Origin of the sequence: Nostoc sp., from assembly GCF_036916655.1 — a bacterium.
Lineage (GTDB): Bacteria > Cyanobacteriota > Cyanobacteriia > Cyanobacteriales > Nostocaceae > Nostoc.
This window is the reverse complement of the sequence record NZ_JBALFY010000079.1, coordinates 115,343-163,802: the sequence shown is the minus strand read 5'-3', so window position 1 is coordinate 163,802 and position 48,460 is coordinate 115,343. Positions and strand designations below refer to the sequence as shown.

The 48,460-nt window shown below is 41.6% G+C and carries 33 protein-coding genes and 1 pseudogene; 14 read left to right on the top strand and 20 right to left on the bottom strand.

Annotated features, from left to right (window positions below):
* Together V7L31_RS22630 and V7L31_RS22625 are read right to left on the bottom strand one after the other, a co-directional pair.
* A partial coding sequence (locus V7L31_RS22630; protein WP_442944473.1) for a tetratricopeptide repeat protein occupies positions 1 to 1,834 on the bottom strand: 1,834 nt, incomplete at its 3' end.
* Between the two features lie 99 nt (positions 1,835 to 1,933).
* Entirely contained in the window at positions 1,934 to 2,374 is a 441-nt protein-coding gene (locus tag V7L31_RS22625) for a hypothetical protein (RefSeq protein WP_334698341.1), read from the bottom strand.
* Between the two features lie 344 nt (positions 2,375 to 2,718).
* Here V7L31_RS22625 and V7L31_RS22620 point away from each other — a divergent pair, with 344 nt between their 5' ends.
* On the top strand, positions 2,719 to 3,114 hold the full coding sequence (locus tag V7L31_RS22620; RefSeq protein ID WP_334698340.1) for a hypothetical protein: 396 nt from the start codon (positions 2,719 to 2,721) through the stop codon (positions 3,112 to 3,114).
* A 482-nt stretch (positions 3,115 to 3,596) separates the two neighbouring features.
* Positions 3,597 to 3,830 carry a hypothetical protein gene (locus tag V7L31_RS22615; protein ID WP_334698339.1) on the top strand — a complete coding sequence of 78 codons (234 nt, stop codon included), beginning with the start codon at positions 3,597 to 3,599 and terminating at the stop codon, positions 3,828 to 3,830.
* Here V7L31_RS22615 and V7L31_RS22610 read toward each other — a convergent pair.
* Complete coding sequence (locus tag V7L31_RS22610; protein WP_334698338.1) at positions 3,827 to 6,463, bottom strand: ATP-binding protein; 2,637 nt, start codon at positions 6,461 to 6,463, stop codon at positions 3,827 to 3,829. The two genes, V7L31_RS22615 and V7L31_RS22610, sit on opposite strands and share 4 nt — an antisense overlap.
* A gap of 584 nt (positions 6,464 to 7,047) precedes the next feature.
* On the opposite strand from V7L31_RS22610, the gene V7L31_RS22605 reads away from it, so the two are divergent.
* Entirely contained in the window at positions 7,048 to 9,858 is a 2,811-nt protein-coding gene (locus V7L31_RS22605; RefSeq protein WP_334698337.1) for an ATP-binding protein, read from the top strand.
* A 272-nt stretch (positions 9,859 to 10,130) separates the two neighbouring features.
* On the opposite strand, the gene V7L31_RS22600 is transcribed toward V7L31_RS22605, so the two are convergent.
* Positions 10,131 to 11,369, bottom strand: coding sequence for an acyl-CoA dehydrogenase family protein (locus V7L31_RS22600; protein WP_334698336.1), 1,239 nt, complete (start codon positions 11,367 to 11,369; stop codon positions 10,131 to 10,133).
* Positions 11,370 to 12,021: 652 nt separating this feature from the next.
* On the opposite strand from V7L31_RS22600, the gene V7L31_RS22595 reads away from it, so the two are divergent.
* The 3 genes from V7L31_RS22595 to V7L31_RS22585 all read left to right on the top strand — a co-directional run bounded on the left by V7L31_RS22595 (position 12,022) and on the right by V7L31_RS22585 (position 14,089).
* Entirely contained in the window at positions 12,022 to 12,258 is a 237-nt protein-coding gene (locus V7L31_RS22595) for a hypothetical protein (RefSeq protein ID WP_334698335.1), read from the top strand.
* 417 nt (positions 12,259 to 12,675) lie between these two features.
* Entirely contained in the window at positions 12,676 to 12,852 is a 177-nt protein-coding gene (locus V7L31_RS22590; RefSeq protein ID WP_334698334.1) for a hypothetical protein, read from the top strand.
* 295 nt (positions 12,853 to 13,147) lie between these two features.
* A complete protein-coding gene (locus tag V7L31_RS22585) occupies positions 13,148 to 14,089 on the top strand; it encodes an N-acetylmuramoyl-L-alanine amidase (RefSeq protein WP_334698333.1) in 942 nt (313 codons plus the stop codon).
* Between the two features lie 307 nt (positions 14,090 to 14,396).
* On the opposite strand, the gene V7L31_RS22580 is transcribed toward V7L31_RS22585, so the two are convergent.
* Entirely contained in the window at positions 14,397 to 16,052 is a 1,656-nt protein-coding gene (locus V7L31_RS22580) for a mechanosensitive ion channel family protein (RefSeq protein ID WP_334698332.1), read from the bottom strand.
* 88 nt (positions 16,053 to 16,140) lie between these two features.
* On the opposite strand from V7L31_RS22580, the gene V7L31_RS22575 reads away from it, so the two are divergent.
* The gene (locus tag V7L31_RS22575; RefSeq protein ID WP_334698331.1) at positions 16,141 to 16,284 is read left to right on the top strand and encodes a hypothetical protein; all 144 of its coding nucleotides are present in this window, start codon (positions 16,141 to 16,143) and stop codon (positions 16,282 to 16,284) included.
* A gap of 112 nt (positions 16,285 to 16,396) precedes the next feature.
* Here V7L31_RS22575 and cas6 read toward each other — a convergent pair whose 3' ends face one another.
* The 4 genes and pseudogenes from cas6 to V7L31_RS22550 all read right to left on the bottom strand — a co-directional run bounded on the left by cas6 (position 16,397) and on the right by V7L31_RS22550 (position 26,244).
* Complete coding sequence (gene cas6 / locus V7L31_RS22570; protein WP_334698330.1) at positions 16,397 to 17,545, bottom strand: CRISPR-associated endoribonuclease Cas6; 1,149 nt, start codon at positions 17,543 to 17,545, stop codon at positions 16,397 to 16,399.
* Positions 17,546 to 17,642: 97 nt separating this feature from the next.
* A pseudogene (locus V7L31_RS32695) lies at positions 17,643 to 18,422 on the bottom strand (hypothetical protein).
* A gap of 344 nt (positions 18,423 to 18,766) precedes the next feature.
* Entirely contained in the window at positions 18,767 to 20,977 is a 2,211-nt protein-coding gene (locus tag V7L31_RS22555) for an EAL domain-containing protein (RefSeq protein WP_334698329.1), read from the bottom strand.
* A gap of 1,025 nt (positions 20,978 to 22,002) precedes the next feature.
* Complete coding sequence (locus V7L31_RS22550) at positions 22,003 to 26,244, bottom strand: ATP-binding protein (RefSeq protein WP_334698328.1); 4,242 nt, start codon at positions 26,242 to 26,244, stop codon at positions 22,003 to 22,005.
* Between the two features lie 933 nt (positions 26,245 to 27,177).
* Here V7L31_RS22550 and V7L31_RS22545 point away from each other — a divergent pair.
* On the top strand, positions 27,178 to 27,492 hold the full coding sequence (locus V7L31_RS22545; protein WP_334698327.1) for a hypothetical protein: 315 nt from the start codon (positions 27,178 to 27,180) through the stop codon (positions 27,490 to 27,492).
* 105 nt (positions 27,493 to 27,597) lie between these two features.
* On the opposite strand, the gene V7L31_RS22540 is transcribed toward V7L31_RS22545, so the two are convergent.
* The 5 genes from V7L31_RS22540 to V7L31_RS22520 form a co-directional block, all read right to left on the bottom strand.
* Entirely contained in the window at positions 27,598 to 28,524 is a 927-nt protein-coding gene (locus V7L31_RS22540) for a phosphodiester glycosidase family protein (protein WP_334698326.1), read from the bottom strand.
* A gap of 83 nt (positions 28,525 to 28,607) precedes the next feature.
* Positions 28,608 to 29,873: a DUF4912 domain-containing protein gene (locus V7L31_RS22535; protein ID WP_334698325.1), complete on the bottom strand. Its 1,266-nt coding sequence runs from the start codon at positions 29,871 to 29,873 to the stop codon at positions 28,608 to 28,610.
* Positions 29,874 to 30,558: 685 nt separating this feature from the next.
* Positions 30,559 to 31,095, bottom strand: a complete 537-nt coding sequence (gene pyrR / locus V7L31_RS22530; protein WP_334698324.1) for a bifunctional pyr operon transcriptional regulator/uracil phosphoribosyltransferase PyrR — start codon at positions 31,093 to 31,095, stop codon at positions 30,559 to 30,561.
* A 163-nt stretch (positions 31,096 to 31,258) separates the two neighbouring features.
* The gene (gene cbiB / locus V7L31_RS22525) at positions 31,259 to 32,230 is read right to left on the bottom strand and encodes an adenosylcobinamide-phosphate synthase CbiB (RefSeq protein ID WP_334698323.1); all 972 of its coding nucleotides are present in this window, start codon (positions 32,228 to 32,230) and stop codon (positions 31,259 to 31,261) included.
* A gap of 56 nt (positions 32,231 to 32,286) precedes the next feature.
* Positions 32,287 to 32,727: an Rrf2 family transcriptional regulator gene (locus tag V7L31_RS22520; protein WP_292853777.1), complete on the bottom strand. Its 441-nt coding sequence runs from the start codon at positions 32,725 to 32,727 to the stop codon at positions 32,287 to 32,289.
* A gap of 451 nt (positions 32,728 to 33,178) precedes the next feature.
* Between V7L31_RS22520 and V7L31_RS22515 the strand changes: the two genes are divergently transcribed.
* A complete protein-coding gene (locus V7L31_RS22515; protein WP_179068863.1) occupies positions 33,179 to 33,592 on the top strand; it encodes an AbrB family transcriptional regulator in 414 nt (137 codons plus the stop codon).
* 127 nt (positions 33,593 to 33,719) lie between these two features.
* On the opposite strand, the gene V7L31_RS22510 is transcribed toward V7L31_RS22515, so the two are convergent.
* Positions 33,720 to 35,624, bottom strand: coding sequence for a chloride channel protein (locus V7L31_RS22510; RefSeq protein ID WP_334698322.1), 1,905 nt, complete (start codon positions 35,622 to 35,624; stop codon positions 33,720 to 33,722).
* A gap of 451 nt (positions 35,625 to 36,075) precedes the next feature.
* On the opposite strand from V7L31_RS22510, the gene V7L31_RS22505 reads away from it, so the two are divergent.
* Entirely contained in the window at positions 36,076 to 36,462 is a 387-nt protein-coding gene (locus V7L31_RS22505; protein ID WP_334698321.1) for a hypothetical protein, read from the top strand.
* A gap of 194 nt (positions 36,463 to 36,656) precedes the next feature.
* Here V7L31_RS22505 and V7L31_RS22500 read toward each other — a convergent pair whose 3' ends face one another.
* Both V7L31_RS22500 and rppA read right to left on the bottom strand, forming a co-directional pair.
* Complete coding sequence (locus V7L31_RS22500; RefSeq protein WP_334698320.1) at positions 36,657 to 37,937, bottom strand: sensor histidine kinase; 1,281 nt, start codon at positions 37,935 to 37,937, stop codon at positions 36,657 to 36,659.
* A gap of 225 nt (positions 37,938 to 38,162) precedes the next feature.
* Complete coding sequence (gene rppA, locus V7L31_RS22495) at positions 38,163 to 38,843, bottom strand: two-component system response regulator RppA (RefSeq protein ID WP_334698319.1); 681 nt, start codon at positions 38,841 to 38,843, stop codon at positions 38,163 to 38,165.
* 139 nt (positions 38,844 to 38,982) lie between these two features.
* On the opposite strand from rppA, the gene V7L31_RS22490 reads away from it, so the two are divergent.
* Complete coding sequence (locus V7L31_RS22490; RefSeq protein ID WP_334698318.1) at positions 38,983 to 39,369, top strand: hypothetical protein; 387 nt, start codon at positions 38,983 to 38,985, stop codon at positions 39,367 to 39,369.
* Positions 39,370 to 39,384: 15 nt separating this feature from the next.
* Here the strand turns inward: V7L31_RS22490 and V7L31_RS22485 are convergent, their stop codons facing one another.
* Positions 39,385 to 39,870, bottom strand: coding sequence for an SRPBCC domain-containing protein (locus V7L31_RS22485; RefSeq protein WP_334698317.1), 486 nt, complete (start codon positions 39,868 to 39,870; stop codon positions 39,385 to 39,387).
* 301 nt (positions 39,871 to 40,171) lie between these two features.
* The gene (locus V7L31_RS22480) at positions 40,172 to 40,597 is read right to left on the bottom strand and encodes a universal stress protein (protein ID WP_334698316.1); all 426 of its coding nucleotides are present in this window, start codon (positions 40,595 to 40,597) and stop codon (positions 40,172 to 40,174) included.
* A 291-nt stretch (positions 40,598 to 40,888) separates the two neighbouring features.
* Here V7L31_RS22480 and V7L31_RS22475 point away from each other — a divergent pair, with 291 nt between their 5' ends.
* Both V7L31_RS22475 and V7L31_RS22470 read left to right on the top strand, forming a co-directional pair.
* Complete coding sequence (locus V7L31_RS22475; protein WP_334698315.1) at positions 40,889 to 41,293, top strand: hypothetical protein; 405 nt, start codon at positions 40,889 to 40,891, stop codon at positions 41,291 to 41,293.
* 235 nt (positions 41,294 to 41,528) lie between these two features.
* Positions 41,529 to 44,279: a cation-translocating P-type ATPase gene (locus tag V7L31_RS22470; protein ID WP_334698314.1), complete on the top strand. Its 2,751-nt coding sequence runs from the start codon at positions 41,529 to 41,531 to the stop codon at positions 44,277 to 44,279.
* Positions 44,280 to 44,394: 115 nt separating this feature from the next.
* Here the strand turns inward: V7L31_RS22470 and V7L31_RS22465 are convergent, their stop codons facing one another.
* Complete coding sequence (locus V7L31_RS22465; RefSeq protein WP_334698313.1) at positions 44,395 to 46,014, bottom strand: ArnT family glycosyltransferase; 1,620 nt, start codon at positions 46,012 to 46,014, stop codon at positions 44,395 to 44,397.
* 901 nt (positions 46,015 to 46,915) lie between these two features.
* On the opposite strand from V7L31_RS22465, the gene V7L31_RS22460 reads away from it, so the two are divergent.
* Complete coding sequence (locus V7L31_RS22460) at positions 46,916 to 48,076, top strand: hypothetical protein (protein ID WP_334698312.1); 1,161 nt, start codon at positions 46,916 to 46,918, stop codon at positions 48,074 to 48,076.
* Positions 48,077 to 48,460: the final 384 nt, after the last annotated feature.

The window sequence follows — 48,460 nt, the reverse complement described above, 5'->3', positions numbered from 1 at the left end:
CGGCATCGCTGTACCTACCTTGGCTTTTGTAGAGTGCTGCTAAATTGTTCAAGCTAGTAGCCACATCAGGATGGTCGCCAGCAAACAGGCGCTTTATCATTGCCAAAGCATCACTGTATAGTGGTTCGGCATCGCTGTACCTACCTTGGCTTTTGTAGAGTGCTGCTAAATTGTTCAAGCTAGTAGCCACATCAGGATGGTCGCCAGCAAACAGGCGCTTTGTCATTGCCAAAGCATCACTGTATAGTGGTTCGGCATCGCTGTACCTACCTTGGCTTTTGTAGAGAAAAGCTAAATTGTTCAAGCTAGTAGCCACATTGGGATGGTCGCCAGCAAACAGGCGCTTTGTCATTGCCAAAGCATCACTGTATAGTGGTTCGGCATCGCTGTACCTCCCTTGGCTATCGTAAAGTGCTGCTAAATTGTTCAAGCTAGTAGCCACATCAGGATGGTCGCCAGCAAACAAAGCTTTGCAAACATTTACGCCATCCTCATACCAAGGTTTTGCTAATTTATATAATCCTTGTCCATCATAAAATTTTCCTATACCCACAAATATCCACAGTACTCGATCGTTAGGCACTGATGCTGTGAAAAATGTCTGTGCTTCTGTGGCTTCCTTTATCTCTGCAATTAAACGTTTTCCTATATCTTCAAGATGAAGAATAACATCTTTGAAGAATTCAATATCTTTAGAAGTGGGTGAATTAGGAAGGCTTTGGGCAAGGGTTATCATGGCGGTGGCAAAGGTTGTTTCTAAAACCGATTTGGTTTCGCCAGAGTTTGCTAACTCCTCTTGCAAAAACCACCGCACTAACGCATGAAGTTTATAATATCCTTCTCTTTCTTCTACCAGTTGCAGCAAGTTGCGCCCGTAGAGTTGCTTTTTAGCTGCGTTTAATTCATCTTCCGACCAAGTTAGAAGAGGCAAGGGAGCAGGGAGCGGGGAGCAGGGGGGACTGTTTTCTTCAGCTTGAGAGGTGTTTGAATCTCTTACTTGTTCTATGTTTTGACTTTTTGTCGCCACCCAAATAACTAATTCCCAAAGAATTTGTACAGGAGAAAATAAACTCAAAAATCTTCCTAGTTGTTGCACTAGTGGGTCGAGTTCTGACCAAGTTAAAGTAAATGCGGCTTTGACTCCTAGTTGAGTTGAGTTGAGAGTTTCCCGGTCTTGTAAAGCTGCTTCTGCTAATTTAAGTTCTTGCAATCGCCCAAACATGATATCTAAAGATATTTCTGGGTCGCGTACCAAATAACCTCCTACTAACTCTATGCCCAAGGGCAAATATTCTAGACATTCACATATTGCTGCTGCGGTTTGTAGTTGGTTTTCGACTCGCTTATTTTTTTCCCCCAACAGTCGTTTTAACAGTTCTAAGGCTTTGCCTGGTTCTTTTTGGGGCGAGAGAACATCTAAGGGAATTTCTTGAATAAAATTCGGGTCTAAATGCCGCAGTCGAGTAGTAATTAAGATTTGGAAGCGGTTATCGTTGGGAACAACTTCGCGGAGGTTGTCTAAATTGGTTACATCATCGAAGACGATTAAAATCGGCAACTGAGAGTTAGGATATCTAGGCCAACACCAGGCGACTTGTTCTTGAAGGCTTAAAAAGCTTCCTCCTAATTCTTGAGGAATCTCCAAACCGAACTGCAACCGGAAAAATTCTAAAACTTCGGCGGCAAGATTGGTTTCTCTGTCGTTAAACCAGGCAATGCCGCCATAATCTTGTTCATATCGTCTGGCGTATTGGGTAGCTAATTCAGTTTTGCTCACGCCTCCCATTCCCGCTATTGCTACATAATCTCCGCGCTGCAAGTCTTCATACACCATTGTCAGTTCCGTTTCTCGCCCGACAAAATTAACAGAACCGCGATAAAGAATAGATTTTGTGGGGCTTAACTTTGTCCGTTCTCCGTCAGACGACTCCACTCAAAAATTAAAAGTACTACCTCTTTGGTCAATAGTTTGGTTTTGAGCCGCATTAATTGCTTTTTCGATGTTTTGGGTAAAAGTTGAAGGGTATGATTGTTGAGATTTTTCCACAGCCGCTTTTATCTCCTTCAGAATTTCAGCCAAGTTAGACGGTGGATTATTTTCTGTTAATAATGCTAAATCTTGCATAGTTTGAGCCACTTCAGGATTGGCTTGAGCCGCAGCTCCCACCTCTCGTACAGTCTTGTCATAATCAAGTGGTTGCTCTGGTGCTTTCTCGATCGCTGCTACAGTATGGGGAGACTGTTTTTTGAGGGTAACAAGAAACTTGCCAGTCTTATCTACTAAAGACTCTGTTACCTTTTCAGTTGTTTTTTCTAAAGCTTTGGTGGCTATTATAGTGCCAATTGCGATCGCAGCAGTAGTTAAAGGTTCCATGTGCTATTTTGACTATGTGTATCCTATTTATTTATTAACATAACTCACTCTACTGACTCTAAGCATAAAATTACAGTTTCATCAATAAAAATATGTCTTTTATCAATAAAAACATCTTTTTCATCAATAAAAACATCTTTTTCATCAACAAAAAGATGTCTTTCATCAATAAAAACATCTTTTTTATCAACAAAAAGATGTCTTTCATCAACAAAAACATAATTTTTGTGATAAATACTGAGTTTTCAGTCATATCAGATACTAATTTGTGAGGATTTTACTGAACTAGGATACAGCTTTAGTAAGGCAAACTAGCTCTAAAGCAGAATAAAAGGGATACATTTATGCCTGGGAAGCAACGTACATATCGCGTTTTAGAAAAAGCTGAATTAAGAGCGGCGGGACTTAAAGCAATTGATCCCAGTATGGATTTTGGGGACGATCGCAACTTGCAAAATATGACAGAACTAATTGAGCAGTACCGGAGCAAAATAGATGCTTATAATACTGCTCTTGCCGTGATTGATTCTTCTAGAACTGAAATGGGCGAATTGGATAAAAATTTAAGCGATCTAACCGAAAAAATGCTGATTGGAGTTGCTTTTAAATACGGCAAAGATAGCCGGGAATATGAAATGGCGGGTGCTGTTCGCAAAAGCGATCGCATCCGTAAAAGCACAGCAACACGCTTGAGAGCAACTTCAGAAGAAGCAGCTACTAAGAGTGACAAAACTGCTTGAAGAAGAATTCAGAAGTCAAAATTAAAGAGTCAGAATCAAGACGCTCATGATGCTTGTTTGCCATTGGCGTCTCTCCTCAGGAAGTTTACGTAAATTTGTTGATGTAACTACAAGTAAATTCGGTAAAATTCATGAGGTTTAACAGATATAAATTAAATAAAATTACCTTTGTATATGGTCAATATCTGTTAAGGGAACTCCAAGAAATAAATTATCCAATATTGTGGGGTGGGCATCTTGCCCGCCCAGTCTGTATGGATCTTGTGTTGCCCACCCCACAAGAGTTAATTGCATATTTTTTTATCTGGTATTCCCTAAACCAAATAAACTTGTTGCAACTAATCAATTGTTGAGAAGCAATTATTGTTGAACATAACTTTATCTGCTAATGAGCAACTTGAAAAGCCAAAGACTAAAACTCAAATTTTATCAGTTACGTTTATTTCCATATATAGGAAATAGCCGGAATTCCCGAAAAGCAAGTGGCTAGAATTACACCGCTAATTACTTTTGGTTACAACTACAAAAAAGAAGCTGATTTTTCTTGGAAACGATTAAATACATATTCAACTCCAGAATTGATTGCTTGTGGATTAGATGGAGCGATCGCAGAACAAATTGTAGCAGAAAGGCAGCGACGAGGTGAGTATAAATCGTTGATTGATGTGAAGCAACGTACTGGATTACCCTTAACTACTTATCGGCATATAGTTTAAACCTCCCATTTATCCACCTTTTTCCACGGAAGCTTCACCGTAAATCGGCTGCCTTTACCTAACTGACTTTCGGCGTGAACAGTTCCACCGTGCAACTCGACAATTTTTTGCACCATCACTAAACCTAAACCAGTGCCCGTAGAACGACGAGTAGAGGCATTTTCAACCTGCATAAAAGGTTGAAATAATTTAAAAAGGTCATCAGAAAGCATACCAATACCCGTATCTACCACGCTGAAAAAGATATATTCATTGGTAGCAGTTGGTTGGACTTCTATCCAAACTTCGCCTCCTTCTTTAGTAAACTTAATCGCATTAGTCAACAAGTTGATAAATACTTGGCGAATCCGACGTTCATCAACTTGGATGGGTTCGAGTTCTTCAGGTACTTGTGCCCGCAACTGAATGTTTTTATCAAATGCGAGATGTTTGACAAAACCTAAGCTGTAATCACATAATTCCTGAATTGAAGTAGCGGCTAGTTGCAGTTCTATTTTGCTGGATTCGGTATCGGTAAAGTCAAGGATTTGGCTAATTAATTCTAGTAAGTTCTTACCGCTAGATTCGAGTATAGTTAAAGACTGCTGCTGTTCTTCGCTCACAGGGCCGTACACTCCATCTTTGAGGGCTTCTGTGATTTCCAAAATAGAGTTTAAGGGATTTCTCAAATCGTGATTGATGTTTCCTAAAAAGGTGCTTTTAGCACGATTTGCCATTTCCGCAGCTTCTTCAGCCTCACGTAGAGCGGATTCTGCCTGTTTGCGGTTGCATACTTCTAAAGTTAGGGCAACAAATTCTGCAATTGAGCTAACAAAATTTTGTTCGCTTATTTCCCATGTCCGGGGGATGTCAATCTGCTCATATAATACTGTTCCCACTATTTTACCCCCAACCCAAATAGAGGTATCAATTAGGGATACAATATTGTTTGGTTCTAGTAATTTATCCCATAATTCCTGTACTCGTAAATCAGTGCGAGTGTCGGTAATGACAATGGTACTCAAAGCCACCACGGCTTTATAGTAAATTAAATAATCTGCAAGGTTGCGTTCTAAACCTGCGGAATGTTTTTGATTGCTACGTTCATAAAGATTTATACATTGTAGTTTGGTACGCTCATCATTGAATAACCATACACTTACTCGCTCTACTTCTAAAGCATTGGCTGCTTTTTCGGTGATGACTTTGAATGCTGTTTCTAGATTTCCTTCAAAAAGCGCTTTGTGATTTGCCAGTTCTGCTAGTACCCGATGATGTTGGCGCAGTTTTTGTTCACTATTAATACGTTCTTGAATCTCTTTCTGTAAGTCTTGAGTTTGCTGCTTAACTTGCAGTTCTAACTCTGCATTTTTTATAGTCAGTGCAGTAGAATTTTTGCGTAACTGTTGCACCATCTCATTAAAAGATTCACCCAGTATTTTTACTTCTTTAATACCAGGTACTATTACCACTGAGTCTTTGTCATTGGTAAAATTGGTTAAATCTTTTGTTGCCGTGCTGAAATCTAAAATTGGCTGAGTTATCCAACGGGCGGTAACAATCCCCAGTATAGTAGCTAATCCTAATACTCCTAAACAAAGAAAAATTGTAGTTTGAGTATTGCGATTAATTTGTCCTATAAACTCTACCTCTGGGACATTTACCACAATCAACCAGTTGAGATGTGATTCGCCCTGTAACGGTTTAACTTCTAAGAATTGTCGTTTGCCTTCCAAGGAAAAATCTAGTTGCTGTAAACTTTGAATTTGGTCAAAGTTATTAAATTTAGTTGTTAAATATTTAGCGGCTGCTTGAATCGAAGAATTCACACTCTGAGAAGCTGCCAACCGAATAGATTTACCATTTTGTAAGCGGAATGGTTCTTCGGCTGTGGAACTTGCAACTAATAGCCCTGAACGGTCGATAATAAAAATTTGCCCAGACTTGCCAACTTTGATATTTTGCAGCAAATCGCCAATTTCTGATAAACGAATCAGAGTGCTGTTGACTCCGAATAACTGACTTTGGGAATTATAGATGGGTTGAGATGCACTAATAAAAAGTCTTGGTTCAGTAGGGGGTATAAAAATCTCACTAAAGCTGAATTTTTTGGCAGTAACAGCTGCTTGATAATCAGGACGCGATCGCGCATCATAGTTTTTAATCACCTCTGGTAGCTGGGTACGTTGACCTTGAGAGTCAATTTTGTAAGTGTAAAGGTCGTACTCAGTTGACTTTCCGGCTTTTTTAAGTAAGAATTCGCGATTGTTGAGCTTTTCTACCGTTAGGTGTTCTTGCTGTTCATTGCTTACCGTTAAAGCCAAGGCATCGGGATAAGTCTTTAACTGCTCTACTAAATATGACTCCCAGGTTGGAAGATTTTCTATCTTTAGCAACCCAATATTAATCAGATTTTGATTACTGCGTAGTACCTGACGCGGAGTTGACAAATAGGTTTGTAAATTCTGCTCAACCCGATTGGCGACTTCATGACGCAATTCACTAGCCACCTCATTGATTACTTTTTGCCCATTGTGAATTGATAAGTATGCAGTCAATCCCACAGCTAGCAAGATTTGCAGCAGAAACAACGCTACCAGAATGAAGCTTAGAGGTACACCTTTAAATAGGGAAAAAACAGTATTTTTGGTCATCTGCCCACTCCCCTTGCTCCCTCTTTCTGTCTTGTAGTACTGAGTACAACACTTCGAGTTTGCTGTCCTGTGGGCTTATGCATAGTTTATACTCGGTCGGGTCAAGTGCCAATATACCACTTCTGACAAAAGAACAAAACGTTAGTTAACTGCATTAGTGGTTTGTCAAATTTATTTTGACGGTTAGAGAGACGCGATAAATCGCCGTCTCTACAAAGAATTCATCCATTAGACATCTCCAGAAATTAATCGGAGACTGGGAACGAGGCAAAATGATTTATCTGTTAGCTTCCTTACCCGCCTTGAAATAAATTTCTTTGGCTTTTAGCTCCAGTCTACTTAAGTAGACTGGAGATTTTTGGCGATATTTAGTCATCTTCAGATGACTTTAGCTATGAGGCGGGAATTTCAATTCCCGACGGACGAGCGGTTTCACATTAAATTGACACCAATAAGCGACGCGGAGAAAATCAAAGTATTTTAAAACACGCTCCATACAGAAAATTTCTGTTCAGAATACTTAGCAGATGGGAACTCTAGCTAATAAGCTTAATTACATACAATATCCCCCAAAACTACCAATTATGTCCCATTTTGCTCATTCCACTTTGGGCCAATCTTCTTACCCTCGCTTAACTAGAAGCTTAAGTGCTGTTGAAAGTTGGGGTTTTGGTTTGACGGCTCATATTTCTTGGACAGCATTGGTTCCAGCAATTCATGCTGCTCTCGGTTTCCAAGCTATTTTTGTTTGGATACCTGCGGTAATTTTTGGAATGCTACTCAACTATCAAGTCAAAAGCTTGGGTATACATTTTATCAATGTGGCTGGAGGAACACCTAACTATACTACCAAGCTACTGCAACGCTACCCTGGACTAGCTGGTTATGCAGCAATTGGATACCTTCTCAACTGGGTTTCTTACCTATCAGTTAATACAATCGTACTTAGAGATTTAATTAAGGTGAATTTAGAGGCGCTGGGTATTACTTGTCCAGATATATTTTTGGATCTGAGCTTTACATTGTTGCCTTTTATCGTGGCGTTTAGTGGGACTCGCGCCCTGAGTATTTTACATTTGTTTTTTGTAATTCCAGCCTTTGGATTGCTAATAACTTTCTGTGTGCAAGGTCTGGCTTGGTTAGCGTTTTCTCCCGTTAGTCCTGGGTTTTTTCCTCATAATTGGTCATCTTTAAGCTTTGTAGATTGGGCAAAGTGGTTCTTTTTTGTCACTTATGCAACCTACAGTTGTGAAACAGCTTCTTCTTTTGTCGCTGATAGCCGTCAACCCACCAAGACGCTACGCTTTCTAGACGTTGCCGCTTGGATGATGCCACCCATCTTTTTGGGTGGGTCTTGGGTAGTCATGCGGTTAGCAACAAATCCCAACCTGAAAGATAATGCTTTTCTGAATCTTGTAGCGGCTTCCCAGCCCTTTTGGGGAAGATTTGCTGGTTTAAGTGTTTCTTTTTTGTTAGTCGCTGCTTGTCTTTTAGGTTCGGCAACGGTGGTTTCTAATTGCCCGCGAATTCTGTATCAATTGTCTTTAGATAACCATCTTTCACCAGTATTTTCCGTTGTCTCGCGTCGGGGTGTGTTTGTCCCAGCTTTGACATTGACACTGCTATTGTGCTTAATTTATTTGATTTGGGGAGATGTGGCGCGAATTGTCGCTGTTGGTAACGTCGGTTGGTTTGTCTCTTTTATGTTACTGCATTTAGGGCTTTGGCTTGGGCGCGATCGCCCAGAAGTTTTGTTCCCTCGCATCTCTTTAGGCATTTTTCTATTAGAAGTTGTAGTGCTGTTGGTGGGCGGATTTGCCTGGGGTTGGCTTAACTTCCTAATTGGGTTATTGTTTCCCATTGGTGTCTTAGGAATTGATGCAGTAATTCGCCGTGTGAATTTTGCTCCCTTTCATACCAGTTGGTGGATGCAGCGATATCGCACGCGTTCTGTGGTAATCATCAAAGATTCAGTAATTCTTCAGGTGAGCATCCTGATTTTTTTACTGTGTAGCGCAGTGGCAGTTGGCTGGTTATTTGGCGTCAAACTCAATAACGCGGCAACTGCGGGGGGTGAGAATATATTTGTGGTGTTGCTGATGAGCGTGGCATTTGTCGGCGTAGCGATCGCTTGTTGGACAACTATACCGCAAGTGGTAGCGATCGCAGAAGCTCGAGAATCTGCCGAACACCTGTTTACTGTTGCCCAAGATGGTATTTTAGTCGTAGACGATCGAGGCATTATCCAGCAAGCTAACCCAGCCACCAAATCATTCTTTGGTGTCAACCCATCTGAGTTACGGGGAAATCACCTCAACAAATGGCTACCCGCATTAGTCTACTATCCAGACCAGTGGACAAAGCGTAGCGAACAACCCCTACTCGGTCATGGGAAAAACAGAACTTTAGAAGTTTCCATCTCAGACCGACCTCATCAAGATTTTCAGGAATACGTTGTTATTCTCCACGACATTACCCAGCGCAAACAAGCAGAGCAGATATTGCGATACTCAGAAGCACAATTGCGCCAAGAGGCCAAGCAGTTAGCATCTCAACTAGTGCATAGTGAAAAAATGTCCAGTTTAGGGCAGTTAGTCGCAGGTGTAGCGCACGAAATCAACAACCCAGTCAATTTTATTTCTGGCAATATCAGCTATGCGAATCAATATATCCAAGATTTATTAAGACTGCTGCAACTATATCAGCAAAACTATCCTCATCCAGCCACAGAAATTCAAAAAGAAACAGAAGCCATTGATTTAAATTTCCTGATTGCAGACTTGCCCAACTTGCTAACTTCCATGACCGTTGGAGCCGAACGAATCACCGAAATTGTTTTATCTCTGCGAAATTTTTCCCGCTTAGACGAAGCAGAAATGAAAGCAGTAAATATCCATGAGGGTATAGATAATACCTTGATGATTCTGGAACATCGCCTCAAACCTAAATCTAACCATCTCACCATTGAGGTGATTAAAGAGTATGGCGACCTGCCATTAGTAGAATGTTATGCTGGACAACTGAATCAAGTATTTATGAATCTTCTCGCAAATGCGATCGATGCTTTGCAAGAGTCGGTAGAGAATAGTGAGTGGGGAGTAGAAGAAAAAGCGCTATCGACTCTCCAGATACGCATTCAGACTAAACTCACTAGCGAAAATCAAGTAGTTATTTGCATTGCTGATAATGGTATAGGCATTCCAGAAAAGGTACAAAAACACTTATTTGAACCATTTTTTACTACTAAACCAATTGGTAAAGGTACTGGGTTAGGTTTATCTATTAGTTACCAAATTATCACCCAAAAACATCAGGGAAAATTAGAGTGTATTTCTGCTCCTGGTCAAGGGACGGAATTTGTAATTGTAATTCCGTTGAATCAGCAAAGTAATTGAACTGGGGATTGGGGAAGGTGGGCATACGTGTCAATTTAAGCTGAAACTCCTTTACAATCTCGTTTGCAGCCTACGGCTGGAAATGCAACTCAAAAGCTTCTCTGCCGCCAGTAAGAGAGGCGGAGCTTCAAAGACAAGCATTTCCAGTCTCCGACTGGGAACGAGGCAAAATACTCAACTACTTCTTATGGGGTGGGCGTCTCGCCCGCCCATATAAGGCGGGCAAGATGCCCACCCCACAATGATTGGGTAATTTATTTGTAGGAAGTCCCTTAGAAAAATCCTCGCGTTGGCAGTGGTGTACCGTTGATCTCGTAGTCCCCGATCGCACGAGCCTTAAAGTGACCTGGATTATGAGATGCTAGGGTGCGTGCATTGCGCCAATGGCGATCGAAGTTGGAGCTTTTCTTGGTTGTAGAAGCCCCGCCAACCTCGAATAACAAAGTAGCTGATTTTAGCGCTAATTCATCAACAATTAATTTTGCCTTGGCTGCACTCAAAGAAGCTGCCAGCGCTACAGCTGTCTCAGATTCTTCACCCTGGGCTTGAGCAGCAGGAAGGCCATCAAGAACGGCGGCGGCGGCTAAAACGATCGCTTCGGCGGCAAAAGCGTTACTGGCAATCTGACCAACAGTCTGCTGTAAAATTGGATCGTCTGCGGCTTGCTCGGTTGTAGCATGGTAAAAGGTTCTGGGCCGTTTGTGAATCAGTGCCGTTGCATCGCGGAGAACGTTGCGAATAATGCCAGCATTAATTGCAGTCAGAAATAATTGGGGAACGATATTGTATGGCAAGTTGTCCTTGTCTGTATCTGTCTCAAGAAGAACTTCATCTGCCTCTACGCGGACATTTGTAAATGTAGTCGTTCCTGTACCAGTCAGCCTTTGTCCAAAGCCATCCCAATCGTCCACAAGGTTAATTCCTTCGCGTTTGGTTGGCAAAAGCGCGATCGCTACGGTGTCATTGGGTGTTAATAGACGTACAAAGATCAAGTCTGCATAAAGGCTGCCAGTGCTGTAATACTTTGTCCCGTTCAGACGATAACCATTGTCGTCAGGTGTTAGTTTTGTATTTGCAACTTGGCCGCCACCAGATCGCTTAACCTCCAATTCGGTAGAAGCGAGACCGATGATTGCACCATCGACAACAGCTTTCAGCCATCGACGATTCCGGGGAGTGCGTTCTGAGCGCAAAATTCGCTCTGTCACAGAAAAATGATTCCGTACAATGTGAGCAACGTTTGGGTCAGCATCTCCCAACCGAATGACGACCTCAAACAGTTCGCGCGCGCTGCTACCGCCGCCACCCTCAGCAACAGGGATTCGCAATGCGCCCAATCCCGAACGCCGAATCAGTTCGACTACATCAAAAGGAAGGATGCGATCGCGATCGCGCTCACTTGCTCCCAAAGCAATAAAATCGAAAAGGGTTTGGAGTTCTGGAGAGTTGGCGGTAACAGGAGCCGAAAACTGAAATGTGGAGTCTAGAACTTTTTCTTCAATCTTGATCATTGTTTTTTCTCTGAAATATATGGCATTGAAAATCGATATCAAAACGCAAGCGCTATGCTAATCTTGCCGCTAGCGTTGATAAAATCTTTAATTTGAAAGCGACAAATAATTGATTAACTTTTAAGAAGATAAAGTTTACAAAATAGTTATTCAAAATATCCGCGATCGCTGCTTGAGACTAAATGCAAAGACTCTCAAGAGACTACAAAACCCTATAATTAAATAGGTCTTTATTCTGTTCAAAAACACAAAAGTATGCTTTACTTACATACTATTTTCGTTGATTAAACAGCCATTGAAGAAACTCCCAAAGCTAAGATAGTTTACAAAATACTGTAAGCCTATCGGTTTGCGGGAGTTAATGAGATGATAGGAAATATCCTACAAGGCTAGATAAGGCAAGTCAAGCTTTTCTTGAAGAATCTCAGATTTTGATGTCGAGGCACTTATTACCATTTCTTTGTGAAGCTGCACCAAATCTCTTAAGTTCTTGGCGCACTTGGCGGTAGCCTGCGGCAAGCCGCTCCACGTCTGCGTTCTTGATTTCTTGCAGTATAAGCGCACCCTAAACAGGGTTCATTCATAGAATTCTTTAGTAGCTTCACAAAATTTAAAGATCCGATAAAACCTCGTTTCCAGCTGGAGGCTGGAAATGCAACTCAAAAGCGGCTTTGCCGCGAGTTCGAGAGGCGGAGCCTCAAAAACGAGCATTCTCAGTCGAATGGCACTAAGAAAAGCGAAAATCGTTGAGACAGCAGGGGTGCAGAGGAGCGGAGGAGCAGGGGAGAAAGAAGAAATTTTAGGCATTGCGTTCAGATATTTAGAAATTCCCCCCTGCACCCCTGCCCCTCTGCAATCCTTACGCTGCCTACCCTTCAGCTTAACTTAGTGCCATTCCATTCTCAGTCGGAGACTGGGAACGAGATATATATCTAAAAGCTTGTAAGTAGGTGGGTGAGAAAATTTATAACTATGTCATTGCGAACGCAACGAAGTGGAGTGTACTCCTACGGGGAAGCAAGCTACGCGTAGCATCTCGTAGAGAAGCAATCACATGGTTTTCACTGCTTTTACTTTTCGTTACATAGTTATATTTATTTGTGCCTGCCTACTTACTAAGTAAGTCGGTGCTGATATTTCCAGTTATGTTAAGAGATTTTTAGTCATCTTCAGATAACTTTAGCTATGAGGCGGGAATTTCAATTCCCGACGGACGAGCGGTTTCACCTTAAGTTGACACCAATGAGCATTGCTGTACCCCTACTAGATGGTCTATTTACCTGAAAATAGCTGTAAGTTGACACGAATGGCAAGCCGTGCGCCTACGGGTGTACCTCACGTAAACGATAACCGCTATGAACATACCATTTCAAACGGCGCAAGAACTTGGAATACAATTATTTTGACTTTTGACTTTCGCCTTGGAGTACTAAGTACACCTGTGATAGCTTTCTACTTTTACAAAGCGTTATTATCTGAATAACGGAGGCAATTGCCGCATTTCAATTTATTGCAAAAATTAACTTGTTATTTCCGATTTTGATAACTTATAATAGTTGTGTTTTTGGTTCTAATATACCTTGAAATTAGTAGATTTTAGACATAAAATTTGCTGTTCAGGTTCGCGCAAAAACTTATTTTGTTTACCACCGTAGTAATGCTTAAAATAATGCAGTCATTGCTAACAAGTACTTCAACAGATTTATTAACAAAACTTTGTCTCTATAATTAGAAAAGTTTTGGACTAGTGTAAAAATAAGTAAGTTGAGGATAAAATCATGAAATTTGGAATTGATAGCGGGCACAATTGTCCACCAGATACAGGAGCTAGAGGGATTAAATTTGAGGATAATTTAACTCTAGATGTAGGTAATAGAGTTATAGCCAAGTTAAGAGCTTTGGGTAATGAAGTCGTAGTATGTAGACCAAGTAGCGCTCGTACAGTAACAGAATCACTCTCAAAAAGATGTTCTACAGCTAATTCAAGTAGAGTAGATATTTACGTCTCGATTCATTTCAACTGCTTTAACGGGCAAGCAAACGGCACAGAAGTATTTGCAACTAGTGATACAGGTAACAAAATCGCTAAACCTGTATTAGATGAAATCGTCAAATTAGGATTTTTTAATCGTGGGATTAAGAGTGGTTCCCACTTGTATGTCCTGAAAAATACAGATATGCCTGCAATTCTGGTAGAAGGTTGCTTCATCGATTCGCAAAAAGATATGAATCTTTTTGATCCTGAAGCAATGGCTAATGCGATCGTTAAAGGCTTAACTGGGAAAGTATCAAGCGTTCCTGTTAAGCCCGTACAAGATCAAGAAAATGATGTAGATGAGACTATCCTCAGATTGCAAAAAGCCTTGAATCAACTCAAAATAACTGATAAAAATGGCAAGGCGTTAGTAGAGGATGGCTCCACTGGGGCTAACACCAAATCTGCTGTAGAAAAATTTCAGACTATTATCGCAGTTCAGCCGACTGGAATTGCTGACACAGCCACATGGAATGCCATAAATATAATTTTGGCAAAACGAATTATCAGACCAAATCATGCTGGTGGTGCAGTTGTCAGATATTTGCAATATCGTTTAGGTGTTGACAATGATGGTGTCTATGGCCCACAAACAGAGGTTATAGTGAAGAACTTTCAAAAGCAAAATGGTTTAGATGCCGATGGCATTATTGGGCCTGCTAGCTGGCAGAAATTAATTGGTTAGACTGATTATTTGTGCGATCGCCTGAAGCTATTGACCTAAAATAATTAAAAGAGATAACCAGGGCGTAGGAAGTAACTTATGCTGCTGACAGGAATATGTTCAACTTAACCAAGTTGGCGTTTGATAAGTATCAATCGCATTTGGTCATAAGTAATTTCCTATCGCTCTGGTGCTTTTTTGGCGGTGAAGTTTCGCCAAAAGTATAAAAGTAAAGGGCTTTTCAAGCCTATAACAATCGTTACTGTTTTGTTGTATGAATGGACACAATTTTTACTAGCTTTCTAAGAAATCGGCAGGAATCCGACCTCTATCCTAGTGTATAGATATAAGCTTGTCTCAACCGTCGTACCATCTCTCGGCGCACCTCATTTTGAACGCGGTTTCCACGCCGCCAGTGTTCTAACTGAATATTATCAACATAGAACCGCACAGAAAATTGCATAGCAGCGCCTTGAATATCAGTTAGCTGAACTTGGGGTTCTTTCCAAGCAGTATTAGACTCTTTAAAACTATCATGTAACCATTCGACCAATTTTAAAGAGTAATCGTCTAATCTGGTTTCATCTACTCCAGGATTTGAGAGTTTCTGAAATAATTTATTCAGTTTAATTTTCAGAAGTTCAATTTTTTGTTCCCATTCATCTGGTAAAAGATGTTGATCTTCAATTACTAAATCAGGATCTTTTAACCAAGCTTGATACCATTGGCGAATCAAGCCAATCAAAGTTTTTTTCTCAGTCTGTTTTTGTTCTTCTAGGTGCGAGCGCAGACGTTTTCCTTTATGTTCTGTGATGACTACTAGTCCGATAGTGTTCAATATTTCTAGATAGCTTTTCTGGAGAATTTTCAATTCTTCTGAATTCAATCCACCTTTTTCTAGTTTTTTAATTTCCCTAACTAAATCTTCAAATGCTTGTTCAACTTTTTGCAGTTGGCTGTTCACATCTTTTTCAACTAATAAACGCAGCCGTCCAGCTTCTTTTTTTGACAGACGCTCGCCCTCTGCTTCTCTCAATGCCGCAAAACTATCTAAATGTTCAAGTTTTTCATCAAGATTACCCAATGTGTCTGGATGACCGAGAATAATTTGTTGCAGAATTTTTGTTGCTACCACTGCATCAGCATCAACTCTAACTGAAACTTTAATTGTATAAGCATAGTGAGTTGTAGGACGACTAAGATTGACTATATTTTGACCTCCTAAAGTTGTGTTTGGTGTATATACTTCGCAATGCTCGTTAATCAGATATAGTTTTGTCACTCGGATGCCAATGTGTTTAATAATTGCAATTGAACCATCCGGCATGGATATGACATCTCCAAACCGAAAAGGTGTATCAACTAACAAAACTAACCCACTGAAAAAATCGCTTAAAATATCTTTTACTGCCAATCCCAAGACTACAGTAATACTCCCTATTGCTAACCCAATTCCTGTTAAATCAACCCCAATAGTGCTGAAAAATAGAGATATTCCAATTAGGTAAGTGATAACTGGGATAAAATTTTGTAGTAGTGGAATTAATACATCATCCCAAACAGCCTCAGTTTTCCGGGCGTAATCTTTTAAGTAGTAGACTCCTGCTTCTGTAAACAACAAAGTTATACCATAAGTAAAAGCAGCAATTAGAAAAGCTGTGAGTCCTCGGTCGATCCAATTAATAATTTTGCCCGATCCTAGTTGACTAAGTGAGAGTTTTAGACTGGCAATGATAAAAATAGCGATCGCAGGGATTTGTAAGATCCCCAGAATAAACAGGGCTGTATCTTTTTCGGCGCGACGAAAAAACGATCGCAATATATGGAATAATAATATGTAGAGTAGAAAGACAATAACTATGGATGCACCGAATATATAGAAAAAAGCACTAATTTGTGCGCCCGTTGGTAAAGTCAGAGGTGGTGAGACTACGGAAGCTTTTGATGCAGATTTTGCCGCTTGGGTGATGAGGGTATAATTCATTGGTGTCTACTTCAAGTATTGCTAATAAGTTACTTTACAAATTTGAGATTTAGCTAAAACAGCAGAAGCCCCACACTCACTTTTAAAAATGTGGGGACGCCAAACGAGAGCGACGGGAAACCCGTCTACAGTGCTGGCTCATGAATGTGCGGGAGTGGAGAGAGAAGTTATTGGCACGAGTACTCGCTACCTTCAGCCAATATTTCAGGGATTTCAGTGCGATCGCCACTAAAATAAAAGTGCCAATCCTCTGAGCTATGCCAATTCCTAGTGTCAGCCAAAATTATGATGGAATACGCTCAATCAAGGGGAAAACTCTTTTCCCCAGTCTCCAATCCCCTTCATTAATCGACATTATCCTTGAGTGCCCGCCGAGCTAACTTTACGTAAGTTTTCACTGTAGCGTAGGGCATCTCTAAATCTTGGGATATCACCTGCAATGATTCTCCCATCTCCCGACGTGCTAGGATAGTTGCCCAAGTAGAAGCAATTTTATCAGTGCGATCGCCTCCTGTGCGTTTTCGTTGTGCGGTGAATAGTGTTGTCAATTCATCAATGCGTTCTCCCAGCAGATTTGTTAGCACCTGAGTAGGTAAATTTATCTCTGGTTTCACCCAATCTAAGCGAGTTTGTCCCAGTCCAAAAGTAGTTTTGTGTCCCGTACCGCAGTAAGGAGAAAGGCGTGCCAAAGCATAAAACAATTGGGTAAACTCAGAGTTTGCTAAAGCAGCCTTACTCAAACCACAGGACATTACCCCTGTGAACCCAGTCACCGAACCTCGCTTACCAGCCGCTACCTTCACCGACTCCAAACGATGCTGATAGATAATTACCCCTTCATCTATCCAATCGAGAAAAGGTTCTTGTTCGATTGGGATTCCTGAAAAGTCATTCCAGCGGCGTAGGTAGCTGTGAAAGAGATTAACTGGCACTGGCAGGGGAAAATGATGACCTTTGCGGCGAAAGCTGGTAGGTGAGACAAAGCTGAAGTTGATATTAGAGGGTTTCTCTGGTAGAGACTGCAATAATTGTGCGTAAGTAGTGGGTGAATGGGCGATACTCACCTGTTTTATTTGCAGGGGAGCGCCTCTTAAGTCGAGAATTTGGGGCAGTTGGGTTAACCATTGTCTGAGAAACTGCACCACTCTTGGAGACAAAGCGTTGATGTGCCAACGGTAAATTTGCTTGGCTTCTAATTGCAGTTGTCTTCCACTGGCGAGGAGTTGACCTTCTAGCGCCGAAATATTGAAGGGCTTTTCTGACTCTCCATCATGGAGATATGCAGAAAGTTCTGGGTTAAATTGCCTTACTTGGTCGAGAAACCAGGCATGGAGTCCAATCGTGTACTGGGAGTAGAGGGAAGTGGCAGTGCTTGGCTCAAGGTCAAATACTAATCCCACCAGTTCCGTGTCATCTGCCCATGTGGGAAGGGAAGGGGGGAATTCTGGCTGTGGCTCAGTTTTGCGCCTGGTGGATGTAGCTGCTCTTGGCATCGTGGGATGTTATGCAAACGATGTCAAATATTGTAATCATTTTCCGTCCCCTTGAGGGGAATAAGGCGATCTCTTTTTGCTCTCTTTCGAGGATTAGTTAAGCAGTGACCAGATTATTTAGCTGCAATTCACACTGTTGAAATACATAATTGACAGCAGAAAATAATTTATCTAGCTCTTGAATAGAGTAGAACGTAATATTTCTAGTAAATAATTCATCCTTTAGCTTGCCAAATTGCCAGCGATCGCCATTAGAAACAATACCAAAGATCGTGATTCTCAATTCATCATTTAATCTCTGTGCAGCAATCATTTCTGCCAGACATTGTGCCCAACCAGCTTCAAAATTATCTTGCTTTGCTTCTACTAAAATGAAGTATGGCTTGTCAAATACAACTTTGCCTAAAGGAGACTCATATCTTGCACCTCTACGTAAAACCCCAGCTAAAGTAAAAAGGTGCGCGTTAAAGCTACCTCCTTTTTATGGGTTTTTATCGTTAAATCAAGGATTTTAGTTTTTTACTGAGTAATAAAATTACATCAAATTTTCTTGGTGCAAGATGTGAGGAGAGCGTTTAGCTAAAATATATTCAGGAAATCCTGATAATTTTTCGTCATAATTTAATGACTGATGACTCCATAAAGTAAACTTGCTACTGTATTTCTTCCAAATTTCCTTCAAAACTGGGTAAATCAAGTTTTCGCAAATGGCAAACTCTGAGTTATCCACTACTCCTTCCCGCATTACCGTTTCTAAGTCTTCCCGGAAGTAATCAGGAATATTGAACTCAGCTTCACCGATAAAATTTGATTCAGTATAAGTAGTTTGAAATGCTTTGAGAACTTCACCGATAGTTTTGTAACTACTGAAAGCCATATTGCCATCCTGAAGAAAATTTATACAGTTGCTCAATTTCCAGTTTAGCGATATTTAAACTGTGCGATCGCGGTTTCAATTCTGTCTAAATTTAACGTGAGTTCGACGAATCATATAGTGTCCATCTAATTAGCCGTAAAAAAGACCTCTCCCTGGTTTTACTATGCAAAACCGTCCCTCTCCGACTCGGAGAGGGACAGACTTGAACTTTAGTTCAAGGCAGAAAGAGGTTTATCGAACTCACGTTAAATTTAAAGGCGATATCTGACAATAAACCGTCCTGAACTTATGCTTTTGGTTGTAAATGGTGTGAAAGGTAGTTGTTCACTTTCCTCCGTAATTATTCAGTCAGCATCCTTACAATCCATCTGCACCACACAATTTCTTCCTTGTGCTTTTGCTTGGTAGAGTCCTTGGTCAGCAGCAGCAATTAAGGTTTCAGGAGATAATTGGCTATGAGGTATGATGGTTGCCACACCAAGACTTAGGGTGATAAATTCACTAACATCAGAATGAGGATGAGGCATTTGTAATACACTAATATTGGTCTGAATATCTTTGGCAATTGCAATAGCTCTTTCGATATCAGTATTCGGCAAAATGACTGCAAACTCTTCTCCACCATAACGAGCAACTAAATCTGCGGGGTGTTTCACTGTCTGAGAGATTGCCTTGGCAACCTGTCTAAGTGCGTCATCTCCTGCCAGATGTCCATGCGTATCGTTGTAGAGCTTAAAGTAATCGACATCACACAAAATTAAAGATAGCGAGCTTTGCTCTCGTGCCAATCGTTGCCACTCTGCGTTGAACGTATCATCAAAGCAACGTCGATTTCCGACCTGGGTTAGACCATCTGAACAAGCAAGGCGCTGTAATTCTTGGTTTGCTTGTTGTAATTGGTGGTAAAGTTCTGATTGCTGAATAGCGATCGCAGCTTGACCTGCTAACTGATTAAATAAGTTAATTTCCGATTGCTGCCATTCTCTGCTGCTACGGCATTGGTGAGCAATCAATAGTCCCCACAAACGCTCTTGCTGCAAAATGGGTACGACAAGGTTTGCCCGGATTTGCAGACTTCGCAGGAGGTGAATATGACATGGCGATAGTCCCGCAGTTTCAATGTCTTCGATCGCTCTGGTGTTACCTTTTTGGAAGTAAGCCGCACGCGTGGATTGAAAGCACGTATCCATGACATGAAATCCCAAAATGGATATACACCCTTCTGCTAAAGATTCTACAGCAACCAACCCACTCCAGTCTGGCTCAAATTGGTAAATCAGCACTCGGTCTACCTCAAACAGTTGTCGTACTTCGGCTGCTGTGGTTTGCAAAATCTCGTCTAACTCCAACGATTGGCGAATGCGCTGCGTCACAGCTGCCACAATTCGCTCGGACTCGCTTTGGTGTTGAACCTGCTCAACTACCTGAGAATTTGCCGATACTAGAGTTAACGCGATCGGATCAAAGTAAGGGGTTATAGTAATAGGCACTGCACTGGGTTTAGCAATCAAATAGCCTTGAGCAAGATTTGCACCTCGTTCTCGCAGCCAGTTCAATTCCTCAATGCACTCAATTCCTTCAGCAACGGTTTGGATGTTTAATTTTTGAGTAATCTCTAGAAGCTTCTCAGTAATCGAAGCTTTGTAAAGGTCTTTATGTACATCTCGAATTAACTCCATATCCAGCTTGATAAAGTCTGGGCGTAATTGATGCAGCAAGTTTAGGCTAGAATAACCAGAACCAAGGTCATCAAGAGCGACTAAAAACCCAGCATTCCGGTAGTATTGTAGCACTGCCTTGAGGTGGGCTAAATCTTGAGAACTATCTGACTCCACAACTTCAAAAACAACGCGATCGTGCGAAATTCCAGCAGTATCAATTGCCTCTACTGTACTACGTAGGCAAAAAACTGGGTCATAAAGTGACGTTGGTGCAAAATTGATGAAGATATGCCCACTCACCTGATGGCGGCTGAATTGATTGATTGTGCTGAGGCGAGCAACTTGGTCGAGTTGTGGTAATAGTCCGGCTTCAGTTGCTAACTCTATAATTGCTGTTGGTAGTACTAAATTGCCTTGTTCATCCAGTCCCCGCAAGAGCGATTCATATCCAAAAATCTGCGATGTATCGTTAATTGAGACAATTGGTTGGAAGTAACTGGTGAATCGTTCTGCTGCTAACATTTCAACCAACCAGTCGGATTGGTTCAACTGAATGAAGCGTTGTAATGAGGCTATGTCACTAAAATCATGGATTTGAGGTTGGATAGTACCTCGAATGAAAAGGACTTGCGTTTCTTTTAATTCTCTCGGTGCAAGTAGTTTGGCCAGGTTACGAGCAATTTCTAGAGACTGTCCGGTTTTACACTTCAAACTCAAACCTGGTCGCTCTTGCATCAGTTCATACTCAAGAGCAAACTGATCTAGGTAGGAGGTGACTTTTGTCAGGGTATGTGGAACAGGGAACCAGAGAAAGAGCCTACCTGCCTCCTGAGTCCGGCAGCGTGCAACATTGCGACAAGCGCAGGTTTTGGAGATAGGACATATTTGGCTCATAACTAACTAATTTGCTTAATCCAATTTAATTTATTATTCCCACTATTGTTACTGTAAAAGATAAACTACACTTCAAATACATGAAGATTTGATGAGTTAAGTAAAGTGAATAATTTAGCTGAGTAGGTAGCTTACCAACACTTACCAAATTTTATACGACATGCTCAAGTAATTGCCGAGATGTTTTGCGTAATCAAGCAAAATAATCAGGAGTTAGATCAATAATGTAAGTTACAAAATAAAGGTAGGAATAAGCCATAATAGAAATAATTTTTATCTTGATTAATTAAGAGTAAATACATATTCATTAAGAAGTAATTTAGCCTCAATAAATCACAAAACCTCTCAAATAATTAATAGTCTGAAAATGTTTTGAATTCTAAATTGACGTGAGTTCGACAAACCTCTCCCTGCCTTGAACTAAAGTTCAAGTCTGTCCCTCTCCGACTCGCAGAGGGACGGTTTTGCGTAGTAAAACCAGGGAGAGGTTTTTTGATTGAGCAAATTTGGTAGATATTATAGCGTTTCCCGACCTAGTAAGGTAAAGCCGTAGGGAAGATGCCCAGAGGTGTCAACTTAGGTTGGAAATAGCTTATCTGTTAGCTTCCATGCACGCCCAGAAATAAATTTTTTTGGCTTTTAGCTTAAGTCTACTGAAGTAGACTAGAGATTTTTGGCGATATTAGTCATCAACAGATGACTTTAGCTATAAGACGGGAATTTCAATTCCCGGCGGACAAGCGGTTTCGCGTTAAGTTGACACCAATGCAATACAGTTCAATTAAGCCCGAAATCCAATGCAAGAGACGTTGCATTGTAACGTCTCTACAGACCTAAAATCAAAACCAAAAATCCTTAACTGAACCGTATTGGACACCAATGGGAATGTTCCCTACACCTTGCGATGTAATGTTGTACCTCATCTGAGAACCGCTATATATGAGCAATAGAATTCACGTTAAATTGTTAAAAATGACTCACCTCTAGTCATTTATTTACGCGGTTGATGCAAAGCAGCCAAACACTCAGCCACTCCAACTTCTGCCAATTAGGCTTGCAATTGCCTTGACTAACTCATCTGGTTCGATGGGTTTAGATAGATGTTTTTGAAAGCCTGATGCGAGTGCTTGTTGCTGGTTGATTTCTCCTGCATAAGCAGTTAAAGCGATCGCCGGCATCTGTTTGGCTTGTTTTGCCTGCAATACTTGAATTTGCTGCATCAGCATATAACCATCTGTCTCTGGCATCCCAATATCACTGAGTAGAAAATCTGGTTCTGAATCTGCCAATACTTGCAACGCTTCTTTTGCTGATGTTACAGCAATTACCCTTGCTCCAGCTTGCTCTAGCACAAATGTGTGGAAGTCACGGGTATCATTGTCGTCATCCACAACTAAGATTTGGATGCCTGCAAGAATTTCAGTCGCAGAAGCAGGATTTAATACAGTAATTATGTCTTGCTTTGGGGGTAAATCTTTCTTAATTAATGGTAGCCTGACTCGGAAAATCGCTCCTTGCCCTTCACCTAAACTTTCGGCCGAAATCGTGCCACCATGTAATTCTATTAAATGACGAACAATTGCTAATCCTAACCCCAAGCCACCAAATTTTCGGGTTGTTGTGCCATCAGCCTGACGAAAATATTCAAACACATAAGGGAGAAAATCAGGGCTAATTCCCTTACCTGTGTCACTGACGGTAATCTGAGCTTGAGTATCAACGCGCTCTAGCTGAATATCAATTCTTCCTGCTTCAGGAGTGAATTTAACTGCATTCGATAAGAGATTCCAGATAACTTGTTGTAAACGACTAGAATCACCTAAAACTTGCCCGAATGAACTATCTAGCATTGTCTGAATTTGAATATTCTTAGCTTCTGCTGCCAAACGCACTGTTTCCAATCCCTCCTCAATCACAAGCACTAGATTGACAGGAAGCATCTTGAGGTTGAGTTTACCTTGTAAGATTCGGGAGACATCGAGCAAATCTTCAATTAGTTGAGCTTGCAATTTAGCATTGCGTTCGATGGTTGCGATCGCTTTCTTTGTGGCTGCGGCATCAAACTCACGAGTCTGCAAAAGTCTCGCCCAACCAAGAATAGGATTTAGAGGCGATCGCAATTCATGAGAAAGCACTGCTAGAAACTCATCTTTAATCCGGTTGGCTCTTTCAGCTTCAGTTCTAGCAGCTTGCTCAAGTTCAAGGAGGCGATCGCGTTCGGCTTCTGCAACTTTGCGTTCTGTAATGTCAATTACTGAGCCAATATAACCTTTAAACTCACCGTCCACCCCAAACCACGGATTAGCGGCATCGATGCAGGAGCGATATTCGCCGTCTTTGCGCCGCAAGCGATACTCCAAACGAAAAGCCGAATAACTGCTACTAGCTTCCAGAAAAACATTCCTAACGTCATTGCTATCCTCTGGATGTACAACATTTAACCAACCAAATCCCAGACCCGTTTCCTCGTTTTGACCTGTAAAATCGTACCAACTTTGACTGAGATAGGTGCAGTAGCTATCGGTATCTGTCACCCAAACCATGAAGGGGGCATTGTCTGCCATGTTGCGAAACTTTTCTTCGCTTTCCCGAAGGGCTTTTTCTGCCTGTTTGCGATCGCTAATCTCTGTAGTAAAAATGCTTACTCCTTCTGCAAAGGGGTAGACGCGATTCTCAAACCAGCGCTGCCAAGTAGGATAAAAGTATTCAAACTGAATAACAGTTTGTTGTGCGTTCGCTCGATGAATCTGAGTATAAAACTCGCTGTTGACCACATCTGGAAAAACTTCCCAAAAGCTCCTACCTAGCAAATCTTCCTTTTGGATACCAACAACTGCTGCTACCTGGTCATTGACAAAGCTATAACGCCACTCTCGATCCAACACATAAAACTGGTCTTGGATGCCAGCTAGAACAGTCTCTAGGTGTGCTTTCGCCACCTCAGCTTCAATTCGCAATCCTTGTTCGCGTTCCATTGCCTCTTGGCGAAGAAGAGCCATTTTTAGGGCTGCCTCTACCCGCGCCAACAATTCACGAGCAGAGAAGGGTTTAATCAAATAATCATCGGCTCCCGCTTCTAACCCTTCCACCCGTGCCTCTTCCCCTGCCCGTGCTGACAAGAGGATGATGGGAACTTTTTGCGTCTGCGGATCGGCTCTTAATGCTTGCAGCAGTCCAAAGCCATCTAATCCAGGCATCATCACATCTGTCAGTATCAAGTCTGGGACACGCCCACGAGCAGAATCCAAAGCCGCTAAACCGTTCGGCACTGATTCCACCTCATACTGCGGACTTAATAGCCGTTTAACATAATCGCGCATGTCTGCGTTGTCATCAGCCAGGAGAATCCGAGCAGAGGGAGTAGAGGAGCGGAGGGGCAGAGGGGAAAAGGAAGTATTTTCCTCCCTTGCTCCCCTGCTCCCCTGCTCCCCTACGTCTTCTGGTAGCCAACGCAGAGCTTCTTCTAAATATGGGGTTGCACCTAATGCGGTTGAAGCTAAAGTTCTAGGGGCACTAATGCGGTCTGGAGGCAAATGAGCATATCCTGTAGGAATTGACACAGTAAAGCAACTGCCTGCACTTAGAACACTGGTGACATCAACTTTTCCACCATGCATTTGCACCAATTCTTGCACCAGTGATAATCCAATTCCCGATCCTTCAAAAGTTCGTCCTTGCGCCCCTTTGACGCGGTGGAATCGTTCAAAAAGGTGGGGGATTTCTGCTGCTGGGATGCCGATTCCTGTGTCTTTGACTGCAAACTCAATATGGTCATTTGACCACTGCAAACTGACCGCAATTTCTCCAGCCATTGTGAACTTAAAAGCATTCGAGAGCAGGTTAAGAACAATCTTTTCCCACATCTCCCGATCGACATATACTTGTGCTGGCAGAGAAGGACAATTGACTGATAACTGCATTCCTGCCCGTTCTACTGCTGAACGAAATACACTAGCTAGTTCTGCGGTAAAGGTAGCAAGGTTGGTGGGTTCATAAGAGGCTTGAACCCGCCCGGCTTCTATGCGCGAGAAGTCTAGCAAGCTGTTGACAAGTTTCAGCAGCCGGAGTCCGTTACGTTGCACCATTTCTAACTGCTCTCGTTCTTTGGCTGGAAGCAGAGTGGCACAATTAGTTAAGGTGTCTTCTAATGGCCCCAGCATCAGGGTAAGTGGGGTACGGAATTCGTGGCTGACGTTACTAAAAAAGACGGTTTTCGCGCGATCGATTTCTGCCAAGGCTTCAGCGCGTTTGCGTTCTTCTTCGTAAGCTTGGGCGTTAGCAATGCTGGCTGCAATTTGAGCCGCAACTAAATCGATGAATCCTTGATAATTATCGTCGAATAGCCGGAAGGGATTTAAACCAGCAATTAATATACCAGCTTTTCCAGTTTGGCCAGATGGGGCAATGGGGACTGCGATCGCTTGATGGGGCGATCGCTGCCAAACACCACAAGGTAAACTATTAAAAGACACATCCAAATCGGAAATCAGTTTTGTTTGATGGGTTTCGATCACTTCTGCAAAGGGCCAAATCCCATCAGCATCAAGAGCCACTGTTTGTGGAACTGCTAGATGATTTTGCTCGATGCGACACGTTCCAGCTAAAAAAACTTCCTGCTTATCTGGATCGACCAGATAAATCATTGCAAAAGGGAGATCGTAAGGGTTGCTTTCTAAACAACTTGCACTCACCGTACAGGCTTCATCGAATGTCCGCGCGTCTGCCGTTCTCGCCGCTAGTTCGCGCAAAAGTGCCAACTGACGCTCACCAATAATTCGCTGCGTGTCGTCTGTGTTAGCGCAGATAATCCCACCTGTTTCGCCCTGGTCATTAGGAACTGGGCTATATGAAAAAGTATAATAGGTTTCCTCTGGGTAGCCGTTGCGCTCCATAATTAGCAGTAGCGCTTCGTCGTAAGTGCCCTCATTGTTCAGCATTGCTGATTCGGCTCTAGGCCCGACCTGATCCCATATTTCCCGCCACACGTAGGAAGCTGGCTGCCCAAGCGCTTCTGGGTGTTTGCCGCCAATAATAGCCTTGTAGGCATCATTGTAAAGGTTAATCAGTTCCTTGCCCCACCAAACAAACATGGCTTGACGGGAAGTTAGCATAATCCGCACAGCAGTCTTCAAACTCTGTGGCCAATGCTGTGTTGGGCCAAGGGAAGTTTTTGACCAATCCAGTTCTCGCATCCTAGCACCCATTTCACCCCCGCCGAGAAGGAAATTTACGTCGGCGTTTCTGGCTGACGTTGACTCGTTCTTCATTAATTCCTCTCGATTGGTCATGCGTCGGTTACAAGCTAGATTTGCGATCGTCTTTTGGGAAAATCCTCTAGAAATCAGACGTTTAAGCTTCTAAACAGTCATTCTAGAGGAAATTTAAGGGTAGATACAGCGTGAAATGCTAATGTTGTGACTTTCCAAAGTATTGAAATAGTCTTTTTGGGGCAAGTTGCTGTTTTGGCTATTTTTATTGTCACCTTTATATCATCAATATTCTCAGCTACCAAGGGGGATTCTCATTCAGAACTCACAAAACTCTTCTTATAAGTATGTTGGCTGAATAATTTGACCACGTTTACTAGACTTATTGATTAGGCTCCTAAGGGAACTCCAAGAAATAAATTATCCTGCCAATATTAGGTTGTTTCGCCGCAAGTAAGTTTATACTCTGAGGCATATAGATTCAAAGTTTATAAAGCACTATATAAGTAATAATGCAAAATTAAATATACTGGTCATTGCGAATGAAGCGTACCCTACGGGGAAGCAAGCTACGCGGTAGCGTCTCGTAGAGAAACGGAATGAAGCAATCGCAAGGGTTTAGAGATTGCTTCTCTACGAGACGCTACGCGAACGCTACATTTCATTTCGCTCGCAATGACATAAATAATTTTGCGTAACCGCTTATTATCAATTTTTACGACAGAGTGTTCTTTTTCGTCTATTATTCTTGAGATAGAGATTGTGATTCAGTCAAAACATCACAAATATTATCATAAAATTAATTTATCGTTTCAACAAAAAAGAATATTTGATTTTATTTGCGAAGTCGCTTTATCCTAAAATCAGTAGAGATTTGAACTTTGAACAAATACAAACTTAGTTCGCGATTAATAAAATAATAAACAGGATAATATTTAAATGTTAGAGCAGCAGATTGATTGCCCCACAAGACCTAAGACAAGTTCAACAATCATGAAACTTTTCCAAATAAGTTTAGCGATCTTAGTACTTTTGATCAACTTAGCAGTTGCTTTGCCTTCTTGGGCAGAAAGTACGCCTTCTTTGCCTAGTAATTCTAACTACTTTGAAGTTGGGCAAAAAGTTATTTGGCTTTACAAGCCTCGCGCAGATTCTAGCGATGTTCAAAGAATTCCCGCCGAAATAGTCAAGTTAAGTTCCAAGCAAGTGCAAATTAAGGTATACAAACATAACAACGAATTTGTCAATCGTTGGGTAAACCCCAACAAGCTTGAGAGGTCACAAAAAGTTAAAGAGTCAGTAAGCTAATAAGTATTCAAGTTGCATAATTAGGGCGGGCAAGATGCCCACCCCACAAGATATTAATAAAATTTTAATATGCAAATTAGATGTATTTTAGCTTATTCTAAATTTCTATTTTTTGTAAATCAAAAAAACTGAACCAATCGGCCCAAAGTTTTCTACATAAGTTTTCTGGTTGTAATACAACCCTGGAGACATACCGCCATCAAATAAAATCCCTTCTTGAATCTGACCTAAACAGTTATTACTAGCTATACCTTCGAGGACATTATCAAACATATCTGGTAGTAATTCTTGATTAACTTGAGATAACTCAATATCTGAATGAGCTTTCAAGTCATTAACTAATAGAATTACATAGCCTTGATTAGTAATCGCTGCCAGAGAGCGATTTTTAGCATTTTTACAGGCAAATTCTCCCAAGTCTTGACAAATATCTTTAAATTTACCCTGACGATAAAATCTGCCATTACCACCCACTAAATTATAATTGAGAATATCGTTTTTCCTTCTGCCTGTTTGGATAGTAGCCTGTCGCTGGTTGGGTATACCTCCTGATACCCCAAAGGAAGAACGTTTATTTTTAAATGCTCCTGAATACTCTACCCCACGAGAAACATTTAAGCCTTGTGGTTTATCATCAGTACCTATATAGTCAGCATTAATTGCAGCAATGGGTAGCTGTCCGTTTAATTTGGCATTTTCATCAGCGATGAGTTCATGAAACTGCTTTGCTACATATTCTTTACGCAATTTACCCTTAGCATCTTTGGCGTAGAGTTTATGAGATAGACCAAGATTAACTTTGAAATCTAATTCTGCTGATTTGGGATTAAAAATAATCACATTGTTAATCCCTCTGGGATTTCTTTTACCTTGATTATTGGTTTTAAAAAAATCAATACTGAACTTGGCATTTTTACCAGGACAAGTTTTAGATGCTTTTGAGACTGAATTTGCTTCAATTTCTTGACAACCTGATAATAAGCTTGCACCGATTATCAAGATAAATAACAAAAATAATTTTTTTGTAAACATATAATGCAAAAAACCGCTACAGAATTTACTATAGCGGGGAATAATTTAAAATTTCAGTCTGGAGTTAATCTGAGAACCAAAACTTAAGGAAACCATTCTAAAACAGCTTCTTCTTTGGTGTTAGTATTTCGAGATGGTGTTTCACGATTAAATTTCATTTGAATTGATCGGGTTTGTTCACCATCAGCAGCTACAGCCAAAATCGGATAGTCAATTAAACCATCTTGGAAGGACATCTGGAAACGGAATGTTCCATCTGGATTTAGCTTAATTGGACGTCCACCAATGGTTACGGTAGCATCGGGTTCGGTTGCACCGTAGACGATCAATTCAGCATCAGCAATTAACCAGAATTTGCGTGGACGCACTGGTACAGCAGAAGCCGAGAAGCCAACACCTGATATTCCTGCACCAGAAGCGGTTAAACCAGATGCCCACAGACCAACACCTGAGGGGAAAATGTAGGAACTGAGAGCTTGTTCGGGACGCGCTGAACTTGGTACTTGATGCTGAGAACCAAAGATAGAACCAGCAACCCGTAGCGCTTCGGCAGATTCGGCTAAACCAAAGATTTGGTCGTAGATGGGGTTGCCGTGATTCAGGTTGCCGTTATTTACAACAGTATTACCATTAGCGGTAGCTGCAACCTTCTTGGCAGGGGGAACTAGTTCGTATTGAGTCTTGCCACGCAAATCTTCTTCTTCAAAGTTGACAGTGATGAAGACATCTTCTATCCAGTCAGAAGGATAGACGGGTGGGATGTGTACTCTCGATGAACGAGCTAGTACTAACCAGCGACCATCAGCAGTACGATAGCCGATATCGATCACATAATCGCGATCGCTAACTGGAACTGGTAGATACCATTCTCTAGCTAGTTCATCAGCTGGATATTCTTGAATACTGTGGGGGCTTTGGTATTCGATATCAATGTCGGTGACATCATAAATCCGCAGTGCGAGTTGTTGTCCCCCTTGGCGGCGCAGTTCTTCTTTGTGTTCATTGGGTACATCCCAGTAAGTGTAAGCCCACTGAGGATCGCGCGGTAATAGTACAATCCGGCTGTCACCATAGCCAGATGGCAAATCTGCCAGTCCTTCATCAACATCAGCTAAAGATCCGCCAGTACGATCTTCCTGACCTAATTCAAACTTTGCAGCTTCCACGGTTTCTTGTGCCTCCAATGAACGAGATGGACTGAGTAAATTTTTGCTGCGCTGGACTTCTTGTATTGATGCCAGCAGTTGTGATTTACGCATTCGACTATAGCGAGAGATGCTATGTTCGCTAGCAACTTTGCGTAGTTGGCGTAAGGTCATCTCCTCTAGTGGCGGGCGTTCTTTTGCCATTAATTTGGCCTCCAGTAGTTTAAGCGGTAAATGATTTCCCCTGGTTAAAGAATGCTATATAAAATCTCATCCACTCCAGATGAATTTCTTATCCTGACTTCTGGTTTTGCCCAGTTTTTAAGTTTTTTAATCTGTTTTTAAATTGAGGTAACATCCTTGCAATTCCTGATCGTGCCAAAATTAGCATTTCTTTGGGATCGTGAGGAGTTCTGTTTGTTAAGTCAATATTAACCACTAAGCATATCTAGGGATCAAGGGGTAAGAAGTAGGTTTTTTGCCTATTTCACGAATTTATTAGCCCTTCCGGGATCATAATGTCATGTTTTCATAACATTGCTGGCGAGTTTGAGATTACAGGATTGAGATAATATAGATTTTTCATGACATTAAGCTGTAGGTTAGCCAAAAACCGCAATCTACTCAAAGGGATTGGGCGTTTGCCCAATGACTAACGACTAATCAAATATTGAAACTGTTTATATTCTCGAAGACTGCCAAAATCAGTCTCAGTTTTTGTCATCTCTCGGCATTTAGGATTGAGGGTGAGGTAAACCAGGGATATAAATTGTATGTTATTTAATTCTTATTCCTTAGTATGAGTGTAGTGATCGCAGCTAAGTTTTTGAGCAGAAAACTCGAAACCCAAACCAGAAGCGCTATAGTTTCGCCTCCCAACTCCTAATACCTAATGACTAATCAACTCGACTGCATCTCGTCCATCCAAATTTTGTAAGTAAACTTTGACTATTTCTTCTTTAGCAGTAGGCAACTTTTTGCCAATAAAATCTGGGTGGATTGGTAATTCTCGATGACCCCTATCTACTAATACAGCTAAACGAATCACCTCTGGCCTACCGTAATCGTTAACTGCGTTCAAAGCAGCACGAATTGTCCGTCCTTTGAAAATCACATCATCCACGAGTACAACTGTTTTGCCTGTAAGGTCAAAGGGAATTTCGCTTTTCGTTGGAGTCCGCAATCCAATTTTGTCGAGATCATCTCGATAAAATGTAATATCCAAAGCGCCGACTGACACGGCTACACCTTCCAGTGTCTCAATTTGACGCGCCAGCAATTCAGCTAATAACACACCTCTGGTATAAATACCAATAAGCACCAGTTGAGACAAATCACGCGTCCTTTCGATAATTTGAGAGGCCAGTCGAGTCAAGGTACGACGGATTTCTTCAGATGAGAGAATTTCAACTACTTTGGCAGACATAGCTACAGGCTGAAGATATGGGGACTGGGGATTGGGGATTGGGGATTGGGGATTGGGGATTGGGGATTGAGGAATAACTAATACTTCTCTATGAGAGGCTGCGGCAACAGCAAGGCTTAATATAATTGCTTAATGCCCTATTCCCCATTCCCTATATTTATCATTACCGATTTGGGAGCATTAAGAATATAGCGATCGCTATCCCCAACCATAGCAAAAAACAATATCGAGTTAGCTGTAAAGCATTCTGAATAGAAGTTGTAGTAATGGGATAAATAGCATCTCCTAGCAATGGTTTGTACTTAGCTACCCCACGATACCAATTTGTACCCCCCATCTGCACACCCAAAAAAGCAGCATAGGCGCATTCACTCCAGCCAGAATTGGGACTAGGATCGTTAACTGCATCCCGACGACAAATTCGCCAAAGGTACATCGGTTTACCCGATAACAGTGCCAGAGTCACAACTGTTAACCGACAAGGTAGCCAAGTTAAACAATCTTCTAACCGCGCACAGAACCATCCCAAATAAGTATAGGGTGCTTCTCGGTAGCCTACCATTGAATCAAGGGTACTGCTAGCTTTGTATGCTAAAGCCAAGGGAGTCGGCCCGACAACTGGTATAAAAACACCAACAATTGCATAAAAAAGCGGAGCCATGACCCCATCAGTGGCATTTTCTGCAACCGTTTCTAAAACGGCTCGCGAAATTTCTGCTTGTGAAAGGTTTTGTGTATCTCGACCAACATAATTACTTAAAATCTTCCGAGCCTTCTCTAAATCTCCTGTTGTTAAAGGTTGTAAAACAGCCTCCGCTGCTGCTTGTAAACTTTTGCCAGCAAAACAACTAGCCAAAAGAATGCTATTTACTGCAATTCCTAGCAGTGGATGAACCAATCTGGCAATTTGAATTATCAAAAAACCAACAAGCCCGCTACCAATTATCAAGATAATACCTAGTACAATTCCAGCTAGGCGTTGTGTTAGAGAATTTTGACACAATTGAAGAGAAAATTTGCTCAGGCGAGAAATTACCCACCCCATAACTTGCACTGGATGAGGCCAATCCCAAGGATCGCCAATTAAGTAATCTAAAAATGAAGCAATTATTAAGATATAGATATTATTAGTCATAAGTTACAAGTCTTGGGTTAAAAGTCAAGGATCAATATTTGGCTACTGACTCTTGACTAAACCACAAAACTAGCCTCTTCTCCAAGGGAAGCTTGCCAACTACGAGCATCGTAATAAAGGTCTGCTAAAGTAATACTGTACAAAGCTTCTTTGAGCTTTTGGTTGAGTCTCTGCCAAAGACTAAATGTTACCCAATCTTCAGCTTGTGTCGGTGCTGGGGTGTGATGGGGTAAATGGCTAGTCTCACCAACTGCTTCTAAAATTTGTCCTATAGATATTTGTGCAGGCTCTCTTGCCAATTGGTATCCGCCAATGCTACCACGAATTGATTTGACTAAAGACGCACGACGCATTTCTATTAGTAGTTTTTCAAGATAAGGAGCCGGGATATCTTGGCGTTTAGCGATCGCTCTTACAGATGCAGGACCATATCTTGGCTGTAAACTTAAATCTAGCAACGCCTTCACACTATAGTGTCCTCTGGTAGTTAGTTTCATTTTGGTAAGCTTTGTTGTTTATCCTTTGTAATCATTGACTAATGACTAATACTTCTCTATAAGAGGCTACGTCAACGGTAACGCTCAGTAAAAGTTACAAATGACCAATGATTAATGACTAAGGATCAGTTTTGCTTATCATTCTGTGACTCAGTTATCATCCTTAGCAACTAGACAACCTTTTGAGCGTTAGTTTAGAAAACTTAAAACTTATATAGTCTAGCAGGAATTCACAAACTCAAACTATATATATAGTTATCACTATTGGTAGCATTCTCTAAAATAGATTGTCTTGGCAATATTTGGTAATAGCATAACAATTGTGCATCTGAGTGTAATATACTTGGCTAGGTTGAGATAAAAAACTAAAGGATTATGTTCCTATTAGCTCAACCTCAGCTAAAATAAAATCGATTCAAACACTTCAAACATTCATTTTCGACCTAAGTTGATGCCTAAACTGAAAAAAATTGAACCCCTACTCGGTGAAGAACTGCTCAAAAAAGTCAAAGAGCTAGAAAACGAGAGCAAGGAAGATAAAGCCAAGAAATGCGGCTACTATACCGTTACCAAAAATGGTATAGAGCGCGTCAATATGATGAAGTTCTTAAATGCCCTAATTGATGCAGAAGGCATTCAGTTGGACAGTACACCCAGCGCTAATGGGCGTGGTGGACGTAGTGCTAGCTATAGAATTAGTGTGCAATCGAATGGTAACTTACTCATAGGTTCAGCTTATACAAAACAGATGAATCTTAAACCAGGAGATGAATTTCTGATCACTTTAGGCAAAAAGCACATTCGCCTAAGACAGGTAGATCCAGAAGATCGCGAAGATGATGAAGCCATAGAAGCTACGGCTTAATAAACGGTCATTAGTCAATACTCAGTTGTCATTTGTCCTTTGTGAAAAACAATGACTATAAACAGTCATTAGTCAAGTGCCATTTGTCCTTTGTGAAAAATAATAAGCAATGACTAATGACTAATGACTAATGACTAATAGCTATATCTGTGGTAGGTAAGACTGGTAAATAGTGGCGAAGTGCCTTGCGCGTTACTGCTAAATTGCAGGTTAATGCAATTTGCTCTTTTTCTAGTAAACCCAAAATGAGATCGGGTTTGTCTCGTGCTATCACAGGTAATTGATGCAAACCTCGAAGACTCATTCGGTCTAAAGCTTCAGATAATAATTCATCTTGCCAGGCATAGAGAATTTCAGTAGTACAAATGTCTATGAGGGTTTGACTGGATAAATTATCTGGAATTTCAGTTAGCGAATTTGGATATGTTTGCCAAAGATCGAGGGCACGGTTAATATCTTCTAGAGAGAGTATACCAACTAATTGCTCTGCTTCATCAATTACTAAAGCACTGCGGACGCGATCGCGTGTCATTTCCACAGCTGCATCTAACACCCCAAGAGTTGCAGATAACTTTTTTGGGCAGGGGTACATGGCATCTTCTACCAAAATTTGCTGCACAATTTCTGCTTGTTCATCTTTCAATTCCGAAAGACCAATTTGCTGTAAGTTAGAGTTAGAGTTAAAAGTTGGTTTCATCCTTTCCACTAGCCAAACACTCAAGCCCACAGCTGCCATCAATGGTAAAACGATGCGATAGTCACGGGTTAATTCAAATAGCATTAAAATAGCTGTTAACGGCGCTCTCACACTAGCGGCTAACACTGCTGCCATTCCCACCATTGCGTAAGCTGGGGGAGCCGCCATTTGATCGCAAATTGCCGGGAATGCCACAGCCAAAATTTTGGCGTAAGCCGATCCAAAAGAAGCACCTAAAAACATTGCTGGTGCAAACAAACCGCCGATGAAACCGCTACCTGTACTAATTGCAGTCATCAGTAGTTTAACCACCAACAGCACCACTAACAGATAGAGTGGAAACTCTACATCCTGAAGCATTGCTTCTACAGTTTCATAACCGACACCCAGAATTTGCGGGAATTTCAAAGCAACTGCGCCAATGATTACACCGCCAATAATTGGATGAATCGGCTCAGGAATTCGTCCCAAAAAAGCAAAAACTGGAACCTTCCCGGCAAAGCAGGCTTTTGCTCCCCGAATTGATTGAGTATAAGCCAGAGCAACTAGGCTAGCCCCTAAACCCAAGCCCAGGTAAAGGGGTAACTCTAAAGGGCTGCGAACTTGGTAAACAGGTAAATCAAAAGCAGGTTGTGTCCCCAAACCGATTTGGGCAATCAATGCTGCTACCACCGCCGCTAGTAGCACCACACTGACAGCAGAAGTAGCAAAAGATGTCGCTCCCATCACCACCTCTAAGGCAAAAAATACTCCAGCGATGGGAGCATTAAATCCTGCTGCCAGTCCAGCCGCCGCACCAGCACCTAATAACAAACGCTGGCGTTCTTCAGACACTTTGAGAATCACAGAGAACAACATCCCAAAATTGGCCCCAATTTCGACACTTGGCCCCTCTGGCCCCAAAGAAGCGCCACTCCCCAAAGAAACAGATGCAGCCAGCATTTTTGTAACTGGTCGTAGTGGCCGCCTAATCTCCGTTCCTTGAGAGGCGGCAATCAGAGATGAAAGTCCAGGGCCAAAGTCTTGAGTGCGCCAACGCATCAAGCCAACAATTAATCCGCCAAGGGTGGGAACGCAGGCTAAAGTCCAAGAACCCCAGACGCCAATTTGACCCATGAAATTTTCTAACATCAGCTGGTGAATCAGCTGAATTAAATAGTGAAAGGTAACTACACCCATACCAGTACCACCGCCAATCAGCACGGCTAAAAATAGCACGACGGTTTCTGGAGATGGTTGAAAACGATTAATTAGGTGAGCTAAAGGAGTGGAAGGTGTAGGAAAGGCAGGTTGTTCCGTTACCTTCCTCAGTTGAGTGGCAGGCAAGAGAGTCATTGAGAGGCGGGGTAAATGTAAGAAAAAATTTAAATTTTTATCTGTTACTTCTCATTGTGAGCCATTATTTAGCAACCGGACAAGTAGACTTGATTTGCTTGATTTACAAAGCTTTAGCTAGATAATGTCATTGTGCAAAATTTTTGTGATGAGAATGGTTAAATGGGAGACAATTATTATTTGAGGGTCAGCGATGCTCAGTTTGGGCAAAGCCAACACTATTCTTTCTAGAGACAAGAAAGTTTCTGTCGGTTGGGTGGACTCACCTGTAAACATTAACTAGGAGTCATACTTGCTTAAATCTAGCTATACTCGTGTTGCGACCATTGAGCCATCCTTGGTAGTAATAGAATGTATGTATGGTTTATGCCTGATTTCAGACCATACATTGATCCCAAGTCAGTATAGCTATTGTTATAGAGCGAGTAAATGGACTAGGCGGACGAGGTAAATGAATATACACACTTTTGATAATCATTATGTTACTTGCCCAATTTGCCAAAGAAATGCTACGCCCAAACCAATTAAAACCCGCATGGGCTTGTTTTGTTGTCCCTATTGCCAGGAACGACTAGTAGTTTGCCAAAGTGGTCATTATGTCCGCGATCCGTTTACTTGGAGACAAATGATGATTTCTTCGGCGCTGCGTCGGCAAAGCCGACCTTTAGCGAGGATTATCAGAGATTTTGTCCTGCTCAAGCGCCCGATGGTGGCACTAGCTGTAGGAAGTGCGATTTTCTTTGGTGCGATCGCTCTTACCCAAGAAAGGATAAGTTACGATCGGCAAATACTTCCCACAACAGAGAAAGTTAATGAACCAGGAAACAAATCTCAGTAAATGGATTAATTTGGTATAAATCAAATTCTACTTTGATTTTTGTAATATTATAACTAAATACTCCGATAAAACCGTGTCTTGTTCGCCCTAAATAAGACACGGTTTTATATTATGTCTACTTAGGGGTTAGTGTTTTCTCTGTTAGTGGGTCGTTTGCTTTAGATTTTCATTATGAATTATCTCTTAAAGGTGATTTAGGAATGGCTCATAAACGGTAATTTTATCTGAAAGGTTGAGCCTTTACCTTCATTGCTCATCACATGAATGTTACCGCCGTGAGCCTGAACAATTTGTTGAGCGATCGCTAATCCCAACCCAAATCCGCCGCTTTCTCTGGCACGTTCTGTATCAACTCGGTAAAAGCGATCGAAAATGTAAGGTAAATCTGCCTCTGGAATTCCAATTCCAGTATCAATAACCTGAATTACTGCCCGATCTGGATGAGGTTCTAAGCGTAACCAGACAGTTCCACCAGACGGAGTGTAATTACAGGCGTTATTGAGCAAGTTTTCCACAGCTAACCGCAGCAAATCGGGGTCAGCCCACAACTCAATGGGTTGTTTTGGTAAATGGCTGATCAACTTGATCGACGTTTTTGCAGCTTGAGTATTGTAATAAATAACTAAATTCTCTAGCAAGCTATTAAGATTAACCTTTTTGAGAGATTCGGGAGTTAATTTTCCCTGATGCCGAGCCAACAGTAGTAGGTTATTAACTAAGGTACTCATCGACTTAGTGCTATCGATGATGTTCTGCACTGAGGGATGGATTTGGGGATGGTCTGCTGCCATTAGTAACCCGACTTGGGCATTGGTCAAAATCGCCGAAAGGGGCGATCGCAACTCATGAGAAGCATCTGAGGTGAAGCGTTGCAGTTGATTATAGGCTAGCTGAACAGGCTGCATGGCTATACCACTGAGTACCCACCCTGTAAGTCCAATTAACCCCAGTGCTACAGGCACAGCCAGCGTCAACATTAACTGAAATTCTCTGAGTTCGTTTTGAGTTTCTGTTAGCGGGATAGCAACTTGCAGATAACCAATGACCGAATTTCCTCCTTGAACAGGTAGCGTGACTTGACGAAGCCAAAGCGTCTCACCTGTAAACTGATCAACTGACTTAATCGTGAGAAACTCAGATGCTATTCCCAACTTTTCTGGAGGTGGAGTACCAAAAAAACGATTGATTTTGCCATTGGGGTCATACCAGCGAACATACACCAATTCAATATCAGCAGGGTGAGAACCACTACCCAATAGCGGTATATTGCTCAGATCGACTTGTTTTTGCCCTTGATCCAGCCGATACTGCGAACTGGCTGCCATTAGCTCTGCTCTTTTATAAAGCAGTTGATCTAATGCTTTGAGCTTGTCTTTTACCTCAAGATTGTAAATGACTCCAGCAAAGAGAATCAGAATGCACCCCATTGAAAGGGTAAACCAACGAGCTAAGTTACGACGACTGCGGTTAAACACAAATAAAAGAATTCAGAAGTCAGAAGTCAGAATTCAGAATTTAAGATGTAATTAAGGGAACTCCAAGAAAGAAATTATCCAATATTGTGGGGTGGGCGTCTCGCCCGCCCAGTCCATAGGGTGGGCATCTTGCCCACCCCACAAGAGTTAATTGGATATTTTTTTATTTGGAAATCCCTAAATCGGATTAGCATTCTACTTGATTGTAGACTCTGAAATTAAATCTCAAGATGGTTCTGGAGGGTTGAGGCGATAGCCCATACCGTAAACAGTTTCAATCCAATCGGCTGCTGCTAATGTTTGCAAACGTTGGCGAAGTTTACGAACTAGAACGGTGATTGCATTGCTTTCTGGTTCACTACCCCACTCCCATACAGCTTGCTCAATCTGGTTACGAGTCAGGACTTGCTTAGGATGACGCATGAAGTACTCTAGCAACTGAAATTCTTGGCTGGAAAGGGATACGATCGCTCCTTGTCGCTCCAAAATTAGTCTATCGAGATGAAGTTCGAGGTCTGCCAAGCAAAGGGTGTCTCCTTGCCAGAGAGGCGATCGCCTCCTCAATGCCCGCACCCGTGCCATGAACTCTATAATATCAATTGGTTTGACCAGGTAATCATCTGCTCCGGCATCTAATCCTATGACTTTATCGGGTGTGGTATCTTTTGCCGTAATCATTAATACGGGAGATGTTTTTCCCGCCGCCCGATACTGTTGACACAAACTTACTCCACTAATCCGAGGTAACATCCAATCCAAAATCAGCAGATCATATTCTTTTTCAGCCAAAAGCCATTGAGCAGTTTCACCATCCTTGACACCATCGACGCTGTGTCCAGCCTGGGAGAGAACCATTTGTAGCGGCATTAATTGCTTTGGATCATCCTCTACCAGTAAGATTTTCATCGCTTTTATACACTTATGCTTGTTTAGAATAATCCATTGAAGCAATCTCAACGTCTTTCATCAGTCAGATTTCAGAGGATTGTCTACTTATTAGGATATACATTAAGTGTGACCTAGCAAAATCAGAAGCAGGTGTAGTGTGTGGCGTATTAATAAACGTTGGCTGCAAGGGCTGGGATTAGAGTTTTGGTTGCCTCTACCACTGGTAGCGATCGTGTTTTGGCTTGGCTGTAGTTTCATTGCTGCTCAAGAGTTAAAGCGACCCTACTCTACGAAGAAAAAACTTCAGTCAGATACTCAGCTTGAAGCACGCGTATCAGTCAATGTGTTGCTTATTAACGCCGTCGTCAACCGAACCAAGAAAATTACCCAGGTAGAAGTAGAAACAGCAGACCCCATTCTGAAGCGATTGGAATTAGAACTTCCAACAATAGAATTCAGCCAAATAGAAGCGACAATTGCCCAAGAACTAGGTCTACCCCGTGAGGATGTTAGAAAGTTAGTGCGCTACGAGGTTGTGGAATAACATTGATCCGAAATCTTAAGAGTCCCCAATCCCTAGTCCCCAATCCCCAGTCCCTAGTTCAATGCGTTCTGCCTTGGTTTTCAATGTTTGGTTCATGGCTTCAAACCCTTGGCGAACGTCGATATTTAATCGACGGGCTAGCAGAGGTACTAGTAAACCCTGGAAAGATTCTTGCTGAATGAAGCGGACGCGTAGGCGTAGCCCGTCGCTTGCTAACGGTTCAATGATAAAGCTATGTTCAACGTCAAATAACCCTGGTATCAAAAAGTGCCATAACCAGCGCAGTTTGCGATTAGGTTCTACCGTAATCACCGTAGGTTGAAAGGTCACAATATCTCTACCCGGAGGCTGAAAGTGAACGGTTAGCTGTGCCCCTTCACTCAACAAACCACTAATTTGACGAATAAACAGATTCCAATGTGGAAAACTCGCAAAATCAGTAAGTAGGTTCCAGACCTGCTTATCAGATGCCTGAATTTCGATTTCAGTGTAGATTTTCATGGTTATGAGTTAATAAAAAAACCATAATTAAAACGCTTGTAACTGATAAAAACAACCCCATGTATTCTAGTCCTAGTAATCGACCAACCCAAAAATTACGAGTGAAGGTAGGCAGATGAAGCAGGGGAAGCAGGGGGAGAAAAGAACTTGATTTTCCTACCATCAAATAAACTCCGTAAATTTTCTTTGGTGGACTACAAGAAAACTAGATTGTTTCTTGTAAAACATAATGAATACTATTCGTATAAAACTCACGTTTGAACAGCAAAATTCTTGTGGTTGGTAGACAGTTTTGAAGGAACTACTGACCTTGAACAACCAGGACGGAACATGGAGCATGATGAACTACGTGATTGCTCACACTTCCTGCTAAAAATTCGGCAAATCCTTTAAGTCCTCTACGACCAAGCACAATCAAATCTGCTCCCCAACTCCGGGCTAAATCACAGATGTTATTCCCAGGATCTCCTGTTTGATAACTAGATTCTGCCATAATGCCTTGTGTTTTCGCTTTCTGATAGTAGAACTGGAGTAAACTTTGTGCCTGTTGTGTTTCTATTTCCAGGTCTACTAAATTTACAGTGACTTGACTAGAAGTTGCTAGCTCAATGCTGTGACCAATCATTAACTGAGCAGCATCTTTTTGGGCTAACTCCAGCGCTTTTGCAAACACGGTTGCAGTAGCAGGTGAATCATCGACTGCTACCAAAATCTTCTTAAAGCTCATATCTAGCTCCAATAATCAATTACTTCATTTTCATTTGTTGTCTTTTAGCTTGAGGGATAAATGTGATTTAAAAGTGAAATTAAGTAAGATAAACGGTTTATTCACTTTTCGTTCACATTCATCAGTAATCCTGGAAAGGAAGCAGAGAAACGAAACTAACCCAACTGAGGTTTAAAACGAATCCGCTACCTAATACGGTTTATGCTCACACTAGAAAACTATAGTTTTTTACTATTTGGAGATTAATAAAGCTTCGTTTTGAACTTACTAATTTTTATAGGAGATGTTGTTATGAATTTCAGTCCAGTTAAAAATGCAGCCGGCATCATTTCTACCCGTCAGGCTACAACACAGGTGCTTGATGAACTCAGAGCAATTGACTTTCTCATGCAGAAAATTTCTGTGTTCTCTTTAGACTTGGAAGACGAAAAATTGCACAAGGATACTAATGCGGGTAAACATCCTATAACTCCTATTGAAGGTGCTAAAGCAGGCGCAATTACAGGAGGAACAGCCGGGGGCTTCCTGGCAGTAACAGCCGGACTTGGTGTATTAGTTATTCCCGGTTTTGGCCCAGCATTAGCGGTTGAATCTGTGGTAAGTACACTACTGGCGGGTGGAGCAAGTGCGATTTTTGGCAGTGTTTATGGGGCATTTCAAGGTTGGTTTGCTCCCGAAAGGCAAGCTAGAAGCTAGACTCTGTGAGCCAACCACCTGCCAAGAAAAATTTTTGGTGACGGTAGAGGGAACAGCAGATGAAATCTGGCAAGCGGAATCGATTCTCAATTATTGGGGTGTGCGGAAATAGCATATTTATGAACTTAGCAAAAAATTCTCGTAATAACACCAATTTTAAAAAAGAAAGGTACAGATTCAAACAGATAAATCCAGATTAAATCTGTTAATTACTAATTATTTTTTGGAGACGAAAATGACAGCAAATACGATCGCTACAAATACTTTTTCTGAAACAACAGAAGATTTACTCAACTATGAATGGCATACTCTGAGCGAACAAAAGGTTGTGCAAACCTTAGCTAGTCATCCTGAAGCAGGTTTGAGCCATGAAGAAGCTACCAAACGACACCAGCAGATGGGTGCAAATGAACTGACTGCTAAAAGCGGAAAAAGTTCTTGGCTACGATTTTTAGAGCAATTTAATCAACCACTACTATATATTTTGCTGACGGCGGGAGTGGTGACGCTGCTGCTGCAAGATTGGCTAGATGCGGGAGTAATTTTTGGTGTCACCCTAATTAATGTCATCATTGGCTACATTCAAGAAGCGAAAGCAGAAGGTGCGATCGCTGCTCTATCCAAAGCCATCACTACCGAAGCAACTTTGATTCGCAATGGTCAAAAAACCCGTCTGGCTTCGACTGAACTTGTTCTGGGTGATTTGGTCTTGCTGGCATCTGGGGATAAAGTACCCGCCGATCTGCGGTTATTAAGTGTGCGTGGTTTGCAAGTTGACGAGTCTGCTTTAACAGGCGAATCCGTTCCGGTTGAGAAAGCAACGGCATCAGTGCCTATCGAAACACCGTTAGCGGAACGCAGCAATATGGTGTATGCCGGAAGTTTCGTCAGTTTTGGACAGGCAGAAGGGATTGTCGTAGCGATCGCAGATGCCACTGAAACCGGTCGCATCTCCCAGTTAATTGAAAGCAGCACAAATCTGAAAACACCGCTAACACGAAATATTGACAAGTTTAGCAAAAGCTTGTTGTATGTCATTTTAGCTTTAGCTGCTCTGACATTTGCAGTCGGATTAGGACAAGGCGAATCTTGGATTGATGTTTTCAAAGCGAGTGTGGCTCTAATAGTCAGCGCGATTCCCGAAGGATTACCTGCGATCGTTACCGTCACTTTAGCGATCGGAGTTTCCCGGATGGCACGACGTAAGGCGATTATTCGCAAGCTACCTGCTGTGGAAACCTTGGGAAGTACCACTGTTATTTGCTCTGACAAAACTGGGACGTTAACTGAGAATCAGATGACGGTTCAAAAGATTTATGCAGGTGGACAACATTACACCGTTAGCGGTATTGGTTATGCCCCAGACGGTGAAATCCTGATGAATGGACAGCCTGTTGATTTCAATGCAGATGGACATATTGCTCTTTGGGAATCTCTGGAAGCAGGATTGCTCTGCAATGATTCTCATATCGAATGGGGAGATGGACAGTGGGACTTAGTAGGAACCCCAACTGAGGGAGCATTGATTACGGCTGCCAATAAAGTGGGATTGACGCAAGGGAATCTAGAGCAAGAATTACCTAGAATAGACACCATTCCCTTTGAGTCTCAATTTCAATACATGGCGACTTTGCATGAATTGGATGCAAAGCGATCGCTGAATGTGATTTATCTCAAAGGTTCTGTAGAGGCAATTCTCCAACGATGCGATCGCATGTTCGATGCTCAAGGACAACAGGTTGCGCTCAATCCTGCCGCAGTGGAACAGGAAGTTGCTGATATGGCAAACCAAGGGTTACGAGTGCTAGCTTTTGCCAGCAAAGAAGTTGCCACTAAGCGATCCTTTGATCGCAATGATATCGATCGAGGACTGGTATTTCTAGGACTTCAAGGCATAATCGATCCGCCGCGTGAGGAAGCGATCGCCGCAGTCAAAGCCTGTCAATCTGCTGGGATTCAGGTAAAAATGATTACAGGCGACCATGCGCTAACGGCAGCGGCGATCGCCCGTCAAATGGGAATTTGCTCGACTGAAGCACAAGTTTTCACCGGACGGCAATTAGCTCAGATGGATGAAAAAGAATTTGCCCAAGCGGCTGAACAAGGTATGGTATTTGCGCGAGTTGCTCCAGAACAAAAATTGCATCTGGTGAAAGCGTTGCAGTCTCAGGGTGAAATTGTTGCTATGACTGGAGATGGTGTCAACGATGCTCCGGCTCTCAAACAAGCAGATATTGGTGTAGCGATGGGCATAGCTGGGGCGGAAGTTGCCAAAGAATCGGCGGATATGCTGCTAACTGATGATAACTTCGCCTCAATAGAAGCGGCTGTGGAGGAAGGGCGCGGAGTTTATCGCAACTTACGAAAAGCGATCGCCTTCTTGCTGCCGATTAACGTTGGCGAATCTATGACAATTTTGATTGCCATTCTCTTGGCAACCGTGCTTCCCATCTTACCAATCCAAATTCTCTGGCTCAACATGGTTAGTTCAATAGCGTTGATTGCTCCCCTCGCCTTTGAGCCAAAATCTGGACACGTGATGCAACAACCACCGCGCAACCCCAGAGAAAGACTTTTATCAGGTGGATTACTCCAGCGCATCATCGCGATTTCCGTCTTCAATTGGGTAGTGATTTTTGGGATGTTTCAATGGATACTGCAAACTACAGGCAATGAACCATTGGCGCGCACGATGGCAATTAATGGGCTGGTGGCGGCAGAAGTCTTTTACCTGTTAAGTATTAGCCAGTTTTTACCATCTCTAGTCGTGAGAATCCAAGGTAAACGCACACCCGTAGCCTATGCACCTGCGATCGGAATTGTGGTTGTGGTGATTTTACAATGTGTGTTCAGTCAGTGGAGCATGATGAATCAAGTGTTTGATACTACACCTTTAACATTTATCCAAGCTCTAATTTGTATGGGTGTAGGTTTGCCAGTAGTGTTTATAGCTCTCATCTTGCAGCGTTTCGATCCGCTAAACTGATGCTTCAGCCGATGGTATCCGTATCGTGGCTAGATGAAGGAGATGATAGAGAGATAAGGGAGCAGAGGAAAACTCTTTCCCCTCTGCCCCCTGCACCTCGCCCAATGCACGACATCTACAACCTATCAGTATCTTTTGTAACTAACTTCCAGCCTTCAGCCTGGTCAATCAGCTTCATCGACTCTAGGTCAAGATTGTTGAAAGCAGATGTATGAAGTAGAAAGTAGGGTTGTCCGTTGTAGTGCCAATAATATTCCAGTTCACCAACAGAAGCGGGAATGATGGTGCGATCGCTATAATAATCCAACGAGGGACGATGGTAAGCAAAAGATGTGTAAATCTTCTTTGTAGCTGGATTTGCCCGCACAATCATCGCGGCGACTGGTTTCACTGGATAGGCTTCAGATAATTCCCAAACCCAGTAGTTAGATTTCATTAACAGCAGTAGTGAAACATAACTTCCCCAGAACAAAATTTTCAAAAATTGCCCGTCGCCTCGTTCTGCCAAAATGGCTGCTAAAGTCATAGTCACGGCTACTGCGGCAAAAATTAGTTGTAAGTCTGTTGTGGGTGTTGTACCCGAACTGAAATAAATGCTACCAGCAGAAGCGACTACAGCAAGTATTGCCAAACCAGCAACCCAAGCACGGGGATAGGATGAGAGTAAAGGCGAGTTTTCTGTATCTGATAACTGGATACCAAAAGCTAAGGCTAAACTAGGGTAAATCGGGAATAGATACCAGGGAACTTTGGTAATCATGAAGGAAATTACCAGCAGATAAACACCACTCCACGCCATTACTAGTTTTGCCCAACTCAGGTTGCGATTTTCCCAGGTTAAGCGGATAGTTTGTGGTAAGAATAATAACCACGGCCATGTATACTTAAGAAGCTCAATCACATAGTACCAAGGTGGTTCAGGATTTGCTTCGACAAATGAGCCAACTCGACCTATTGATGGGTTTGCAAGGCCAACTTGGGCGAAAGTGTAACCATAATGAATTAGTTGGGCACTATACCAACCAGCTACAGGCAAAATGCCAATTAAGATTGCGAGCCAGAGATAGTAACAGGTAAGTAGTCGTGGCGTATCCCAAAACAGAAATACAAGTGCGATCGCACCTAGCAATACGCCTAGCAATCCTTGAGTCAGGCAAATCAACCCGAAACTAACACCAACACCAAGACAATAACGTAAATCCCGGCGCGATCGCAACACGCACAACATCATCACCATCAAAAAACTTACCATTGCTCCATCTAACATTGCTAACCGCCCATGACGCACCACAGGTAGCATTGTTAGGTAAATCAAAGCGCTATAAATCGCTGCCCAACGCTGACGAAATATCTCTCGAGCAATGCAATACAGTAAAGGTACAGATGTCGCTGTTAAAATCGCTCCAGGTAGACGCGTTGTCCACTCATTTTCACCTCCTAGAGAATAAGCCCAAGCAATTAACAAATGCATCAAAGGCGGCTTGTTATGATATGGTTCGCCTCCTAGCGTTGGATAAAGCCAACGCATTGAACCTGCTGGTGCGTGCCAAATTTCACGAGCAACCTGAGCCACAGTACCTTCATCCCAATCTCGCAGCGGCAATCCTCCTAGATTGATGCTAAATAGTAACACTGCTGCCAACAGCAACACTATTAGCCATACCCAATCAATCCATTTGCCAACCGTGCGATGCTGTTTTTCCAGATGACTCCAAATAAAGCTTCCTTCTTGCATATTCTCTGGTAATCATTTTACTTGCTGGTTTGATTACATAGAGACATCTAGCGAATCTCCAATGTTGCCACCCAGTAACAACGTATGTTCTTAACAATTGCTAGTTTCCAAGATTAACTCAATTTTTTATAATTAGCCCTATTTTTTGAAAAATTTATATTGGTTATTTAGAGAACATTTTGGCATATAAATGATAAAAATAATACAGACAATAAATTATTTATAACCTGTTTTTTAGTCCGTATATAGACTTGTATTATATTTTTAATTTTACCCTGAGTTTAATTTTTATCTACTTAGTTATAATCTGGTTAAATTCTGAAAACCAAGAAATAATTGTTACAAGCTTCAATAACGTCCTGATGGGATAATAATCTTCAGAATAAGATATAAGCATTTATCCGAATCCAATACTGTTCGGTTAAGACAAGAGACGCGATGAATCGCCGTCTCTACAATAGACATCTCCGAAAACAATGTAGAGACGTAGCACTGCTACGTCTCTACAAGGGTTATGGGTAATGCATATTTAATGAAGGAGATATCTAATGATTTCTCGAATCTTTGCACTCTACGATTTCCATCAAAAAACCTTAACCGAACCGTATTATATCCAAATCTTATTTGGTGTCTGAACATTTAGAGGCTCAGATCCCCAAATTCTTCAAGAATTCGGGGATCTTTTTGACCGTAACTAATTTAAAATTTATATAGTTACTAAAACACAGATTTATGAATATTCAAAAAATTTTAGTACGCTTATCAGAGTAAGCATAAGCAAATATCTTAGTATTTTAAATTTAATTAAGTGAATATTGAATTTTAACATCTGTGTTATACAATTCGCTGAAAGTACTTAAATTACAAAAATAAGCAGCTAGAAAATTATGGGAGCCTATCCATGAACTTACCTGTAGTTATTGATATTACTCTAGGTTTAGTTTTTATTTACTTGATTTTGAGCTTACTAGCTTCTGAAATACAGGAATTGATTGCCACATTTTTACAATGGAGAGCTAAACATTTAAAAAATTCAATTGAATTACTTCTAGCAGGTGGTAGCGAAACTGAAGAATCAGATTTTACTAAGGCAAGAAATTTAGTAGAGATTCTTTATAACGATCCTTTAATTAATACCTTGAATCAACAGGCTAAGAGAAAAGTAGAACAGTTGCGGAACAATGCTAAAAATATTGACAATAAAAGACTAGAAGAAAAACAAAGTGGCCCTTCCTATCTTCCGTCTGAAACATTTGCAATTACTTTGTTAGATACCTTAAAAATTCCCCAGTTAATTAATTATGCGAAAAATCCTAATGAAGAATCTAAAAATAATCTGCACATCATATTAGCATCTTACAAACAACTTAAAGAAGGTATTAACAATCCAGAAAGTGAAAGTTACAAAACAATTAAAAAAGTTTATGGAGACATTGACGAAGATTTTAAAAGATTTGTTAACGAAGACTTATCTGATGATGTACCTGATAATTTAATCAATAGTCTTGCTGCGATCGCTCAACGTAGCAGAATAAAAATTGGCGATCTGACAGAAGAAATAAATCAGTTTAAAAATGAAGTCGAAACATGGTTTGATCGCTCTATGGATCGAGCCAGTGGTGTTTATAAGCGGAATGCCAAAGGAGTTGCTATTTTAATTGGAATATCAATTGCCATATTAACCAATACTGATACATTTCACCTCGTTAGTAGGCTATCACAGGATTCGGTTATCCGCTCTACAATTGCTCAAAGTGCAACTCAACGAATCGATTATATCAAAGACTTAGAGAGTAGGAAAGAAATTGAAACCTTATTAGGAAATGCTTCTATACCCATTGGATGGCAAAACATCAATCAACAATTTGAGCAGAATAGTGGAAATGTTTTATTAATTAGAAGTTGGCAAGTTTTTAGATTAATTTGCGGTTGGCTAATCAGTGGTTTAGCTATTGCAATGGGTGCGCCTTTTTGGTTTGATATCCTTAATAAAGTTATTAATGTGCGAAATGCAGGGCCAAAACCTACTGCCTATACGAAGGATCAACCGTCTCAGAAATAGTGCTTTATAACAGTGTGCCAACTTAGAGCCAAGGCAATATATAATTCGCGGCTATACAAATAAAGTCCGCCTTTCCTGCAAAATGCTACGCGAAGGTGGACTAACGGAAAATTAAGTGTTTACCTAATATAGATCAATACAGTTCAGAATGAGCAACAAAACACTTGTAGAGACGGCGATTTATCGCGTCTAGAAAACCCAAAATTGTTGCAAGTAACCCTTAACCCAAGAGTATTGTAATATTAAGATGCGATTTCTAATTGGCCTTTTACAGCAGTTTTCATGTATTTGAACCACATCTGTCGTAAGGGAACAGCATTGCTCATTGGTGTCTATTTTTGCTGGAAATAGAGCTTAACTGTTGGCTTCCATGCCCGCCCGGAA

What these genes read in the sequence shown, in the direction of transcription:
- V7L31_RS22625 (WP_334698341.1), bottom strand. Translation starts at nt 2,374, where the DNA reads ATGGAACCTTTAACTACTGCTGCGATCGCAATTGGCACTATAATAGCC.
- V7L31_RS22620 (WP_334698340.1), top strand. Translation starts at nt 2,719, where the DNA reads ATGCCTGGGAAGCAACGTACATATCGCGTTTTAGAAAAAGCTGAATTA.
- V7L31_RS22610 (WP_334698338.1), bottom strand. Translation starts at nt 6,463, where the DNA reads ATGACCAAAAATACTGTTTTTTCCCTATTTAAAGGTGTACCTCTAAGC.
- V7L31_RS22605 (WP_334698337.1), top strand. Translation starts at nt 7,048, where the DNA reads ATGTCCCATTTTGCTCATTCCACTTTGGGCCAATCTTCTTACCCTCGC.
- V7L31_RS22600 (WP_334698336.1), bottom strand. Translation starts at nt 11,369, where the DNA reads ATGATCAAGATTGAAGAAAAAGTTCTAGACTCCACATTTCAGTTTTCG.
- V7L31_RS22595 (WP_334698335.1), top strand. Translation starts at nt 12,022, where the DNA reads ATGCAACTCAAAAGCGGCTTTGCCGCGAGTTCGAGAGGCGGAGCCTCA.
- V7L31_RS22590 (WP_334698334.1), top strand. Translation starts at nt 12,676, where the DNA reads ATGGCAAGCCGTGCGCCTACGGGTGTACCTCACGTAAACGATAACCGC.
- V7L31_RS22585 (WP_334698333.1), top strand. Translation starts at nt 13,148, where the DNA reads ATGAAATTTGGAATTGATAGCGGGCACAATTGTCCACCAGATACAGGA.
- V7L31_RS22580 (WP_334698332.1), bottom strand. Translation starts at nt 16,052, where the DNA reads ATGAATTATACCCTCATCACCCAAGCGGCAAAATCTGCATCAAAAGCT.
- V7L31_RS22575 (WP_334698331.1), top strand. Translation starts at nt 16,141, where the DNA reads ATGTGGGGACGCCAAACGAGAGCGACGGGAAACCCGTCTACAGTGCTG.
- cas6 (WP_334698330.1), bottom strand. Translation starts at nt 17,545, where the DNA reads ATGCCAAGAGCAGCTACATCCACCAGGCGCAAAACTGAGCCACAGCCA.
- V7L31_RS22555 (WP_334698329.1), bottom strand. Translation starts at nt 20,977, where the DNA reads ATGAGCCAAATATGTCCTATCTCCAAAACCTGCGCTTGTCGCAATGTT.
- V7L31_RS22550 (WP_334698328.1), bottom strand. Translation starts at nt 26,244, where the DNA reads ATGAAGAACGAGTCAACGTCAGCCAGAAACGCCGACGTAAATTTCCTT.
- V7L31_RS22545 (WP_334698327.1), top strand. Translation starts at nt 27,178, where the DNA reads ATGAAACTTTTCCAAATAAGTTTAGCGATCTTAGTACTTTTGATCAAC.
- V7L31_RS22540 (WP_334698326.1), bottom strand. Translation starts at nt 28,524, where the DNA reads ATGTTTACAAAAAAATTATTTTTGTTATTTATCTTGATAATCGGTGCA.
- V7L31_RS22535 (WP_334698325.1), bottom strand. Translation starts at nt 29,873, where the DNA reads ATGGCAAAAGAACGCCCGCCACTAGAGGAGATGACCTTACGCCAACTA.
- pyrR (WP_334698324.1), bottom strand. Translation starts at nt 31,095, where the DNA reads ATGTCTGCCAAAGTAGTTGAAATTCTCTCATCTGAAGAAATCCGTCGT.
- cbiB (WP_334698323.1), bottom strand. Translation starts at nt 32,230, where the DNA reads ATGACTAATAATATCTATATCTTAATAATTGCTTCATTTTTAGATTAC.
- V7L31_RS22520 (WP_292853777.1), bottom strand. Translation starts at nt 32,727, where the DNA reads ATGAAACTAACTACCAGAGGACACTATAGTGTGAAGGCGTTGCTAGAT.
- V7L31_RS22515 (WP_179068863.1), top strand. Translation starts at nt 33,179, where the DNA reads ATGCCTAAACTGAAAAAAATTGAACCCCTACTCGGTGAAGAACTGCTC.
- V7L31_RS22510 (WP_334698322.1), bottom strand. Translation starts at nt 35,624, where the DNA reads ATGACTCTCTTGCCTGCCACTCAACTGAGGAAGGTAACGGAACAACCT.
- V7L31_RS22505 (WP_334698321.1), top strand. Translation starts at nt 36,076, where the DNA reads ATGAATATACACACTTTTGATAATCATTATGTTACTTGCCCAATTTGC.
- rppA (WP_334698319.1), bottom strand. Translation starts at nt 38,843, where the DNA reads ATGAAAATCTTACTGGTAGAGGATGATCCAAAGCAATTAATGCCGCTA.
- V7L31_RS22485 (WP_334698317.1), bottom strand. Translation starts at nt 39,870, where the DNA reads ATGAAAATCTACACTGAAATCGAAATTCAGGCATCTGATAAGCAGGTC.
- V7L31_RS22480 (WP_334698316.1), bottom strand. Translation starts at nt 40,597, where the DNA reads ATGAGCTTTAAGAAGATTTTGGTAGCAGTCGATGATTCACCTGCTACT.
- V7L31_RS22475 (WP_334698315.1), top strand. Translation starts at nt 40,889, where the DNA reads ATGAATTTCAGTCCAGTTAAAAATGCAGCCGGCATCATTTCTACCCGT.
- V7L31_RS22470 (WP_334698314.1), top strand. Translation starts at nt 41,529, where the DNA reads ATGACAGCAAATACGATCGCTACAAATACTTTTTCTGAAACAACAGAA.
- V7L31_RS22465 (WP_334698313.1), bottom strand. Translation starts at nt 46,014, where the DNA reads ATGCAAGAAGGAAGCTTTATTTGGAGTCATCTGGAAAAACAGCATCGC.
- V7L31_RS22460 (WP_334698312.1), top strand. Translation starts at nt 46,916, where the DNA reads ATGAACTTACCTGTAGTTATTGATATTACTCTAGGTTTAGTTTTTATT.